The sequence below is a fragment of the Pseudomonas morbosilactucae genome (genome assembly GCF_023241715.1).
In the GTDB taxonomy this organism is placed as follows: Bacteria; Pseudomonadota; Gammaproteobacteria; order Pseudomonadales; family Pseudomonadaceae; genus Aquipseudomonas; species Aquipseudomonas morbosilactucae.
This window is the reverse complement of the sequence record NZ_JALQCW010000009.1, coordinates 1-48,422: the sequence shown is the minus strand read 5'-3', so window position 1 is coordinate 48,422 and position 48,422 is coordinate 1. Positions and strand designations below refer to the sequence as shown.

The 48,422-nt window shown below is 62.8% G+C and carries 46 protein-coding genes and 1 pseudogene; 21 read left to right on the top strand and 26 right to left on the bottom strand.

Annotated features, from left to right (window positions below; genetic code table 11):
• From M1B34_RS05965 to M1B34_RS05945, 5 genes are all read left to right on the top strand, one after another.
• On the top strand, window positions 1-1,599 hold a 1,599-nt coding region (locus M1B34_RS05965), incomplete at its 5' end, for a putative bifunctional diguanylate cyclase/phosphodiesterase (protein ID WP_268264653.1).
• A 183-nt stretch (window positions 1,600-1,782) separates the two neighbouring features.
• Entirely contained in the window at window positions 1,783-3,036 is a 1,254-nt protein-coding gene (gene glyA, locus M1B34_RS05960; RefSeq protein ID WP_123334840.1) for a serine hydroxymethyltransferase, read from the top strand.
• A 245-nt stretch (window positions 3,037-3,281) separates the two neighbouring features.
• The gene (locus M1B34_RS05955; RefSeq protein ID WP_123334838.1) at window positions 3,282-4,595 is read left to right on the top strand and encodes a C4-dicarboxylate transporter DctA; all 1,314 of its coding nucleotides are present in this window, start codon (window positions 3,282-3,284) and stop codon (window positions 4,593-4,595) included.
• 79 nt (window positions 4,596-4,674) lie between these two features.
• A complete protein-coding gene (locus tag M1B34_RS05950; protein WP_123334836.1) occupies window positions 4,675-5,388 on the top strand; it encodes a FadR/GntR family transcriptional regulator in 714 nt (237 codons plus the stop codon).
• A gap of 37 nt (window positions 5,389-5,425) precedes the next feature.
• Window positions 5,426-6,121, top strand: a complete 696-nt coding sequence (locus M1B34_RS05945) for a GntR family transcriptional regulator (protein WP_123334834.1) — start codon at window positions 5,426-5,428, stop codon at window positions 6,119-6,121.
• Window positions 6,122-6,145: 24 nt separating this feature from the next.
• Here M1B34_RS05945 and yjiA read toward each other — a convergent pair whose 3' ends face one another.
• The 3 genes from yjiA to M1B34_RS05930 all read right to left on the bottom strand — a co-directional run bounded on the left by yjiA (window position 6,146) and on the right by M1B34_RS05930 (window position 9,513).
• Entirely contained in the window at window positions 6,146-7,117 is a 972-nt protein-coding gene (gene yjiA, locus M1B34_RS05940; RefSeq protein ID WP_123334832.1) for a GTPase, read from the bottom strand.
• Window positions 7,118-7,233: 116 nt separating this feature from the next.
• A complete protein-coding gene (locus tag M1B34_RS05935) occupies window positions 7,234-7,431 on the bottom strand; it encodes a YbdD/YjiX family protein (protein WP_123334830.1) in 198 nt (65 codons plus the stop codon).
• Between the two features lie 15 nt (window positions 7,432-7,446).
• The gene (locus tag M1B34_RS05930; RefSeq protein ID WP_123334828.1) at window positions 7,447-9,513 is read right to left on the bottom strand and encodes a carbon starvation CstA family protein; all 2,067 of its coding nucleotides are present in this window, start codon (window positions 9,511-9,513) and stop codon (window positions 7,447-7,449) included.
• Window positions 9,514-9,745: 232 nt separating this feature from the next.
• Here M1B34_RS05930 and M1B34_RS05925 point away from each other — a divergent pair, with 232 nt between their 5' ends.
• Together M1B34_RS05925 and M1B34_RS05920 are read left to right on the top strand one after the other, a co-directional pair.
• Window positions 9,746-10,207: a methyltransferase family protein gene (locus tag M1B34_RS05925; protein WP_123334826.1), complete on the top strand. Its 462-nt coding sequence runs from the start codon at window positions 9,746-9,748 to the stop codon at window positions 10,205-10,207.
• A 53-nt stretch (window positions 10,208-10,260) separates the two neighbouring features.
• Window positions 10,261-10,629 carry a PilZ domain-containing protein gene (locus M1B34_RS05920; protein WP_268264652.1) on the top strand — a complete coding sequence of 123 codons (369 nt, stop codon included), beginning with the start codon at window positions 10,261-10,263 and terminating at the stop codon, window positions 10,627-10,629.
• An 18-nt stretch (window positions 10,630-10,647) separates the two neighbouring features.
• Here M1B34_RS05920 and M1B34_RS05915 read toward each other — a convergent pair whose 3' ends face one another.
• From M1B34_RS05915 to katB, 4 genes are all read right to left on the bottom strand, one after another.
• The gene (locus M1B34_RS05915; protein ID WP_268264651.1) at window positions 10,648-11,376 is read right to left on the bottom strand and encodes a hypothetical protein; all 729 of its coding nucleotides are present in this window, start codon (window positions 11,374-11,376) and stop codon (window positions 10,648-10,650) included.
• Window positions 11,377-11,409: 33 nt separating this feature from the next.
• Window positions 11,410-12,777, bottom strand: a complete 1,368-nt coding sequence (gene radA, locus M1B34_RS05910) for a DNA repair protein RadA (RefSeq protein WP_123334820.1) — start codon at window positions 12,775-12,777, stop codon at window positions 11,410-11,412.
• 46 nt (window positions 12,778-12,823) lie between these two features.
• Window positions 12,824-13,363 (bottom strand): ankyrin repeat domain-containing protein, encoded by a 540-nt coding sequence (locus M1B34_RS05905; RefSeq protein WP_268264650.1) that lies wholly within the window; start codon window positions 13,361-13,363, stop codon window positions 12,824-12,826.
• Between the two features lie 116 nt (window positions 13,364-13,479).
• Window positions 13,480-15,021, bottom strand: coding sequence for a catalase KatB (gene katB, locus M1B34_RS05900; RefSeq protein WP_268264649.1), 1,542 nt, complete (start codon window positions 15,019-15,021; stop codon window positions 13,480-13,482).
• 282 nt (window positions 15,022-15,303) lie between these two features.
• On the opposite strand from katB, the gene mscL reads away from it, so the two are divergent.
• Window positions 15,304-15,717, top strand: a complete 414-nt coding sequence (gene mscL, locus M1B34_RS05895; RefSeq protein ID WP_123334814.1) for a large-conductance mechanosensitive channel protein MscL — start codon at window positions 15,304-15,306, stop codon at window positions 15,715-15,717.
• 48 nt (window positions 15,718-15,765) lie between these two features.
• On the opposite strand, the gene M1B34_RS05890 is transcribed toward mscL, so the two are convergent.
• Window positions 15,766-16,542 (bottom strand): ferredoxin--NADP reductase, encoded by a 777-nt coding sequence (locus tag M1B34_RS05890; RefSeq protein WP_268264648.1) that lies wholly within the window; start codon window positions 16,540-16,542, stop codon window positions 15,766-15,768.
• A 219-nt stretch (window positions 16,543-16,761) separates the two neighbouring features.
• Between M1B34_RS05890 and M1B34_RS05885 the strand changes: the two genes are divergently transcribed.
• The gene (locus tag M1B34_RS05885; RefSeq protein WP_123334810.1) at window positions 16,762-17,886 is read left to right on the top strand and encodes a methyltransferase; all 1,125 of its coding nucleotides are present in this window, start codon (window positions 16,762-16,764) and stop codon (window positions 17,884-17,886) included.
• Between the two features lie 80 nt (window positions 17,887-17,966).
• Here the strand turns inward: M1B34_RS05885 and M1B34_RS05880 are convergent, their stop codons facing one another.
• The 3 genes from M1B34_RS05880 to M1B34_RS05870 form a co-directional block, all read right to left on the bottom strand.
• Window positions 17,967-18,134 (bottom strand): DUF2474 domain-containing protein, encoded by a 168-nt coding sequence (locus M1B34_RS05880; protein ID WP_123334808.1) that lies wholly within the window; start codon window positions 18,132-18,134, stop codon window positions 17,967-17,969.
• A gap of 112 nt (window positions 18,135-18,246) precedes the next feature.
• The gene (cydB, locus tag M1B34_RS05875) at window positions 18,247-19,254 is read right to left on the bottom strand and encodes a cytochrome d ubiquinol oxidase subunit II (RefSeq protein ID WP_123334806.1); all 1,008 of its coding nucleotides are present in this window, start codon (window positions 19,252-19,254) and stop codon (window positions 18,247-18,249) included.
• A gap of 3 nt (window positions 19,255-19,257) precedes the next feature.
• Complete coding sequence (locus M1B34_RS05870) at window positions 19,258-20,700, bottom strand: cytochrome ubiquinol oxidase subunit I (protein WP_268264647.1); 1,443 nt, start codon at window positions 20,698-20,700, stop codon at window positions 19,258-19,260.
• 404 nt (window positions 20,701-21,104) lie between these two features.
• Between M1B34_RS05870 and M1B34_RS05865 the strand changes: the two genes are divergently transcribed.
• On the top strand, window positions 21,105-22,343 hold the full coding sequence (locus M1B34_RS05865) for an MFS transporter (RefSeq protein WP_268264646.1): 1,239 nt from the start codon (window positions 21,105-21,107) through the stop codon (window positions 22,341-22,343).
• A gap of 14 nt (window positions 22,344-22,357) precedes the next feature.
• On the opposite strand, the gene M1B34_RS05860 is transcribed toward M1B34_RS05865, so the two are convergent.
• Complete coding sequence (locus tag M1B34_RS05860; protein WP_123334800.1) at window positions 22,358-22,909, bottom strand: DJ-1 family glyoxalase III; 552 nt, start codon at window positions 22,907-22,909, stop codon at window positions 22,358-22,360.
• A gap of 50 nt (window positions 22,910-22,959) precedes the next feature.
• Entirely contained in the window at window positions 22,960-23,418 is a 459-nt protein-coding gene (locus M1B34_RS05855) for a DUF4879 domain-containing protein (protein ID WP_268264645.1), read from the bottom strand.
• Window positions 23,419-23,624: 206 nt separating this feature from the next.
• Here M1B34_RS05855 and M1B34_RS05850 point away from each other — a divergent pair, with 206 nt between their 5' ends.
• Window positions 23,625-24,920 (top strand): NCS2 family permease, encoded by a 1,296-nt coding sequence (locus tag M1B34_RS05850; protein WP_268264644.1) that lies wholly within the window; start codon window positions 23,625-23,627, stop codon window positions 24,918-24,920.
• Window positions 24,917-25,996: a tRNA (uridine(54)-C5)-methyltransferase TrmA gene (gene trmA, locus M1B34_RS05845; protein ID WP_268262516.1), complete on the top strand. Its 1,080-nt coding sequence runs from the start codon at window positions 24,917-24,919 to the stop codon at window positions 25,994-25,996. The genes M1B34_RS05850 and trmA overlap by 4 nt, the downstream gene beginning before the upstream one ends.
• Before the next feature lie 51 nt (window positions 25,997-26,047).
• Here the strand turns inward: trmA and M1B34_RS05840 are convergent, their stop codons facing one another.
• Entirely contained in the window at window positions 26,048-26,392 is a 345-nt protein-coding gene (locus M1B34_RS05840; protein WP_268264643.1) for a DUF2442 domain-containing protein, read from the bottom strand.
• A 146-nt stretch (window positions 26,393-26,538) separates the two neighbouring features.
• Between M1B34_RS05840 and aroQ the strand changes: the two genes are divergently transcribed.
• Both aroQ and M1B34_RS05830 read left to right on the top strand, forming a co-directional pair.
• Window positions 26,539-26,979 carry a type II 3-dehydroquinate dehydratase gene (aroQ, locus tag M1B34_RS05835; RefSeq protein ID WP_123334792.1) on the top strand — a complete coding sequence of 147 codons (441 nt, stop codon included), beginning with the start codon at window positions 26,539-26,541 and terminating at the stop codon, window positions 26,977-26,979.
• Between the two features lie 5 nt (window positions 26,980-26,984).
• Window positions 26,985-27,839: a shikimate dehydrogenase gene (locus M1B34_RS05830; RefSeq protein ID WP_268264642.1), complete on the top strand. Its 855-nt coding sequence runs from the start codon at window positions 26,985-26,987 to the stop codon at window positions 27,837-27,839.
• A 254-nt stretch (window positions 27,840-28,093) separates the two neighbouring features.
• On the opposite strand, the gene M1B34_RS05825 is transcribed toward M1B34_RS05830, so the two are convergent.
• Both M1B34_RS05825 and quiC read right to left on the bottom strand, forming a co-directional pair.
• Window positions 28,094-28,771: a TetR/AcrR family transcriptional regulator gene (locus M1B34_RS05825; RefSeq protein ID WP_268264641.1), complete on the bottom strand. Its 678-nt coding sequence runs from the start codon at window positions 28,769-28,771 to the stop codon at window positions 28,094-28,096.
• A gap of 104 nt (window positions 28,772-28,875) precedes the next feature.
• Window positions 28,876-30,786, bottom strand: coding sequence for a 3-dehydroshikimate dehydratase QuiC (quiC, locus tag M1B34_RS05820; RefSeq protein ID WP_268264640.1), 1,911 nt, complete (start codon window positions 30,784-30,786; stop codon window positions 28,876-28,878).
• A 619-nt stretch (window positions 30,787-31,405) separates the two neighbouring features.
• On the opposite strand from quiC, the gene M1B34_RS05815 reads away from it, so the two are divergent.
• Window positions 31,406-32,743, top strand: a complete 1,338-nt coding sequence (locus M1B34_RS05815; RefSeq protein ID WP_268264639.1) for an MFS transporter — start codon at window positions 31,406-31,408, stop codon at window positions 32,741-32,743.
• An 89-nt stretch (window positions 32,744-32,832) separates the two neighbouring features.
• Complete coding sequence (locus M1B34_RS34295) at window positions 32,833-34,455, top strand: methyl-accepting chemotaxis protein (protein WP_268264638.1); 1,623 nt, start codon at window positions 32,833-32,835, stop codon at window positions 34,453-34,455.
• Window positions 34,456-34,461: 6 nt separating this feature from the next.
• On the opposite strand, the gene M1B34_RS05805 is transcribed toward M1B34_RS34295, so the two are convergent.
• The 4 genes and pseudogenes from M1B34_RS05805 to M1B34_RS05790 all read right to left on the bottom strand — a co-directional run bounded on the left by M1B34_RS05805 (window position 34,462) and on the right by M1B34_RS05790 (window position 38,204).
• A complete protein-coding gene (locus M1B34_RS05805; protein WP_268264637.1) occupies window positions 34,462-35,340 on the bottom strand; it encodes a DMT family transporter in 879 nt (292 codons plus the stop codon).
• Window positions 35,341-35,396: 56 nt separating this feature from the next.
• Window positions 35,397-36,220, bottom strand: a pseudogene (locus M1B34_RS05800) (sugar phosphate isomerase/epimerase family protein).
• A 5-nt stretch (window positions 36,221-36,225) separates the two neighbouring features.
• Complete coding sequence (locus tag M1B34_RS05795; RefSeq protein ID WP_268264636.1) at window positions 36,226-37,278, bottom strand: Gfo/Idh/MocA family protein; 1,053 nt, start codon at window positions 37,276-37,278, stop codon at window positions 36,226-36,228.
• Window positions 37,279-37,427: 149 nt separating this feature from the next.
• The gene (locus tag M1B34_RS05790; RefSeq protein WP_123334775.1) at window positions 37,428-38,204 is read right to left on the bottom strand and encodes an IclR family transcriptional regulator; all 777 of its coding nucleotides are present in this window, start codon (window positions 38,202-38,204) and stop codon (window positions 37,428-37,430) included.
• 211 nt (window positions 38,205-38,415) lie between these two features.
• Here M1B34_RS05790 and M1B34_RS05785 point away from each other — a divergent pair, with 211 nt between their 5' ends.
• Complete coding sequence (locus tag M1B34_RS05785; RefSeq protein ID WP_268264635.1) at window positions 38,416-39,264, top strand: aldo/keto reductase; 849 nt, start codon at window positions 38,416-38,418, stop codon at window positions 39,262-39,264.
• A gap of 48 nt (window positions 39,265-39,312) precedes the next feature.
• Here M1B34_RS05785 and pcaG read toward each other — a convergent pair whose 3' ends face one another.
• From pcaG to pcaQ, 3 genes are all read right to left on the bottom strand, one after another.
• On the bottom strand, window positions 39,313-39,918 hold the full coding sequence (pcaG, locus tag M1B34_RS05780) for a protocatechuate 3,4-dioxygenase subunit alpha (RefSeq protein ID WP_268264634.1): 606 nt from the start codon (window positions 39,916-39,918) through the stop codon (window positions 39,313-39,315).
• 10 nt (window positions 39,919-39,928) lie between these two features.
• Window positions 39,929-40,648, bottom strand: coding sequence for a protocatechuate 3,4-dioxygenase subunit beta (gene pcaH, locus M1B34_RS05775; protein ID WP_123334769.1), 720 nt, complete (start codon window positions 40,646-40,648; stop codon window positions 39,929-39,931).
• Window positions 40,649-40,749: 101 nt separating this feature from the next.
• Entirely contained in the window at window positions 40,750-41,679 is a 930-nt protein-coding gene (gene pcaQ, locus M1B34_RS05770; protein ID WP_123334767.1) for a pca operon transcription factor PcaQ, read from the bottom strand.
• A gap of 139 nt (window positions 41,680-41,818) precedes the next feature.
• Between pcaQ and ypfJ the strand changes: the two genes are divergently transcribed.
• Both ypfJ and M1B34_RS05760 read left to right on the top strand, forming a co-directional pair.
• Window positions 41,819-42,709, top strand: a complete 891-nt coding sequence (ypfJ, locus tag M1B34_RS05765; protein ID WP_123334765.1) for a KPN_02809 family neutral zinc metallopeptidase — start codon at window positions 41,819-41,821, stop codon at window positions 42,707-42,709.
• Window positions 42,710-43,681 carry an alpha/beta hydrolase gene (locus M1B34_RS05760; protein ID WP_268264633.1) on the top strand — a complete coding sequence of 324 codons (972 nt, stop codon included), beginning with the start codon at window positions 42,710-42,712 and terminating at the stop codon, window positions 43,679-43,681. It abuts the gene before it with no gap.
• Window positions 43,682-43,709: 28 nt separating this feature from the next.
• Here M1B34_RS05760 and M1B34_RS05755 read toward each other — a convergent pair whose 3' ends face one another.
• The 3 genes from M1B34_RS05755 to M1B34_RS05745 all read right to left on the bottom strand — a co-directional run bounded on the left by M1B34_RS05755 (window position 43,710) and on the right by M1B34_RS05745 (window position 45,841).
• Window positions 43,710-44,303: an HAD family hydrolase gene (locus M1B34_RS05755; protein ID WP_123334761.1), complete on the bottom strand. Its 594-nt coding sequence runs from the start codon at window positions 44,301-44,303 to the stop codon at window positions 43,710-43,712.
• Window positions 44,300-45,169, bottom strand: coding sequence for an acyl-CoA thioesterase II (gene tesB / locus M1B34_RS05750; protein WP_123334759.1), 870 nt, complete (start codon window positions 45,167-45,169; stop codon window positions 44,300-44,302). The genes M1B34_RS05755 and tesB overlap by 4 nt, the downstream gene beginning before the upstream one ends.
• A 102-nt stretch (window positions 45,170-45,271) precedes the next feature.
• Window positions 45,272-45,841, bottom strand: coding sequence for a GNAT family N-acetyltransferase (locus M1B34_RS05745; protein WP_123334757.1), 570 nt, complete (start codon window positions 45,839-45,841; stop codon window positions 45,272-45,274).
• A 76-nt stretch (window positions 45,842-45,917) separates the two neighbouring features.
• On the opposite strand from M1B34_RS05745, the gene M1B34_RS05740 reads away from it, so the two are divergent.
• Both M1B34_RS05740 and M1B34_RS05735 read left to right on the top strand, forming a co-directional pair.
• Window positions 45,918-46,838 (top strand): histone deacetylase family protein, encoded by a 921-nt coding sequence (locus M1B34_RS05740; protein WP_123334755.1) that lies wholly within the window; start codon window positions 45,918-45,920, stop codon window positions 46,836-46,838.
• A 188-nt stretch (window positions 46,839-47,026) separates the two neighbouring features.
• Window positions 47,027-48,268: a TIGR03862 family flavoprotein gene (locus tag M1B34_RS05735; RefSeq protein WP_268261954.1), complete on the top strand. Its 1,242-nt coding sequence runs from the start codon at window positions 47,027-47,029 to the stop codon at window positions 48,266-48,268.
• Window positions 48,269-48,422: the final 154 nt, after the last annotated feature.

Below are 48,422 nucleotides of genomic sequence, written 5' to 3'. Positions count from 1 at the left end.
GCGGTCAGCGGCTATGCCGTGTCCCAGGTGCTGGACCAGTTGCCCAACATGCTCACCGTCGACAACCAGCAGGAAGCCCACCTGCGCTACGTGCTCAAGCAACTGCACCAGCACAGCACCTGGGAAGGCGAAGTCTGGGCTCAAAGCGGCGCAAACGGCGGAGCATACCCCGGCCTGGGTCGGGCATTACCGCGGGTACTCGACGACGAAGGCGACCTGGCCAGCTACGTGTGCTTCTTCAGCGACATCAGTGAGCGCAAAGCCAGTGAGCAGCGCATTCACCGCCTCGCCTACTACGACGCCCTGACCCACCTGCCCAACCGCACCCTGTTCCAGGACCGTCTGCACACCGCGCTGCAATCGGCGGAGCGGCAGAAGTCCTGGGTGGTGCTGATGTTCCTCGACCTCGACCGTTTCAAACCGATCAACGACTCCCTCGGCCACGCCGCCGGCGACCGCATGCTCAAGGAAATGGCCACGCGCCTGCTGGGCTGCGTCGACGATGACGACACCGTGGCTCGCATGGGCGGCGACGAATTCACCCTGCTGCTGCAACCGCGCGCCAGCCGCGAGATGGCCCTGAACCGGGCGATCCACGTGGCCGAGCAGATCCTCGCCAGCCTGGTCAAACCCTTCGTCCTCGAAGGCCGGGAGTTCTTCGTCACCGCCAGTATCGGCATCGCCCTGAGCCCTCAGGACGGTAACGAGCTGAGCCAGTTGATGAAGAACGCCGACACCGCGATGTACCACGCCAAGGAACGCGGCAAGAACAACTTCCAGTTCTACCAGGCGGACATGAACGCCAGCGCCCTGGAGCGCCTGGAGCTGGAAAGCGACCTGCGCCACGCCCTGGAGCAGGAAGAGTTCGTGCTCTATTACCAGCCGCAGTTCAGCGGCGACGGCAAGCGCCTGACCGGCGCCGAGGCCCTGTTGCGCTGGCGCCATCCGCGCCGCGGGCTGGTGCCGCCGGGGGATTTCATTCCGGTACTCGAAGAGCTGGGCCTGGTGGTGGACGTGGGCGACTGGGTCATCAGCGAAGCCTGCCGCCAGCTCAAGGCCTGGCACCAGGCCAAGGTGCGAGTGCCGAAAGTGTCGGTGAACATCTCGGCGCGGCAGTTCTCCGACGGCCAACTGGGCACGCGGATCGCCACCATTCTCAGGGACACCGGCCTGCCGCCGGCGTGCCTGGAGCTGGAACTGACCGAAAGTATCCTGATGCGCGAAGTCAGCGAAGCGATGCAGATCCTCGACGGCCTGAAAAACCTCGGCCTGAGCATCGCGGTGGACGACTTCGGCACCGGCTATTCATCCCTGAACTACCTCAAGCAGTTCCCCATCGACGTGCTGAAAATCGACCGCACCTTTGTCGACGGCCTGCCGTCCGGCGAACAGGATGCACAGATTGCCCGAGCCATCATCGCCATGGCCCACAGCCTGAACCTGGCGGTGATCGCCGAGGGCGTGGAAACCCACGAGCAATTGGACTTCCTGCGTGAGCACGGCTGCGACGAAGTGCAAGGCTACCTGTTCGGCCGCCCGATGCCGGCCAATCGGTTTGAAGCGCAGTTCAGCAATGACGCGTTATTCATGTTTGATTGATGGGTCGCAGCGGCACGTTTCAAGCTTCAAGCGGCGAGAGAGGAGCGGTTCGCTTTGAATGGCCGCTTGCAGCTCGTCACTTGAACCCTGCTTCTCTGCGACATGATGTCCTTTCATATGCCTTCTAAAAGCCATTGGGTTAGAATGCCTCCCTTTTCTGCCCCCCGATCCTTGAGGACCGCCATGTTCAGCCGTGATTTGACTATTGCCAAGTACGACGCCGATCTCTTTGCCGCCATGGAGCAAGAAGCTCAGCGCCAGGAAGAGCACATCGAGCTGATCGCTTCGGAAAACTACACCAGCCCAGCGGTGATGGAAGCTCAAGGCTCGGTGCTGACCAACAAATACGCCGAAGGTTACCCAGGCAAGCGCTACTACGGCGGCTGCGAGTACGTCGACGTGGTTGAGCAGTTGGCCATCGACCGTGCCAAGGAACTGTTCGGCGCCGATTACGCCAACGTCCAGCCGCACGCCGGCTCCCAAGCCAACAGCGCCGTTTACCTGGCTCTGCTGTCGGCTGGCGACACCATCTTGGGCATGAGCCTGGCCCACGGTGGTCACCTGACCCACGGCGCCAGCGTTTCTTCCTCTGGCAAGCTGTACAACGCCATTCAATACGGCATCGACGCCAACGGTCTGATCGACTACGACGAAGTCGAGCGCCTGGCCGTCGAGCACAAGCCGAAAATGATCGTGGCCGGTTTCTCTGCCTACTCGCAGATCCTCGACTTCCCGCGCTTCCGCGAAATCGCTGACAAAGTCGGCGCGTACCTGTTCGTCGACATGGCCCACGTGGCCGGTCTGGTCGCCGCTGGCGTCTACCCGAACCCGGTGCCTTTCGCTGACGTGGTCACCACCACCACCCACAAGACCCTGCGCGGTCCTCGTGGCGGCCTGATCCTGGCTCGCGCCAACGCCGACATCGAGAAGAAGCTGAACTCTGCTGTATTCCCAGGCGCCCAAGGTGGCCCGCTGGAGCACGTGATCGCCGCCAAAGCGATCTGCTTCAAGGAAGCCCTGCAGCCTGAGTTCAAGACTTACCAGCAGCAAGTGGTGAAAAACGCCCAGGCCATGGCCAGCGTGTTCATCGAGCGCGGTTTTGACGTGGTGTCCGGCGGTACTGAAAACCACCTGTTCCTGCTGTCGCTGATCAAGCAGGAAATCTCCGGTAAAGACGCCGACGCCGCTCTGGGCAAAGCGTTCATCACCGTGAACAAGAACTCCGTGCCAAACGATCCACGCTCCCCGTTCGTCACCTCCGGCCTGCGCTTCGGCACTCCGGCTGTGACCACTCGTGGCTTCAAGGAAGCCGAGTGCAAGGAACTGGCTGGCTGGATCTGCGACATCCTGGCCGACCTGAACAACGAAGCGGTGATCGATGCCGTACGTGAAAAGGTCAAAGCCATCTGCAAAAAACTGCCGGTATACGGCGCTTAATCAGCCCGTTACACCGCAGCACGAAAAAGCCCGGCCTGAGTGCCGGGCTTTTTTTCGCCTGTCATTTACTCGGATCGCCACTGGTCAGACCGGTAAAGCCAATTTATTCACAGCCCCTTGTAACCCCCTAAAGTCCGAGCGTAGACTGCGGCTGCACTGGACATACCGGTAAGACCACAATAATTAAGTCCTGAATCCATAGCGCCCCGCGCATGGCAGCCAGGACACCGATCAGGATCCCTCCCATGCTCAGATGGTGCTCGCGTTCGATTTTCCTCCAAGTAGTCCTCGGACTGATCCTCGGCGTTGTGTGCGGACTCGCACTCCCCGAATTCTCTTCTCAACTCAAACCACTGGGCGACGGCTTCATCAAGCTGATCAAAATGCTGATCGGCCTGATCGTGTTCTGTGTGGTGGTCAGTGGCATCTCGGGTGCCGGTGACCTGAAGAAAGTCGGGCGCATCGGCCTGAAGTCGGTGATCTACTTCGAAATACTGACCACCGTTGCCCTGGTACTGGGCCTGGTCATGGCCTTCAGCACCGGCATCGGCAGCGGCGCCAACATCCATCTGGAGCAGCTGTCCAGTGCCGACGTGGGCGACCTCGCCCAACGCGGCCAGCACATGCAGGGCACCGCCCAGTTCCTGATGAACCTGATTCCGAACTCGGTCATCGGCGCCTTTGCCGATAACAACATCCTCCAGGTACTGCTGTTCTCCGTACTGTTCGGCAGCGCCCTGAACCTGGTGGGTGAAGCAGCGTCCGGCATCTCCCGCCTGATCAACGAACTCAGCCATGTGATCTTCCGCATCATGGGCATGATCGTGCGCCTGGCGCCCATCGGCGTGTTTGGTGCCATCGCCTTCACCACCAGCAAATACGGGGTGGATTCATTGCAGCACCTAGGCAGCCTCGTGGGCTTGTTCTACCTGACCTGCTTCGCCTTTGTCGCGGTGATCCTGGGCGTGGTGATGCGTGTGGCGGGCCTGCCCATGCTGCCATTCCTCAAGTACCTGCGCGAAGAGCTGATGATTGTTCTCGGCACCGCCTCTTCGGACGCCGTGCTGCCGCAGATCATGCGCAAGCTTGAACACCTGGGCATCGGCAGCTCCACGGTCGGCCTGGTCATCCCCACCGGCTACTCGTTCAACCTCGACGGTTTCTCCATCTACCTGACCCTGGCCATCGTCTTTATCGCCAACGCCACCGGCACGCCGTTGTCGATGTCCGACCTGCTGACCATCTTGCTGGTGTCGCTGATCACCTCCAAAGGCGCACACGGTATTCCCGGTTCGGCCCTGGTGATCCTGGCAGCGACCCTGACCGCGATCCCGGCCATTCCGGTGGTGGGCCTGGTGCTGGTGCTGGCGGTGGACTGGTTCATGGGCATCGGCCGCGCCCTGACCAACCTGATCGGCAACTGCGTGGCCACCGTGGCCATCGCGCGCTGGGAGAAAGACATCGACCTGCAGCGGGCCGACAAGGTACTGAGCGGCCAACAAGGCTATGTTTTCCAGCCAAGAAAGCCAGCGCCGGGCACCCAGCCGCAGGAATTCTGACCCGTTCGTGCCTGCCTCGGGCAGGCACACTCATCGGCGCCCAGCGTGGCGCCATGACCGATAACCCATGGAGTAAACAGTGATCAGCTCGTCGACAGTCGTAAATTCAGTGGTGGAAAAGCTGCGGGCCGCGTTGGCCCGGGGCCAGTGGCGCTCCGGCGACATGCTGCCCGGACAACGCGAACTGGCCGAACAACTGGGCATCAGCCGCCCTAGCCTGCGCGAAGCGGTGACGGTCCTGGAAACCCTGGGCCTGGTGCGCTCCATGCCCGGCAAGGGCGTGGTGGTACTGGATGCGCCCCTGGATGACACCCCGGCCAGCGACAGCGGCGTGGCCGGCGCCAGCCTCGAGGATGTGCTGCAACTGCGCTACACCCTCGAGCCCTTTATCGTCGGCCTGGTGGCGCAATCCATCAGCAGCAAGGAAGTCGGCCAACTGCGCCTGACCCTCATGGACATGCGCGAAGCCCTGGAAGCCAACGACAGCGAAGCCGGGATGAACGCCTACATCGCCTTCCACGAAGAATTGTTCACCCTGACTTCCAACCCGATCTTCCAGAACGTGGTGCAACAAACCAGCAATGCCCTCAAGCAGAGCGCCCAGGTCCTGCGTAACTCGCCGGAACACCTGGCCGAACGACTGCAGGAAAACGAAGCGGTGGTGCGTGCCATCCGCAGCAAGAACAGCGCCCTGGCCAGTGCCGAAATGCGTCGGCATATCCTGATGGAAGGCCAGCGCATGGGAATTGAACTGAATATTCCGGACGATCATCTGGGCCAGATAACCCCGTGATGGTTTGAACGTCTGCAACCGGAGGGGACACCACGCCATGGTCAGCTACGCCTTTAAAAACAACCCGTTCACCCTGGCCGCCAGCCTGCCCCGGCGCCACAACGGTGAACGCACCCTGCTGGTGGACGACGTCTACCCGCAGATTTTCGACGCCATTCTCGAGCAGCGCATCGCCCCCGGCAGCCGCTTTACCGAAGACAACCTGGGCCAGGCGTTCGGCGTCAGCCGCAGCATCATCCGCCAGGTCCTGGCGCGGCTGTCCCATCAACAGGTGGTGATCTTGCAGCCCAATCATCGGCCACGGGTGGCAGCGCCGGATGCCGAGCAGACCCGGCAGATCCTGCACGCCCGGCGGCTCACGGAAACCACCCTGGTGCGCCTGGCCTGCCAGCAGCCACAAAGGCAGTTGCTGCCCTTGCGTCAGTTGCTGGCGCGCGAACGCGAGGCCATCGAGCGTGATCAGCGCGGCCCGGCGATTCGTTTGTCAGGGGAGTTTCATCTGCAACTGGCCGAGGTGGCCGGCAATGCTCCTTTGGCGCACTTCCTCGGCAGCCTGGTGCCGCTGACCTCCCTGGCCATCGCCCAGTTCGAGGGCCGGGCTCGCAACTACTGCGCCTGGCAAGAGCACTCAAGCATTGTCGATGCGGTGCAGGACGCCGATGTCGAAAAGGCCGAAGCGCTGATGAACCAGCACCTCGATCACTTGGAACAGCGCCTGCTAGGCAGCCTGTAGGCTGCCGGCTGGCCGGCGAAGACCTCAGCGCCCCAACATCCGCTCGAAACCCTGCCGGATCTTCTCTTCCGGCAGGTCGTCTGCGATGAACACCATCACGCTCTCCCGCACTTCGCCTTCGGCCCACTCGGTGTCCCAATCGAAGCCATAGAGCTTGAGCACGCCCTGGAACACCATGCGCCGCGGCTCGTCGATCACGCTCAGCACGCCTTTGTAGCGCAGCAATTGCTTGCCGTGATCTTCCAGCAGCTCATTCATGAATTCGCTGAGGCGGTCCAGGTCCAGGGGCTGCTCGGTGCGCAGCACCAGGCTGGAAATCCGGTCCACTGAGGGCGCCTTGCTCACCGGGCGCAGGCTCAGCCCGCCGCCCAAGTCGGCGTTGAGGTTAAAGCCGCGCACATCCAGCAGCTCAGCCAGGTCGATACGGCCGTGGTCCACCACGCGGATCGCTGCCCGCCGGTTGATACGGGTCAGGCGTTCGCACAAGGCATCAAAGGTTGCGTCGTCCACCAGGTCGCGCTTGCTCACCAGCAAACGGTCGGCAAAGCCGATCTGCGCCTGGGCGATGGTCTGGGTCAGATGATGCTCGGCGTGCTTGGCGTCTACCAAGGTAATGATGCCGTCGAGAATGTAGCGCTCGCGCAGCTCTTCATCGATGAAAAAGGTCTGGGCCACAGGGGCCGGATCGGCCAGCCCGGTGCACTCGATCACCAAACGGTCAAAGGCGATCTCACCGCTGTCCAGGCGCTCCAGCAGCAGGTACAGGGCCTTGGTCAGGTCGGTGTGAATGGTGCAGCAGACGCAGCCGTTGGACAGCGTCATCACCTGCACCGGCTCATCGCCCAACAGCTGGGTGTCGATACCGGCGTCGCTGAATTCGTTTTCGATCACGGCGATTTTCAAGCCGTGCTCGGCCTTGAGCAGATGGCGCAACAAGGTGGTCTTGCCCGCGCCAAGAAAGCCGCTGAGTACGGTGACGGGAATAGGATTTTGCAAAACAGGATCTCCCACGCAAAAAAATGTAGGAGCCGGGCTTGCCGGCGATAACGGTCTCAAGACCGCCATCGCCGACAAATCGGGCTCCTACATGGGTGTGGCTTAAACGCTGCGGTTCAACAGCACTTCGGACCGCCTTTGCCGCCGTAACGTGCCTCCTGGCGTTCGCGGAAGAACGCCTCGTACGACATCATCGGCTTGTCCGGATGCTTGGTTTGCATATGCTCGACGTAGTTGTCGTAGTCGGGCATGCCGACCATCAGGCGCGCGGCCTGACCGAGGTATTTACCGAGGCGACTCAAGTCATTGAACATGTTCGCAACCCTCTATTACGCGTCCGGAACAGCCTGGAATGGCGATTCTTTATCCGTCCGTTGCTTATTGCCCCAGGCGGCGACACCGACCTTGAGCGCATAGAACAGGATACTGAAGACCACCAGCAGGAACAGCACCGTCAGCGTGGCGTTGGTGTAGGCGTTCCAGATAACGTGCTGCATCTGCTCGATGCTCTTGGCCGGGGCCAGGATTTGCCCGTTAGCCAGGGCGTCGCTGTATTTCTTCGCCAGCGACAGGAAGCCGATCGCCGGGTTGGCGTCGAACAGCTTGATGAAGCCTGCGGACGTGGTGCAGATCAGCAGCCAGATAGCCGGCAGCATGGTCACCCAGATGTAGCGTTGGCGCTTCATTTTGATCAGCACAACGGTGGCGAGCATCAGCGCGATACCGGCGAGCATCTGGTTGGAGATACCGAACAGCGGCCACAAGGTGTTGATGCCACCCAGCGGGTCGATCACGCCTTGATACAGCAGGTAACCCCACATCGCCACACAGCCTGCAGTCGCAATCAGGTTGGCGGTCCAGGACTCGGTACGCTTGAGGGCCGGGACGAAGGAGCCGAGCAAGTCCTGCAGCATGAATCGACCGGCACGGGTACCGGCGTCGACAGCGGTCAGGATGAACAGCGCTTCAAACAGGATCGCAAAGTGATACCAGAACGCCATGGTGTTTTCACCCGGCAGCACACTGTGCAGGATCTGCGCGATACCGACCGCCAGGGTCGGCGCACCGCCGGCGCGAGCCAGGATGGTGGTTTCACCGATGTCATGGGCGACCGCTTGCAGCGCTTCCGGGGTAATGGCAAAGCCCCAGCTGCTGACGGTTTGTGCCACAGACACCACATCGGCACCGACCACGGCAGCCGGGCTGTTCATGGCGAAGTACACGCCAGGCTCGATCACCGATGCAGCGACCATGGCCATGATGGCCACGAAGGACTCCATCAACATGCCGCCGTAGCCGATGTAGCGCGAGTGGGCCTCATTGGCCAGCAACTTGGGCGTGGTGCCCGAGGAGATCAGCGCATGGAAGCCGGAAACCGCACCACAGGCGATGGTGATGAACAGGAACGGGAACAGGCCGCCCTTCCACACCGGGCCAGTGCCGTCGACAAATTGAGTCAGCGCCGGCATTTTCAGGTCGGGCATGGTGATCAGGATGCCGATCGCCAGGGCGATGATGGTACCGATCTTGAGGAAGGTCGACAGGTAGTCGCGCGGGGCGAGGATCAGCCATACCGGCAGTACCGCCGCCACAAAACCGTAACCGACCAGCATCCAGGTGATCTGGATCCCGGTGAACGTGAAGGCTTTGGCCCATACCGGATCAGCGGCAATCTGCCCGCCCAGCCAGATCGAACCCAGCAGCAACAGCACGCCGATGATGGAGATTTCACCGATGCGGCCCGGGCGGATGTAGCGCATGTACACGCCCATGAACATCGCGATCGGGATAGTTGCCATCACCGTGAAGATGCCCCACGGGCTCTCGGCCAAGGCCTTGACCACAATCAGCGACAGCACCGCGAGGATGATGATCATGATCAGGAAGCAGCCAAACAGCGCAATGGTCCCGGGAATCCGGCCCATTTCTTCGCGGACCATGTCCCCCAGGGAGCGACCGTTACGACGCGTGGAAAGGAACAGGATCATGAAATCCTGTACCGCACCCGCCAGCACCACGCCGGCAATCAGCCAGAGCGTACCGGGCAGATAGCCCATCTGCGCTGCCAACACCGGACCGACCAAGGGGCCTGCACCGGCAATCGCCGCGAAGTGGTGACCGAAAAGAATGTGTTTGTTGGTAGGGACGTAGTCCAGACCATCGTTGTTGAGCACGGCGGGGGTGGCCCGACGTGGATCGAGTTGCATCACGTTGTTAGCGATGAACAGGCTGTAGTAACGGTACGCAACCAGATAAATGGCCACCGCAGCGACCACAATCCACAAGGCGTTGATCGCCTCGCCGCGACGCAATGCCACTACGCCAAGGGCGCACGCTCCTACGATTGCCAGCAGCAGCCAGGGTAAGTGGCGTAGCAGGCTATTATTATTTTTCATTTTTTTATTCCAGCCAGGGTGGACAGAAAGACAGCCAAACGGAGTTTAGCGCTAACCGTCCCAAAGACCACCCCCCACGTTGGTCTAGAGCCTTCTTTTGCCAATTTGAGGGTTGTTGGAACGTCTTGGAAGCGGCTCGATACGCCCCTCTCGAAACCCACACCCAATCCCGGCTGAACCAGCCGGGCGCGAACAGGGTCGCAACCTTGAGTGCAACTTGTCAGGTATCGCCATGCCCGCCCCCTCCGAACAGCCACCACTGCCACCGCCCCTGCTGTATTTGCTGTTCATCACCTGCGCCCTGTTCCTGGCCGACTGGCTCCCCCTGCCCCTGCTCGTCAATGACTGGATCAGAGCCCTTTCCGTCGCCCTGATCGTCGGAGGGCAGGGGTTGTCGTTCTGGGCCATGTGGCGCTTTCGCCAGCAACACACCACCAGCAGCAACTTCAACCAGCCACGGCAACTGCTGCGCGACGGCCCCTTTGCGGTGTCGCGCAACCCGATCAACCTGGGGGACACCCTGGGTTATTGCGCCATTGCCTTGCTGATGGGCAGCCTTTGGCCCTGGTTGCTGCTGATGCCCTTGCTGATGCTGATGAACCTCAGCGTGATCGGGCCCGATGAGAGGCAACTGCTGGCGCAGTTCGGCGAGGGCTACCGTGACTATTGTCGCAAGGTGCGGCGCTGGCTCTAGCGACTGATCGAAACCGGGGTCTATAGTCATTTCACCATGCAGAGGGCCAGACCATGTGCGAGCACCACGCTGATCGCCGACGTTTCAAACGCATCGCCTTCGATGCCAGGACCGAACTGAGCCAGGGGCCCAACCGCTGGGCGGTGCAACTGCTCGACCTGTCACTCAAGGGCTTGCTGATCCAGCGCCCCGAACCCTGGCAGGGCGACGCCAGCCAGAGCTTTGCAGCCGACATTCATCTGGGCAACAACGCCGATGTGCGCATGGAAGTGCAACTGGCCCATGACGACCACGGGCAACTGGGTTTCGTCTGCGTGCACATCGACCTGGCGTCGATTGAACACCTCAGGCGCCTGATCGAGCTGAACCTGGGGGACCCGGAGGAGCTGGAGCGCGAACTGGGGGCGCTGATCGAAATCTGATCAACACCCCGCATTCACTCAGGGGAAATTCGCCGGCGGGGGAAACTCGCTTTCCGTGTCCCAATAACCGGCTTGCTGGCGCCCGGCGGCCGTCCATTGCCCGTTCAGGTAACGGTAGGTGCGATAGGTGGTGACGAACTCCTCGTTGTCCGCCGAAGAGGCCGAAGACACCTGCTGGATCGATTCGGTGGCGCCACCGCTGGCGGCCACGATCTGCCAGGCAGCCTTGCCGGTCTGGGCCAGCACCAGGGGATGCTTCTCACCGCTTTCGGAGACAAACAGCACCGGGTCGAGCTGATGTTGCAACGGCATCAGGATCTCGGTGGCCGGGCCGCTGTAACTGCCCATGGGTGCGGTCTGGTCGACGGTCAGGAAAAACACCGGGGACGGCAGGCCATTGAGCGGGGCCTTCTCTACCGTGGCCAAGGGATAACCCAGGGCCTTCTGCGCCAGCACCTCTCCCGAGTCAGCCAGCCAGCGCGCCTGAGCCTCCAGGGCCGGTGGCTGATCGCCGTCTTCGGACTCGTCAAACGCCTCCGCATCCAGCGAGTTGCCCCAACTGGCCGAATGCAATTGCGGGGTGATGCGCAGGTCTTCCAGCACCTCAAGCACCGAGCCATCGCCCACCAGCACCTGCTGCGCCACCCGATAACCTTCCGGCAGCTCGCCCGGTTCCGCGACCGCCAGGCCGAGGTGGCAGAGCATGCCCAACCCCAGCGTGCAAACTGCCCAGCGTGTTATGCCCATCGTTGATTTCCTTTCATTGAGGCCGAATCCGATTTATTCAAAAAGTGCATCCAGCGCCTGCTCCAGACGCGTCACCGCGATGATCTGCAAACCCGGCGGCGACTCTTTCGGTGCGTTGCCCTTGGGCACGATGGCCCGTTTGAAGCCATGCTTGGCCGCCTCCTTGAGGCGCTCCTGGCCGCTGGGCACGGGGCGCACTTCACCCGACAGGCCCACTTCGCCAAACACCAGCAGGTCGTGGGGCAGCGGACGGTTGCGCAAACTGGACATGACCGCCGCCATCAACGCCAGGTCAGACGCGGTTTCCAGCACCTTGACCCCGCCCACCACGTTGAGGAACACGTCCTGGTCGTGGGTGGGGATGCCACCGTGGCGATGCAACACCGCCAGCAACATGGCCAACCGGTTCTGGTCCAGGCCGAGGGTGACCCGGCGCGGGTTGGCCAGATGACTGTCATCCACCAGGGCCTGGACCTCCACCAGCATCGGCCGAGTGCCCTCCCACGTGGCCATGACCACGCTGCCCGGCACTTCTTCCTGGGCTCGGGTGAGGAAAATCGCCGACGGGTTGGAAACTTCCTTCAGGCCCTTGTCCGTCATGCCGAACACACCCAGCTCATTGACTGCGCCGAAACGGTTTTTTACCGCTCGCAGCAAACGCAGGCGGCCGTCGGACTCGCCCTCGAAATACAACACGGTGTCGACCATGTGCTCCAGCACCCGCGGTCCGGCCAAGGCGCCCTCTTTGGTCACGTGGCCCACCAGGAAAATCGCCGTGCCGCTCTGCTTGGCGTAACGCACCAGCAGCGCCGCACTCTCGCGCACCTGGGACACGCCGCCGGGCGCCGACTGCAACTGTTCGGTGAAGATCGTCTGGATCGAGTCGATCACCATGACCTTAGGCTTTTCCAGGCGGGCCGTGGCGATGATGGTTTCGATGCAGGTTTCGGTCATGACTCGCAGCTTGTCTTGGGGCAGCCCCAAACGCCGGGCACGCATGGCCACCTGCTGCTGGGACTCTTCGCCGGTGACGTAGAGCGCCGGCATGCGCGTGGCGAGATTGCACAGGGTTTGCAACAAAATGGTCGACTTGCCGATGCCCGGGTCACCGCCGATCAGCACCACCGAACCGTCCACCAGGCCACCGCCGAGGACGCGATCCAGCTCGCTGGAGGCGGTGGAGAAACGAGGGATTTCCTCAACACTGACTTCAGCCAGGGTCTTGATCTGCGCCTGCTGCCCGGCCCAGCCGGTACGCCCCGTAGGCGCTGCAGCGCCGCCGCTTTCCACCATGGTTTCGGTCAGGGTGTTCCAGGCCCCGCACTCGCCGCATTGCCCGGCCCACTTGGGAAAGGTTGAGCCGCACTCGGTGCAGCCATACATGCGCTTGGCCTTGGCCATCTGAACCCCCGGCAAAAACCGCGATGATAGCTCAGCTGGAGCGGGATCAGTGCGGCATGGCGGTACGGATTTCACCGCCGGCCAGGCGCGCGGCGCTATTGCCCAACGAGTCTTCGGCCAGCAGGTCGGCGCCCTTGGCTGCCAAGGCGTCCAGCAATTCCTGGCGCTGGAACAAGCCGGCATACATCGCCGCCGTCTGCCCGGCAGCGTTACGCTGGTCGGGGCTGCAATCGGCAGCCAACAAGCGCCGGGCAATCTGCAATTCGCCTTTGAAGATGGCGCCCATCAGCGCCGTATTGCCTCTTTTATCCTGGGCACAGGCATCGGCACCGGCGGCCAGCAAGCGTTCCACGGCCGGCCCCTGGCCGTGATAGGCCGCCAGGATCAAGGCCGTGTAGCCTTTGTCATCCTGGGTATTGAGGGCATACCCGGCGTCGATAAAGGTGTTGAGCATCTCCACATCGCCACGACGAGCGGCATCGAAATAGTAGTTTTCCAACTGGACCTTGACCGCCACCGGGTCGGGCGACTGCGCCTGGGCAGCCAGGGCCCAGGCCGATGTCAGCAACGCAATAAACAGGCGCATAACGCCCCTCCGTTTTAATTGAGAACCGTAGGCGCCGGCTTGCCGGCGAAGGGGCCGCCTGAGACAGCGCGGCGTCCGTGCTCGCTGGCAAGCCAGCGCCTACAAGGCGTGAAGCATCAGTCGCTCAGTTTGGCCGCCAGGGCCTTGACCCGGGCCAGATCGCCCTTGGCCACTTGAGTGACACCAGTGCCGTACTCCGGGTCAGCCTTGTAGAGGAACGACAGGATGATGTGCTTGCTCTCGTCGTCGGTGGTGGCCAGGGAACCGCCGAAGCTGTCGATCAGGTCCTGGCGCTCTTTCTTGCTGAAAGAACGGTACAGATCACCTGCCTGTTTGAAGTTCTGCTCACGCTGGATCTTCGCCTGCTGGGTGCTGCCCGACAGCGGCAAGGCGCTGTAACGTGCGCTCTGTGGCTCTTCACGAGGCAACAGACGGCTGGGCTGGTAGTTGACCCCGGTGCTGGTCTGGCCACCATTCAGGGCGCCATCCTGATTGCCGTTGTTGACCGCGACTTTCGGCGCGTTGATCGGCAGTTGCAGGGCATTGGCCCCCAGGCGGTACATCTGGGTGTCGGCGTAGGAGAACACTCGGCCCTGTAACAGACGGTCTTCCGAAGGCTCGATACCCGGCACCAGGTTGGACGGCGCCATGGCCACTTGTTCGGTTTCCTGGAAGACGTTCGCTGGGTTGCGATTGAGCACCATTTGCCCGACTTTGCGCTCGGCAATGCCCGGCCAGATTTTCGTCGCATCCAAGGGGTCAAAGTCGAACTTGGCCAGGTCTTCGGGCTTCAAGACCTGCACATACAGGTCCCATTTCGGAAAGTCGCCCTGCTTGATGTGGCTGACCAGATCGTGGGTCATATGGCTGTAATCACGCCCCTGCACCTGCACGACTTGCTGGGGGTCAAGGTTGTTCAGGCCTTGCAGACTCTTCCAGTGGAACTTCACGTAGTGCACTTCGCCCTTGGCGTTGATCAACTTGTAGGCGTGCACGCCATTGCCGTCCATTTCCCGATAGCTCGCCGGAGTGCCGGCGTTTGAATACAGCTCGGTCAAGGTCCGGGTGGCTTCCGGTACATGGGAGAAGAAATCGAAACGCCGAGAATCATCGTCCAGGTTGGTGCGCGGGTCCGGTTTGAACGCATGGACCATATCGGGAAACTTGATTGCGTCACGAATGAAGAAGGTCGGGAAGTTGTTGCCCACCAAGTCCCAGTTACCTTCGGCGGTATAGAACTTGGTGGCGAAACCACGGGGGTCACGCAGGGTTTCCGGAGAGTGGTTGCCGTGCACCACCGAAGAAAAACGCACAAACACCGGGGTCACTTCACCGCTGGAAAACACCTTGGCCCGGGTCAGGTCGCTGAGGTTGTCGGTGACGGTGAACACGCCATGGGCGCCAGTGCCTCGGGCATGCACCACACGCTCTGGAATGCGCTCGCGGTCGAAGCGCTGGAGCTTCTGGATCAACTGCACATCCTGCAACAGCACCGGCCCGGTGGCCCCCGCAGTCTGTGAGTTTTGGTTATCGCCCACCGCAGCACCGTTATCACGGGTCAGGGTGGCAGCCTGTACGGAAAGAGAGAGCATGCTGGCGGCAAGAATGCCCAGTATGCGTCGCTGGGAAAGAGCCCCAAGGCCAAAGGTAGCGGTCATGTTTTATTCCTCTAGTTATATAAGGCGCACCGTGATGCGCCTGCCAGAGGCTAGTAGCTAAGTGTTTGAGTACTAAATAGAAAGACAACAAGACCCCGATTGAAAAAAAGTTCTGGTTAATTATTGAAGCGAGGGGTATCACGCGCGAATAGTGGCACTTTAATAAACTATTGGCCGTTATCAGGGTCGATACCCCCTGAGCTGTAAAAAGTTGTTTCGGCAAAATGCTTTTTGCTGATTTACACTGCGAAAACCAACCTCATCAGTAATAAGGAATACCCCATGGGCGTGATCAGTGAGTTCAAGGCCTTCGCGGTCAAAGGGAATGTTGTCGACATGGCGGTCGGTATTATCATCGGCGCCGCCTTCGGCAAAATCGTCTCGTCTTTTGTCGGCGATGTGGTCATGCCCCCGATCGGCCTGCTGATCGGTGGAGTGGACTTCAGCGACTTGGCGATCACCCTCAAGGCAGCAGTGGGCGACACGCCGGCCGTGGTTCTGGCCTACGGCAAATTCATCCAGAGCATGATCGACTTCGTGATCGTCGCCTTCGCCATCTTCATGGGCGTGAAAGCCATCAACCGCCTGAAGCGCGAAGAAGCCGTGGCCCCCAGCGCGCCTCCGGTTCCGACCAAGGAAGAAGTGTTGCTGGGCGAGATCCGCGACCTGCTCAAGGCGCAGAACGACAAGCCCTGAACCCTGGCAACGGATCAGCAAAACGGCGCCCTCGAAGCGCCGTTTTTATTACCAGTAGGTTTCCACCGCCACCTGCCCAGGGCGCCGGCTCAGGCTCAGTTGCATGTCGCGTTGCTTGAGCAGCGCGCGCGTGTCCTCGATCATCTGCGGGTTGCCGCAGAGCATCACCCGCGAGTGCTCGGCGCACAGTTCAACGCCGGCAGCCCGTTCCAATTCACCATTCTCAATCAGGGTCGTGATGCGCCCGTTCAGGCTGCCTGGATGCTGCTCCCGGGTCACGATGCTGATGAACGTCAGCTTGTGGGCAACCTCCGCCAGGTAGTCGCGCTGCGCCAACTCGGCGATCAACTGTTGATAGGCCAGCTCCTTGGCCTCGCGCACGCTGTAGACGAGGATGATGCGCTCGAATTTCTCCCAGACTTCAAAGTCCTGGAGGATCGACAGAAAAGGCGCGACCCCGGTGCCTGTGGATAACAGCCACAGGTCGCGGCCATCGATGAAGCGATCCAGGGTCAGGTAACCGAACGCCTGGCGATCCACCAACAGGCTGTCGCCCACCTGCAACCGACTCAGCTCGCTGGTGAACTCGCCGTCCGGCACCACGATGGAGAAAAACTCGAGGAACTCATCAAAGGGCGACGACACCATGGAGTACGCGCGCCAGACCGTGCTGCCATCGGCCTTGGTCACCCCGAGGCGAGCGAACTGACCGGCGCGAAAGCGAAAACCCGTATCCCGCGTGGTGCGCAGGGTAAACAGGCTGGGGGTCAGGGGCTGGACGTCGAGCAACGTCTGGCGCGTGTATTTTTCTGCACTGGCAGTCATGACGGGCTCCATGGGACGAAGGCCCTTAGTGTCCCGCAAAGCGGGCCGGACAAACACCGGCGGTTTGTAATGGCATCGTTTCCGGGCAAGCACCGGCAAAAAAACGTACCATTTACCCCCCTTCGAGCCACGCCCATACGGCACCGGCTCGCTGGGGCCTGCCTGCATCGCGGCCCGTGCGCCGGCAGGACATTCATCGATTACCCAGAGTCTGTACCCATGCCCCTGCTCGTCAGTCCCTTCGCCCAGCTCGACCTGATCCGCCAACCCGAACAATCGAATGAGCCCCTGCAAGCCTTCGACGCGGCGGACGAGTACCTGCTCAACCACCTAGCCGAGCAACAGCCGGCGGCAACGACGCGGGTGCTGGTGCTCAACGACAGCTTCGGCGCCTTGGCCGCGAGCCTGGTCGGCCGGGTGCAGGTCAGCAGCAGTGGCGATTCCTTTCTCGGCGCCCAGGGCCTGGAAAAGAACCTGGTGCGCAATGGCCAGGCCTTCGACGCCGTGAGCCTGGTGCCGGCCAGCCAGCCCTTGAGCGGGCCTTTCGACCGGGTGCTGATCCGCGTGCCGAAAACCCTGGCCCTGCTGGAAGAACAACTGATCCGCCTGCAAGGGCAACTGGCCCCGGGCGCACAAGTCGTCGCGGCGGCCATGGTCAAGCACCTGCCCCGCGCCGCCGGGGATTTGCTGGAGCGCTACATCGGCCCGGTCCAGGCGTCCCTGGCGGTGAAAAAGGCCCGTTTGCTGATCGCCACCCCGGAAGACAAAACCCCGGCCGTGTCGCCCTACCCGACACGCTACCGGCTCGACGAGCCGGCCATCGAGCTGCTCAACCACGCCAACGTGTTCTGCCGCGAAGGGCTGGACATCGGCACCCGGGCCTTCCTGCCCCACCTGCCGAACAACCTCGGCAGCGCCCGGGTCGCCGACCTGGGTTGCGGTAACGGCGTGTTGGCCATCGCCAGTGCCCTGAACAACCCCGACGCCCAGTACACCCTGGTGGACGAGTCGTTCATGGCGGTGCAATCAGCCCTGGAAAACTGGCGCGCCACCCTAGGTGAACGCGACGTGACGGTGCGCGCCGGCGACGGCCTGGCCGGCCAGGAAGCCCAGTCCCTGGACGTGGTGCTGTGCAACCCACCGTTCCACCAGCAGCAAGTGGTGGGCGATTTTCTCGCCTGGCGCATGTTCCAGCAGGCCCGTGAAGCCCTGGTGGTGGGCGGTGCCCTCTATATAGTCGGCAACCGCCACCTGGGCTATCACAGCAAGCTGGCGCGCCTGTTCCGCGGCGTGGAGCAAGTGGCGGCCACGCCGAAGTTCGTGATTCTCAAGGCACGCAAGTAAATCCCGGGCAAAAAAAACCCTCCAACGGAGGGTTATAAAACCGTGCCGCAAGGCAACGGGATGGGATGGACGGTGGTGTTTCAGTGGGTGGTCAGGCCCGCAGCGTTCATAAACATGCGCATCAGACTGGCCACCACGAAGAGCGCCAGGACGCTACCGGTCCAGATCATTGCCAGCCAGCCAAGCCGCTGCCAGAGCGGCTTCTTTTCCGCCTGTTCGATTTCCTGCAAAGAGTGTTTACCGCTCATGATCTCGACTCCTGCTTAACCCGAATGCCTGTAGCCGCTGGTTTGCCAGCGAAAGCGGCAGCAAACCGGGCGCGAGCCTCAAGGGACTCGTCACCGGCTAGCCGGCCCCTACCTAGTGGTAACCGTCTTCGTGGGTGACCTTGCCGCGGAACACGTAGTAGCTCCAGAAGGTGTAACCCAGGATGAACGGGATGATGAACAGCGTGCCCACCAGCATGAAGCCCTGGCTTTGCGGCGGCGCGGCGGCGTCCCAGATGGAGATCGACGGCGGCACGATGTTCGGCCACAGGCTGATGCCCAAACCGCTGTAGCCGAGGAAGATCAGCACCAGGGTCAACAGGAACGGCGTGTAGTTGGCGTTGCGGGCCACGGCGCGGAGCAAGCCGTACATGGTCACCAACACCAGGATCGGCACCGGTAGGAACCAGAACAGGTTGGGCAGGGTGAACCAGCGCGAAGCGATTTCCGGATGCGCCAAGGGCGTCCACAGGCTGACAACGCCAATCACCGCCAGCACCACGTAGGCCAGGGGCCGCGCCAGGTTGTGCATCTGTTCCTGCAACTTGCCTTCGGTCTTCATGATCAGCCAGGTGCAGCCGAGCAAGGCGTAGGCCACCACCAGCGCCAGGCCGCAGAACAGGGTGAACGGGGTCAGCCAGTCCAGGGAGCCGCCGGCGAACTGGCGATTGACCACCGGAATGCCATCGATGAAGGCACCCAGGGCCACGCCCTGGAAAAAGGTCGCCGCCAACGACCCCCAGATAAAGGCCTTGTCCCAGATATGGCGCTTGTCGTCCTTGGCCTTGAAGCGGAACTCAAAGGCCACGCCGCGGAAGATCAAGCCGATCAGCATCAGGATCAGCGGCAGGTAGAGCGCCGAAAGTACCACCGAGTAAGCCAGCGGGAAGGCGCCGAACAACGCCGCACCGCCCAATACCAGCCAGGTTTCGTTGCCGTCCCAGACCGGGGCGACGGTGTTCATCATCACGTCACGGTCGCGCTCGTCCTTGACGAACGGGAAGAGAATCCCGATGCCCAGGTCGAAGCCGTCCATGACCACGTACATCATGATGCCGAAGATGATAATCACGGCCCAGATCAGCGGAAGATCAATACCCATGACTCAGTTCCCCTTGTTCAGGCGGGTGCCGTGGTCGTCGACCCCAGCATCGTCGTCGGCAGCCGACAGCGGACGAGCCGGTGTGCGTTGCTGTCCGGGACCGCCGTGGCTGGTCTCGGCGCCTTCGTTGATTTTCGGCCCCTTGCGCACCAGGCGCATCATGTAGCCCAGGCCGACGCCGAACAGCGAGAAATACACCACGACAAACAGCGCCAGGGTGATGCTCATCTGGGCAAAGCTGTGCCCCGAGGACGCATCGGCCGTGCGCATCAACCCGTAGACCACCCACGGCTGGCGACCGATTTCAGTGGTGAACCAGCCAGCGAGGATCGCGATCAACCCGGACGGGCCCATCCACAACGCCAAATGCAGGAACAGGCGGTTGTGGTAAATGCGGTCGCGCTTGCGCAGCCACAGGCTCCACAGGCCGGTGAAGATCATCAGGAAGCCCAGGCCGACCATGATCCGGAACGACCAGAAGACAATGGTCGAGTTGGGGCGATCTTCAGGCGGAAACTCCTTGAGCGCCGGCACCTGTTTGTCCAGGGAGTGGGTCAGGATCAGGCTGCCCAGGTAGGGAATTTCCACCGCGTACTTGGTTTTCTCTTCCTTCATGTCCGGCCAGCCGAAGAGGATCAGCGGGGTCGGCTCGTCACCGACGTTTTCCCAGTGGCCTTCAATGGCGGCAATTTTTGCCGGCTGGTGCTTGAGGGTGTTGAGGCCGTGGAAGTCGCCGATCACCGCCTGTACTGGGGCGACGATCAGGGCCATCCACATGGCCATCGACAGCATGCGCCGAATCGCCGGGTTATCACGCCCACGCAGCAGGTGCCAGGCGGCCGAGGAACCCACGAAGAAGGCGGTGGCGACGAAGGCTGCGGTCGCCATGTGGGCCAGGCGGTACGGGAACGAGGGGTTGAACACCACAGCAAACCAGTCCACCGGGATCACCCGGCCGTCGACGATTTCAAAGCCCTGGGGGGTCTGCATCCAGCTGTTGGACGAGAGGATCCAGAAGGTCGAAATCAACGTGCCGATGGCCACCATGACCGTGGAGAAGAAGTGCAGGTTGCGCCCGACCTTGTTCCAGCCGAACAGCATCACCCCGAGGAAACCGGCCTCCAGGAAGAAGGCCGTCAGGACTTCATAGGTGAGTAGCGGGCCGGTGACAGCGCCGGCAAAATCCGAGAAGAGGCTCCAGTTGGTGCCGAACTGATAGGCCATGACCAGGCCGGAGACCACGCCCATGCCGAAGTTGACGGCGAAGATCTTCGACCAAAAGTGGTACAGGTCGCGGTAGGTATCGTCACGGGTTTTCAGCCACAGACCTTCAAGCACCGCCAGATAGCTCGCCAGACCAATGGTGATGGCCGGGAACAGGATGTGGAACGAGATGGTGAATGCGAACTGAATTCGGGCGAGATCAATTGCCTCCAAACCGAACATACGTTTTCCTCAGTCAGGTAATACCGGCTGCCGGCCTGGGGCCTGCACCCACTGCCCCCACGGATATGGAGTGTGGCGAATTCTGATTCGTTCTTTTTTAAACCATCGCAACGCAGGGATTTCGGCCCTCTGGCCACCACATCAGCCTTGAAAAAAGGTTTTGATCTGGGTCAAACAACGTTGAAAGAGTAGTCCCATTTTCACGGTGCAACTGTGTGGTTATTTGTCGCGTGACAGCTTGCCTCACCACCTCAAGCCCGAGGTTTGGCGGCGATTCGACGTGTTCGCTAAAAGACCCCGCGAAGTTCGATAGATGCGCAGCTAACGATTTTCCCCGGCATAGCAACTATTGGTTACATGTTGGTGATAATCTCGCGGTTCCCCTCGCTCAGACCCACGTTCCGATGCCCAGCCAAGCCCCTCTGCTGTTACGTCATCACCAGCCGTTCGTTGCCTTTTGGCTGGCCCGGATTTTCACCGCCAGCGGCTTCCAGATGCTCACCGTGGCCATCGGCTGGAACCTCTACCAACTGACCGGCAACGTGCTCGACCTGGGCCTGGTGGGCCTGGTGGAATTCGCCCCGCGAGTACTGTTCATGCTGCACACCGGGCACGTGGCCGACCGTTATGACCGGCGCCGCGTGGCCGCTATTTGTCAGTCGCTGCAGGCGTTGATCGCCCTGTCCCTGGCCATTGGCAGCCTGACCGACAACGTCACCCGGGAAATGATCTTTATCCTCGCATTCCTCCTCGGCGCCGCCCGTTCCTTCGAGATGCCCACCACCCAGGCCCTGCTGCCGAGCATCGTGCCCAGCGCCCTGTTCCCCCGGGCCGTGGCGGCCGCGCAGTCGGCCCAGCAATCGGCCACCATCGTGGCCCCGGCACTCGGAGGCCTGCTCTATGCCTTCGGCAGCGTCTGGGTCTATGGGCCGACGGTGCTGCTCTACGTGATCGCCTGCTGCCTGATGCTCAACCTGCCGGCGCGGCAAACGCCGCTGAACAAGGGCAAGGCCACCCTGGATTCGTTACTGGCGGGGATTCGCTTTATCCGCAGCCGCCCGGACATCCTCGGCGCCATCTCCCTGGACCTGTTCGCCGTGCTGCTGGGCGGAGCCACCGCCTTGCTGCCGGTGTTTGCCAAGGACATTCTGCTCACCGGGCCCTGGGGCCTGGGCTTGCTGCGTTCAGCGCCCGCCGTGGGGGCTTTGTTGATGTCCCTGTGGCTGGCACGCAGCAGTGTCGATCGCCACGTGGGCCGGGTGATGTTCACTGCGGTCGGGGTGTTTGGCGTGGCCACCATCGCCTTCGGCCTGTCCACCTCGTTCTGGTTTTCCCTGGCCGTGCTGGTGGTGCTGGGGGCGGCGGACATGATCAGCATGGTGATCCGTGCGTCCTTCGTGCAGTTGGAAACCCCGGACGAAATGCGCGGCCGGGTCAGTGCGGTCAACGGGCTGTTTATCGGCGCCTCGAACCAGCTTGGGGAGTTCGAATCCGGGGTTACCGCCCACTGGTTCGGCACCGTGCCGGCCGTGGTCATGGGCGGGGTCGGTACGCTGGTGATCACTGGCGTCTGGATCAAATTGTTCCCGAGCCTGGCCAATCGGGATCGGATGCACGTCCCGGTCGAGGAAAAACCCGCCTGAAGCCTTGGGGCAGGCTAAACCAGCATCTGCCCCGCCACCGCAGCGCGCTTGCCGCGGCCACAGAGTGCCTCCACCAGGGTCAGGGCAAACGCCAGGGCGGCTCCCGAAGCCTGGGCGGTGACGCAATTGCCATCCACCACCACGGGCTGGTCGACAAAGGTGCAGCCCAGCAAGTGCTGGCTGACGCTGGGCAAGCAGGTCATGCGTCGCTGGCGCAGCACACCGTAGGCTTGCAAGGCCAGGGCCGGCGCTTCGGCGATACCGGCAAACACCCGCCCCGCAGCCGCTTGATCCTTAACCCGCTGCATCAGGGGTTGATGCGCCGCCAGGTGTTGTGCACCCACCGCGCCGCCGGGCAACACGATCAGGTCGAAGTCCTGGGCCAGCACATCCACTAACATGGCATCGGCGGTCAGGCGCGTGCCCCGGGCACAGGTGAGCATGCGGCGCGCCTCGATACTGGCCACCAGCACTTCGATTTCGGCGCGGCGCAACACGTCAATCAGGGTCACGCTTTGCAGGTCGTCGATGCCCTCGGCGAGGGTAATCAGGGCTCTGAAGCTCATGGGGGGAATTCCACGAAAGGGTCTTTAGAGCTTAGCCAGCTTTCAGGTCGTTACTTGATATAGATCTGCGCGCTCAGGGTGTTTCCCGGCGCATTGATCGAGGTATTGCTGAAACTGAAGGTGCCTTCCTGCTTGCCCGCCAGGTCAAAGGTATACAGATAGCCCACCGTGACCGCGCCCGTGCCACAGGCCACCAGGCTGCTGCCGTCCTGGCAGACCGCCGAACGGCTGCCATTGAGGGCGAAGCCGTCCAGGGTCACGTGGGGTTGGCGACCGTAGCCCAGCTCCAGCACGTAGACCTTGATGTTCGGCCCGCTGTGGTCGCAGTAGGTGCTTTCACGGCCACCGGAAACATCTTCCACCCCGCATGAGGGCGACTGCACCTTGAGCACCTCGACCCGGCTCAGGGGCGGCGCGGAACGGGCCTGCGCCGGCAGCGCATCCAGGTACAAGCCGGCAGCGCTCAACAGGCCAATAGCCCAAGCGGTCATTTTCATCGTGCTGCTCATAGGTCCCCCCTATCAATCAGGGCGCAGTATGCGCCAGTTGCGATCCCGGCAAAACATCGCCGACGATCGCAGCCATTGCCCCACGCTGCTGGTATGATGCGCGGCTTTTTCCGACCCAGCGCAAATCCACAGACGCCTCAGGCCGCCTGTGCTTTGCTATTGAGGTCGATACATTCACGGCGCCGGGCGCGCCACGGGGAGCAGACATGCTGGAAAGGCTGTTTCAACTCAAGGCACACAACACCAACGTGCGCACCGAGATTCTTGCGGGCGTCACCACCTTCCTGGCCATGGCCTACATCCTCTTCGTCAACCCGAGCATCCTCGGCGAGACGGGCATGGACAAAGGCGCGCTGTTTGTCGCCACCTGCCTGGCCGCGGCCATCGGCTCGACCATCATGGGCCTGATCGCCAACTACCCGATCGCCCTGGCACCGGGCATGGGCTTGAACGCCTTCTTCACCTACACCGTGGTCCTGCACATGGGCCATACCTGGCAAGTGGCGCTGGGCGCGGTGTTCATCTCGGCGGTGCTGTTCTTTCTGCTGTCGATCTTCCGTATCCGTGAATGGATCATCAACAGCATCCCCCTGCCCCTGCGCTCGGCAATCGCGGCCGGTATCGGCCTGTTCCTGGCGCTGATCGCCCTGCACAACGCTGGCATCGTGGTCAGCAACGAGGCGACCATGGTCGGCCTCGGCGACCTGCGCAAACCCGCGCCGATCCTCGCCACCCTGGGTTTTGCCCTGATCGTGGCCCTGGAAGCCCTGCGGGTTCGCGGTGCCGTGCTGATCGGCATCCTGGTGGTGACCATCGCCTCCATCGTCCTGGGCTTCACTGCCTTTAAAGGGGTGATGTCCATGCCACCATCCCTGGCGCCGACCTTCCTCCAGTTGGACATCAAGGGCGCCCTGGACATCGGCCTGGTCAGCGTGATTTTCGCCTTCCTGTTCGTCGACCTGTTCGACAACTCCGGCACCCTGATCGGCGTGGCCAAGCGCGCCGGCCTGATGGGCAAGGACGGCCACATGCCGAAAATGGGCCGGGCCTTGATCGCCGACAGCACCGCGGCCATGGCCGGTTCCCTGCTGGGCACCTCGACCACCACCAGCTACATCGAATCCGCAGCGGGCGTCAGCGCCGGCGGCCGCACCGGCCTGACGGCCATCGTGGTGGCGATCCTGTTCCTGCTGGCGCTGTTCTTCTCGCCACTGGCGGCCAGCGTGCCGGCCTTCGCTACCGCGCCAGCCCTGCTGTTCGTGGCGGTGCTGATGACCTCGGGCCTGGCGGAAATCGACTGGGAAGACATCACCGTAGCCGCACCAGTGGTCGTGACCGCGCTGGCTATGCCGTTCACCTATTCCATCGCCAACGGCATCGCCTTCGGCTTTATTGCCTGGACCGCGATCAAGTTGCTGTCCGGCCGCGCCCGTGAGCTGAACGCACCGCTGGTGATCCTGTCGATTCTGTTTGTGATCAAGTTGGGTTGGTTCGCCGCATGACTTTTGATGCCCCAAGCTACACCGCACAGTTGGACGACAAGGTCACTCGCCTGCGTGACCTGTTGGCCCCTTTCGATGCGCCCGAGCCCCAGGTCTTCGACTCGCCCTTGCAGAACTTCCGCCTGCGCGCGGAATTCCGTCTGTGGCGCGAGGCCGGTGAGCGGCATTACGCGATGTTTTCCCAGGAAGACAAGCGCACGCCGATCCTGATCGAAGCCTTCCCCATCGCCAGTCGCCACATCAACGACCTGATGCCCCGCCTCAAGGCCGCCTGGCAAGCCAGCGCGCCCCTGAGCCACAAACTGTTCCAGGTGGAGTTCCTTACCACCCTGGCCGGCGACGCGATGATCACCCTGTGTTATCACCGCCCGCTGGATGAGCATTGGCATGCGGCCGCGACCCAACTCGCAGCCGACCTGAACGTCAGCATCATCGGTCGCTCCAAGGGCAAGCGTGAAGTGATCGGCCAGGATTACGTGGTCGAAAAACTTGAGGTGGGCGGTCGTACCTTCAGCTATCGCCAGCCCGAAGGTGCCTTCACCCAGCCCAACGGAACGGTGAACCAGAAGATGCTCAACTGGGCCTATGAGGCCCTGGGCGATCGACCGGACGACCTGCTGGAGCTGTACTGCGGCAACGGCAACTTCACCCTGCCCCTGGCCACTCGGGTGCGCAAAGTGCTGGCCACCGAGATCAGCAAGACCTCGGTCAACGCCGCCCTGAGCAACCTCAGCGAAAACGCCGTGGACAACGTGACCCTGGTGCGCCTGTCCGCTGAAGAGCTGACCGAAGCCCTGAACGAAGTGCGTCCGTTCCGTCGCCTACAAGGCGTGGACCTGAAAAGCTACGAGTTCGGCAGCGTGTTCGTCGACCCGCCCCGGGCCGGCATGGACCCGGACACCTGCGAGCTGACCCGACGCTTCGACAACATCCTGTACATCTCCTGCAACCCGGAAACCCTGGCGGCCAACATCGCCCAGTTGCACGACACCCACCGCATCACCCGCTGCGCGCTGTTCGACCAGTTCCCCTGGACCCATCACATGGAATCCGGGGTCTTGCTGACCCGTCGTTAAAGCCAACGACCGCCACGCCCATGGCTGGCGGTCGTTTGCAGCCTCTGTGCGTCAAAGCACCTCGGCCACCTTGCGCGGGCGACCGCCGTTCTTGCCATTGAGACGGGCCGCCTGGGCCTTGGCCGAACTGCTCTGACGGCCGTACGGGAAGCGCTCAATACCCCAGCCAGTTCCATCAAGGATCAGCCGGGCAATGGCCAGGTGCAAATCCAGGTCCTTATGGCACAGCGCCGTACCGGAAAAACCCAACTCAAGCCCAAGCAAATCAGCCTCGCTGAGGCCGGCCAACTCCGGGTAGTTACTCACGGGCAAGAGGATCGCGCTGCCATCCTCGAAGCCCAGGTGCAGGCACGGCGCCTGGTAACTCAGGCGAGCTGCAGCGCAACGCTGGCTCATGTTTTTGTTCGATCACCGAACACTTAATGCCAGGCCAGGGGCTCGGTGATCCGAGCGCAATTGACCTAATTAACCAGTTAGTACAATTTATCCCCACAGCCCGGTCTCCTCACGCCGGGCCAACAATAACAACGGAGATACTCCCCATGCGTCCTATCGTTCTGGTGCTTAACGGCCCGAACCTGAACCTGCTCGGCACCCGCGAACCCGCCACTTACGGCCATGAAACCCTGGCGGATATTTCTGCCCTGTGCGGCCGTGCGGCCGAGGAATTCGGCTTGACCGTGGAGTTCCGCCAGACCAACCATGAAGGCGAGTTGCTGGACTGGATCCACGGCGCCCGCGGCCGTTGCGCCGGGATCGTCATCAACCCTGCAGCCTGGACCCACACCTCGGTGGCCATCCGCGACGCCCTGGTGGCCAGCGAGTTGCCGGTGATCGAAGTGCACCTGTCCAACGTCCACGCACGCGAGCCGTTCCGTCATCACTCCTTTGTGTCGAGCATCGCCCTGGCCGTGATGTGCGGCTTTGGCAGCCATGGCTACCGCCTGGCCCTGGAACATTTCAGCAAGCGCTTGCAAGGGTGATTTCAATGAGTGCTGACAATGCGATTCTCGCCGGCCTGATCGGCGCCGGTATCCAGGCTTCCCGCACCCCGGCCATGCACGAGCGTGAAGGCGACGCTCAGGGTTTGCGCTACCTGTACCGGCTCATCGACCTGGATCAGTTGAAACTCGACAGCAGTGCCCTGCCCGATTTGTTGCAGGCGGCCGAGCGCATGAGTTTCACCGGCCTGAACATCACCTTCCCGTGCAAGCAGAGCATCATTCCTCTGCTTGACGAACTGTCTGCCGAAGCCCGGGGCATCGGCGCGGTGAACACCGTGGTGCTGAAGAACGGCAAGCGCATCGGCCACAACACCGATTGCCTGGGTTTTGCCGAAGGCTTTCGTCGTGGCTTGCAAGGCGTGGCCCTGGAACGGGTGGTGCAAATGGGCGCCGGTGGTGCCGGGGCCGCCGTGGCCCACGCCCTGCTCGGTGAAGGCGTGCAGCAACTGAGTATTTTCGATGTGGACAGCAGCCGCGCCCAGAGCCTGGCAGACAACCTCAATCAGCACTTCGGTCCCGGCCGCGCCAAGGCGGGTGTGGACCTGCCCGCCACTCTCGGCGCCGCCAACGGCCTGGTGAACACCACGCCCATGGGCATGGCCAAGCTGCCGGGGATGCCCGTGCCAGTGGAGTTGCTGCGCGCGGACCTGTGGGTGGCCGAGATTGTCTACTTCCCGCTGGAAACCGAACTGCTGCGCAACGCCCGCGCCCTCGGTTGCCGGACCCTGGATGGCGGCAACATGGCGGTGTTCCAGGCGGTCAAGGCGTTTGAATTGTTCAGCGGCGTCACCGCCGACGCCCAGCGCATGCTCGAGCATTTCCAAAGCATGAACCACTGACCCCGCCGGGGCCGGCTTGCCGGCGATGAGGCCTCGAGTTTTGTACAGGGCTTGGGGGCGCTATCGCTGGCGAGCCAGCTCCTACAATGGGTATTTCGATACCCTCCATGTGAATGTGGGAGCCGGCTTGCCGGCGATGGGGCCTCGGGTTTTGCAAAGGGCTTGAGGGCGCTATAGCTGGCGAGCCAGCTCCTACAATGGGTGTTTCGATGCCTTCCAGGTGTGTAGGTGCCGGCCCCATCGCGGATGTGGCGTCAGGCTTGCAGGTAGCGCAGTACCGATTCGCAGATCATTTCCCGATGACGCTGCTTGATGCTCTCGTCGGGCAGGTCGATCTGGAAGATCTCGCCGAAGGTGTGGCGATTGGAGACTCGGTAGAAACAGAACGAGCTGATCAGCAAGTGCACATCCAGCGCGTCCAGCCCTGGCCGGAACACCCCATCATCAGCACCACGCCGGAGGATTTCACCCAAGGCGTCGAGGATGGTGTTGTTCATCGCCTTGATCACCCCGGACTGCTTCACGTACTCGCCCTTGTGGATGTTCTCGATGCTGACGATCCGCACGAAATCGACGTTGAGGTCGTGGTGATCGAAGGTGAACTCCACCAACCGGCGAATGGCCTCGCGGGGTTCGAGTTCCGCCAGGTGCAGGCGGCTCTCGGTGCTGCGGATGTCGCCGTAGAGCTTCTCCAGCACTTCGACGTAGAGCTGTTCCTTGCTGCCGAAGTAGTAATAGATCATGCGCTTGGAGGTATGGATGCGCTCGGCGATGGCATCCACCCGAGCGCCGGACAGCCCCTGCTGGACGAACTCGACAATGGCCTCTTGAAGAATGTTCTCGCGGGTCTTTTCGGGGTTGTTCTTGCGGCTCTTGCGCGGCTCGACGACAGGCTCATCGGGCGCAATGGGGAGTTGGTCAGTCATTGTCATTATGGGCTCACGGCCATCGCTACATACGCGGGCGATTATGGGCCGCGTCACCCCGCGAAAGAAAGCCGGGAGGCGGCTATTTGACCGCCTCCCCTGGCAACCGCCTACAACTTCGCGTGGCGCAAGCCGCCGCTGCGGGACTTGGCCATGGCCGCCAGGCGCACCGCGACGTTGGCCGCGCCGTAACCCACATAACCATTCTTGCGCTGGATGATCTCGAAGAAGAAACGCCCCTCGAACGGTTCGGTGTAGACGTGGAACAGCTCACCGCCTTGCGCGTCACGGTCGTAGAGCACGTTGTAGTACGCCAGTTCGCTGAGGAACTCGTCGTCAAAATCAAACCGCGCGGCCAGGTCGTCGTAGTAGTTCAGCGGGATGTCCAGCAGCGGCACTCCGGCCTCTTTGGCGCGACTGACTTCGGCGAAGATGTCGTCGCAATCGAAGGCAATGTGGTGCACACCCGAGCCGCCGTAGCTGGACAGCGCGTGGGAGATCGCGGTCTTGTGGCTTTCAGAGATGTTCAGCGGCAGGCGAATGGTGCTGCAGCGGCTGCGCAGGGCCCGGCTTTTCACCAGGCCGTAAGGGTCGGGCAGCACCACTTCGTCATCGGCGGTGAAGTCCAGCAGGCTCTTGTAGAACAGCACCCAACTGTCGAGGCTGTCGGCCGGCAGGGCCATGGCCATGTGGTCGATGCGCTTGAGGCCGCCCTTGGCCACCACGCCCGGGTGCATGTTGAAGTCAGTGTCGTACAGGTGCTGGCCGCCCTTTTCCTGGTCCACCAGGTAGATCAGGCTGCCATCCAGCTCGCGTACGGCCGCCAGCTCCAGCTCATTGGGGCCGACCAGGCCACGGTAAGGCTGGCCCTTGTAGGCCACGGCACGTTCCAGGGCCTTGGCGCTGTCCTTGACCCGAATCGCCGTGGCACACACCGAAGGGCCATGGGATTCGAAGAAGCTGTGGGCAAAGGAATAGGGTTCGGAGTTTAGGATCAGGTTGATATCGCCTTGGCGCATCAGGCTGACGCTTTTCGAGCGGTGCTGCCCGGCCTTGGCAAAGCCCAGGCGCTCCAGCCAACTGCCGAGCTTGGCGCCCAGGGCTTCGTCCACGGCGAATTCAAGAAACTCGGTGCCGCCGTATTCGCTGGCTGGCGGCGGAGCAAACAGCAAGTCCGGGGTGGCCGGCACATGGCCTTCCTGCTGCAGGCGCTCGCGGGTCTTTTCTTCCAGGTACAGCAGGGAGCGCAGGCCGTCGGCGGCATTGGCCCGAGGCGGCGCGGCGCGGAAGCCGTCGTTGAAAATTTCCAGGGACAGCGGGCCGGTGTAGCCACTCTTGATGATCGGCGCCAGGAAGCCCGGCAAGTCGAACTCGCCCTGGCCCGGGAAGCAACGGAAATGCCGGCTCCACTCCAGTACGTCCATGGCCAGGATCGGCGCGTCGGCCATCTGCACGAAGAAGATCTTGTCGCCCGGAATATCGGCGATCGCCGCCGGGTCACCCTTGAGCGACAGGGTGTGGAAGCTGTCCAGCAACACCCCAAGGCTGGGGTGATCCGCCTGCCGCACGATGTCCCAGACTTGCTGGTAAGTGTTCACGTGGCGACCCCAGGCCAGGGCCTCATAACCGATGCGCAAGCCTCGCGCCCCGGCCCGCTCGGCCAGCAGGCGCAAATCGTCCACCAGGATCTGCTGGTCGCCCACGCTGTCGGCGGCGGCGTTGCTGCACACCAGCACCAGGTCGGTGCCCAGTTCCTGCATCAGGTCGAACTTGCGCTCCGCGCGTTCCAGATTGCGTGCCAGGCGGTCACGGCGGCAGCCTTCAAAATCACGAAACGGCTGGAACAGGGTGATCGCAATCCCCAGGTCCGCGCACATCTGTTTAATTTCTCGTGGGCTGCCGTCGTAGTAGAGAAGGTCGTTCTCGAAAATCTCCACGCCGTCGAAACCGGCGGCGGCAATGGCTTCGAGTTTTTCCGGCAGGGTACCGCTCAAGGAGACGGTGGCAATGGAACGCTGCATGTTTCAACTCCCGGTGATGGAGACAAGTCGGGCAGGACCTGAACAGCACGACTGTAGACCAAGTCGGTGACAGGTCTCACCTGCGGCAGGATAATGAGCGCCGCTTTATTATTGAGATGGGACGAATTATTGAGCTGGCCATTCTATACAGCAATTCATAGTGTACGAACCGGTTAGTTTTGTGTTCGATTATCGAACAAAATGCGGATTGGCGAATTGACGATTTTTCGTCCACTGCGCACCATCGTCAGCACATTGAGCCGGCCCACAAACCACCGGCTTCAATCACCCAAGACCCAGAACAGACCATAAAAATTTCAAAAATCGGGTACACCCTCATGCTTGCACTCCATATCCCGCATTGCTGCTTACCCATCCGCCTCGCGCCTGGCCCAGCCTCTATCGGCACCTTCGGTAAGGACGCTCTAAAGCCCCAGGGCTGAGCCGTACCTGCTCGCTGAACAGACCGTTTTCATCCCCGCAAGTACTTGCGCCGACGAAAGCACTCAGCCGATCAATCCTCGCCCTGTCTGCGGACCTACCGCTCACCTGACGATTGATCACGCGACCTAGAGTCCCGACGAGCTACCACTCGTCAGTCATTGAACGGATGGCACACATGATTCCTTCTCAAAGCTCCCGCATCGCCCCGAGCCTCGGCGCTGCAAACGGCGGCATCGGCGACAAGATCCGCGGCGCCATGGCCGTCGGCAAGACCCGCTGGGGCATGCTGGCCCTGGTGTTCTTCGCCACCACCCTGAACTACATCGACCGCGCCGCCCTGGGCGTAATGCAGCCGATCCTGGCCAAGGAAATGAGCTGGACGGCGATGGACTACGCCAACATCAACTTCTGGTTCCAGGTCGGCTACGCCATCGGCTTCGTGCTGCAGGGCCGCCTGATCGACCGGGTCGGGGTCAAGCGCGTGTTCTTCTTCGCGGTGCTGCTGTGGAGCCTGGCCACCGGCGCTCACGGCCTCGCCACCTCAGCCGTGGGCTTTATGGTCTGCCGCTTCATCCTCGGGCTGACCGAAGCGGCCAACTACCCGGCCTGTGTGAAAACCACACGCCTGTGGTTCCCGGCCGGTGAACGCGCTGTGGCCACCGGCATCTTCAACGCCGGCACCAACGTCGGCGCCATGTTCACGCCGATGCTGCTCCCGCTGATCCTGCACGTCTGGGGCTGGCAAGCCGCGTTCCTGTGCATGGCCTCCCTGGGCGCCGTCTGGCTGCTGTTCTGGGGCCTGAAGTACTTCAACCCGGAAGATCACCCAAGCGTCAAACAGTCGGAACTGGACTACATCCAGCAAGAAGTCGAACCTGAGCAGGCTCGCGTGCCGTTCTCTCGCATCCTGCGCATGCGTGGTACCTGGGCCTTCGCCCTGGCCTATGCCATCACCGCTCCGGTGTTCTGGTTCTACCTGTACTGGCTGCCACCGTTCCTCAACCAGCAGTACAACCTGGGCATCAACGTGACCCAGATGGGCATCCCGCTGATCATCATCTACCTGACCGCCGACTTCGGCAGCGTCGGTGGCGGCATCCTCTCGTCGTTCCTGATCGGCCGTGGCCTCAACCCGATCAAGGCCCGCCTGGTCTCCATGTTCCTGTTCGCCTGCTGCATCATCGGCGTGATCATGGCAGCCGGTACCTCCAGCCTGTGGCTGGCAGTGTTCGCCATCTCCCTGGGGATCGGCGCGCACCAGGCCTGGACCGCCAATATCTGGAGCCTGGTGATGGACTACACGCCCAAGCACATGATGAGTACGGTGTTCGGTTTCGGCGGTATGTGCGCAGCCATCGGCGGCATGTTCATGACCCAGATCGTCGGCCACATCCTCACCGTCACCAACAACAACTACACCGTGTTGTTCACCCTGATTCCGGCCATGTACTTCATTGCCCTGATCTGGATGTACTTCATGGCCCCCCGCAAGATTCCGCACGTAGAAGACTGATGCTCCCTTCACGCAGGCCCGTTTCGGGCCTGCGTTTTTTTATCTGTCCCCCCTCCCCCTTTTGTTTTTCCACACTCGGAGACCGTCCCATGACGCTGGGTAACCTGAGCATCGCCAAACGCGCCGTGATCAGCTTCGGCGTGATTGCCCTGCTGGTCCTGCTGCAGGGGCTGTTCGCCCTCAAGCAAGTGGCCGAGGTCCGCGCCACCGGCCAGCACACCGAAAACATTTCCCTGCCCAGTACCCGTTACCTGGGGGAAGTGCGCGACTACGTGTTGAGCATCCGCGTGCTAAGCCTGCGCATGGCCCTCAACCGCGAGCCGAAAGTGCTGGAAGGCACCATTGCCCGCCTGCACCAGGTGCAAGCCTGGCTCGACCAGGCCCTGGCCAAGTTCGCGCCGCTGGTGGGCGATCACAACCGGGTGCAATACGAGAAATTCCTCACCACGGTGAAGAGCTACCAACAGGCCCTGGCCCAGTACGAAGCCCTGTCCCAGGACAACCGCAGCGCCGAGATGACCGCCCTGCTCAACGGCAAGATCCAGGATTACTCGACCCAGACCGGCGACCAGTTCGCCGAACTGATGAACCTCACCGCCGAGGAAGTCAGCCAGTCGGCGCAACACGCCGATGCGCTTTACACCCAGGTCAAAGTCACGGTGATCGGCGCTCTGCTGGCCGTCGCCCTGCTGACCCTGTGCCTGGCCTGGCTGCTGATTCGCAGCATCGTCGTGCCTATCCGTCAGGCCGTGGGCGTGGCCGAGCAAGTGGCCGCCGGCGATCTCAGCCAGCCGATCCACAGCCAGGGCAGTGATGAAACTGCGCGCCTGCTCAAGGCCCTGGCCAGCATGCAGACCAGCCTGCGCGAAACCCTGCAACTGATCAGCAGCACCTCGACCCAACTGGCCGCCGCCGCGCAACAGATGAGCCAGAGCACCCATCAGGACTCCAGCCGCCTGCAGCAGCAACACAACGAAATCGAGCAAGCGGCGACAGCGGTCAACGAGATGACCGTGGCCGTCGAAGAAGTGGCGCGCAACGCCGTGTCCACCTCCGACACCACCCGCCAGTCCACCGCCCAGGCCACCCAGGGGCAGGCCCGGGTGATCGAGACCCTGGATTCGATCCAGGCCATGAGCAGCGATGTCGGCACGGCCCTGCAGCAAGTGCAGACCCTGGCCGAGCAGTCACGGGAAATCGGCAAGGTGCTGGACGTGATCCGCGCCATTGCCGAACAGACCAACCTGCTGGCCCTGAACGCCGCCATCGAGGCCGCGCGGGCTGGGGAAGCCGGCCGTGGCTTTGCCGTGGTGGCCGATGAAGTGCGGGCCCTGGCCCATCGCACCCAGCAGTCGACCCAGGAAATCGAGCAGATGATCGGCCGGGTCCAGGGCGACACCGACAGCGTGGTGCAGTCCATGCACGGCAACAGTCACCGGGTGGCCCAGACCCTGTCCATCGCCGAACAGGCCGGGCTGGCCCTGGGGGAAATCACCCGGGCCATGGAGCAGATCCACGAGCGCAACCTGGTGATCGCCAGTGCCTCGGAAGAGCAGGCTCAAGTGGCCCGTGAAGTGGACCGCAACCTGCTGAACATCCGCGACCTGTCCCTGGAAAGCGCCGACGCCGCCACCCGCACCAACGCCACCAGCCAGGAGCTGTCGCACTTAGCAGCGGGGCTGCAGAACCTGGTGGTGCGCTTCCGTTTCTGAGCCGTCTCAGCGGCGGCGTTGCTGCCAGGCCGCCGCCAGCCCACTGAGGCAGATCACTGCGATACCCACTTGGGTAATCGCATCCGGCGTGTGGTTGAACAGCAACCAGCCCAGCAGCCCGGCAAAGACAATCTGGCAATAACCGAAAGGCGCCAGCAGGGCCGGCGCCGCCAGGCGAAAGGCCTGGGTCAGGAACAAATGGGCGGTCATCCCACACGCTCCCAGCGCCAGCATCAACACCCCGTGGCCAATACTCGGAATCTGCCAGAAGAACGGCACCAGGGCACTCATCAGCAGGGTGTTGCACAGCCCGGCGAAAAAGTTGCTGGTGGTCGGGCTGTCATGCTCGGCCAGCTTGCGGGTCAGCAGTTGATAGAAACAGAAGAACAGCGCCGAGCAGAACGGCAGCAGCACCGCCGGAGTGAACAAATCACCCCCGGGGTGCACCACGATCAGCACCCCGACAAACCCGCAGATCACCGCCAGCCATTGGCCCCGCGTCACCTGCTCGCCCAACAGCGGCACCGACAGCGCCGTGACCAGCACCGGCGCCAGGAAGTTGACCGCCGTTGCCTCCGCCAGGGGAATGAACATCAGCGCCGAGGTGAACAACAGGCTGGTGCTGAGCAAGCACAAGGCCCGCGCCACCTGGAGCAACGGCCGCTTGGTGCGCAACACCCGTAAGCCGGACTGGGGCAGGAAGATCCCGGCCATCAGCAAGGTGTGCACCAGGTAACGAGCCCAGACCACCATGACGATGGGGTAGAAACCCGAGAGGTATTTGGACAGCGCGTCGTGACTGGAAAACAAGAAGGTCGCCACGACCACCAGGAGAATGCCCTTCAAGGGCTGATTGACACCGGAAAGAGGTGTACTGACGGTCATGGGGCTTCCTTGTTGTTTCTCGGTCGGTTCAAACAGCGATAGACCCTTGAACGTGATCAGGCCATCTGGATGCTCGCCAATAATGCCCGTGTTTTGTCGAGAGCGGTTTGTGCCCGCTGCAAGGCACTCACACCCTGTTGCAACAATTGCACTGTGGGGATTTCCAGGCTCAGGGGCAAATCGGCTGGCAAACAATGCAAAAGCCCCGCCAGATCACAATCGCCGTCCCCGGGGAAACGCCGCTCGTTACGCGCCTGACGGAGGATTTCCTGCATGTCCGCAGGCCGCGGGCCGGCCACATCGCACAACTGGGCGTAACGCAGGCGCGCCGGGTCGACCGGGCCAGATCCTCCAGGCTCGACGCCGAACGATCGAAATGAAAGGCATCCACCAGCACACAGCCGTTGTCACGCCCGGCATGCTTGACCACCCGCAGCGCTCGCTCAAGGTTGGGCGCATCGGTCCAGGGCATGAACTCCAGGTGCGGGTGTAAACCGTAGCCGGCAGCCAGGTCGCACAGGGCAGCGAAGTGGTCGGTCATGCGCGCCTCGTCGGCATCGTTGCCCGCCACCAGCAACTCACTGGCGCCGAACTCTGCACCCACCGCGAGGATGGCCTCGAAATCCGCCACCCGAGTCTCAGGCTTGAGGCGCAGGATTTCCACATCCAGCACCCGGACGCCGGTGTCCCGCAGGCGCGCCATGGTTTGCCGGCGCAACTCGGCATCGGCCACCAAGGGGAAGTGATGTTCTTCCGCGGTGGCCGGCACCAGGCGCAGGCCCACATGGCTGTAACCGGCGCGCGCGGCAACCTCGACTATGTCCGGCGGGGACAACTCCAGCACCGTCAGGCTGGCCAGGGAAAAAATACGTTCGCTCATCGCTCTCACTCAATCAGGGCCGGCGCACAGGCACGGCCGGTCTGGGCGGCCTCGCGGATCGCTTCGACCAGGGCCAGGGTACGGGCAGCATCGGCAGCGCTGACCAACGGCAGCACCTCGCGCCGCGCCACTTTGATGAAATGCTGCAACTGCAAGCGCAAGGCTTCGTCGCGGCTGAAACTTTCCTGCACATTCAGCAACGGCTGGTGCCAGCCGGCGCCCGCTTCGGCGTAATGCCAGCGCTTGAGCTGAGGGATGCTCAAGGCGCCGCCGGTACCGGCCAGCAAGTAGCACGGTTGATCGGCCTGCCGCGGGTACACCGGGTTCTCGCCGGAGTCCAGCTCCCAACTCCAGGGCGCCGCCACCGCATCGGAACCGGTGAGGCTGCCCAAGGCGCCGCTGTCGAACTGCAGCAATACCGCGGCGCAATCCTCATTGGCAAAGCCGCGCACCGCGTTGCTGGTGATGGCCTGGACCTGGCGCACCTCGCCACACAGGTGGCGCAGCAGGTCGAGGTCGTGGATCAAGTTGGTCAGGAGCATCCCGGCCCCCGCCTCCCGGCGCCAGGGGATGTCGAAATAATTGTCGGGTTTCTGCAACTGCCAGAGGGCGGTGACCGTTGTCAGTCGACCCAGGGCCCCGCTGTGCACCAGTTCGTGGGCCCGGGCAATCAGCGGGTTGTGTCGCCGATGGTGGCCCACCAGCACCGGCACCCCGGTGAGTTTCGAGGCACCCACCAGCTCACGCACCTCGTCCAGATGCACGCCAACCGGTTTCTCCAGCAGCACCGGCACCCCGGCCGCTAGGCAATCCAGGGCAGTGCTTACGTGCAAGGTATTGGGGTTGGCGATGATCACCGCGTCCGGGCGCGCCTGCGCCAACATGGCCGAGTGATCGGCAAAGTAAGGAGCATCCCATTGCCCAGCCAGCTCCGCCGCTTGAGAGCCAGGGTCGGCAACGGCACAGAGCTGGGCTTCGGGAAGGGTCTTGAGGTGTTGATAGTGCTGCTGCCCCATGTTACCGGCGCCAATCAGGGCAATGCGCAGTGGCGAATTCAAAGCAAAATCCTCTTGTGATTGTTATCAGGATGCTGGATTTACAATATTTAGAACCCAGTTCCAATTTCCCACAAGAGACAAAGAAAATACTGTCCGATCAGCGCACAACTTTGCACGCTGAGCGGCCATCGACACTCCAAGTCAGGTCATCAGCTAAAGAGTTCGGAGGCCTGGCTGGCAGCGGACAGTTCTTCGGCGAAGCTCAGCAACAGCGGCGCCAACTCATGCAGGCGCGCTTGGGGCAGCCGGGCACTGGGCCCTGCGACGCTGAGCACGCCCACCACCCGACGATCCAACGGATGACGCACCACCGCGGCAATCGCCGAGGTGCCCACCGCCGAACTTTCCTCGACCCAGGCATAGCCCTGCTCCCGGGCCAGGCGCAGCCGCTCCAGCAATTCGATGTTGGAACGCGGGGCGTTGGGCCCCAGGCCTTCGGCAATCGCCACGTCCTGGCGCTCCACCAGGGACAGGGCCTCGGCATCGCTCAGGGTCGCCAGCCAGGCATGCCCGGAAGCGGTATAGAACAACGGCGCCTCGCGCCCCATGTCCGGGTCGTAACGCAGGCCGGAGCGCGCGCCCTGCGACTTGGCGATCCAGGTCTGACGCTCACCCTCGATCACCCCCAGGCGCACCAGCTCACCGGTTTCCTGGGCCAGCCGGTCAAGCACCGGCTGCACGATATCGGCACCGCTGCTGGCCAGGTAACGGAACCCCATCGCCACCAGCTTGGTCGACAACTGATAACGCAGGTTGTCTGGGTTCTGCCGCACATAGCCCAGGCGCACCAGCTCGGCCAACAAGCGATGGGTCGCGCTCTTGGGGATGCCCAACTGCTCTGCCAGGGTCTGCATGGGCAGCCCGCGAGGGTCCTGGGTGAGGTGTTCGAGAACACTGAGCACGCGTTCGATTTGACTGCCGGCCATGGAGGGATCCACACGAAATTTGGCCGATTCTAGAGGCAACCGGCGCAATCGGATAGCTCAGGCGCCCGGTTCGATTACCGCCCAGAAAAACCTCGACACAGGATTATCCAAGGCCGCTCGCCTTGCTGGGTGATACACCGCCCCGTATATTTTTTTGGAATCAAGTTCCGGAACAGTCTTGTTACCTGCCCCCCGCTGAAGGAGATCGATCATGCCCCATCCGGCTCATAGCCCGGTTCTGACTCACCACGGCCTGCACATGCCGAAACTCGGCCTCGGCACCTGGCCCATGCTGGGCGACGAATGCACCCGCGCCGTAGAACAAGCCCTGGAACTGGGTTACCGGCACATCGACACCGCCCAGGCCTACAACAATGAAGACGCCGTGGGCCGCGCCCTCGGCAACACCGCCGTGCCACGGGAACAGATCCACGTCACCACCAAAGTCTGGTGGGACCAACTGCAACCCGACGCCATGCGCCATTCCCTGGAGCGCAGCCTGAAAGCCCTGGGCAGCGACTACGTCGACCTGTTCCACATCCATTGGCCGACCCAAGGCTGGGACCTGGAGCGCAGCATCGAGACCCTGGTGTCGTTCAAGGAACAAGGGCTGGCGCGGCATATCGGCGTGGCCAACTTCCCGCTGCCGCTGTTGCGCAAGGTGGTGGAAGAACTGGGGGCGCCGCTGTCGGCGATTCAAGTGGAGTACCACGTGCTGCTGGGGCAGAACGCCCTGCTCGGTTACGCCCGCGAACATGACTTGGCGCTCACCGCCTACTCGCCGCTGGCCCGCAACAAAGTCTCCGAGGTGCCACAAATCCAGGCGATTGCCGCCAAGCACGGCGTGCTGCCGACCCAAGTGGCCTTGAAATGGCTGCTGGATCAGGACAACGTCTCGGCCATTCCCAAGGCCAGCAGCCAGGCCAACCAACTGGCTAACCTTGCGGCCCTGGAGTTGGTGCTGGATGACGAGGACCGGGCCGTCATTGCTGCGCTGCCGAAGAATCAGCGCCTGGTAAGCCCGGACTTCGCCCCAGTCTGGGATGCCTTCGACCGCTAGGTGGCCGATGCTCCCACGTCGATGGCTCGACGTGGGAGCAGGCCAGGCTCAGAAGTCGAAGAACACCGTCTCGCCTTCGCCCTGGATGCGGATATCAAAACGGTAGGCGCGCTGGCCATCCACCTCGCATGACTGGGCCAGCAGGGTTTCACGACGCTGTGGCTGCTCAATCAGATTCAACACCGGGCACGCGGCGTTGGCCTCGGGCTCATCGGCGAAATACAGCCGCGTGTGCAGGTGGATATTGATCCCCCGGGCAAACAGCGACAGGTTGATGTGCGGCGCCATGGGCACGCCTGCGGCATTTTTCACCACGCCCGGTTTGACCGTGTTCAGGGTCCACTCACCGGCATCGAAGGTGGTGGCGGTACGGCCAAAGCTATTGAAGGGCTTTTCCGAATCGAACACCGGGTCGTAGAGCCCTTCGTGGTTCGCCTGCCAGACCTCCAGGAACGAGTCGCGCACCAAGTGGCCGTTACCGTCGAAGACCCGACCGATCAGCACGATGCGCTCCCCCGGTGCGTCAGGCTTGGCCATCTGGTTCCAGATTTCGTCCGCGCGGGTCGGGTTGCCGGCGGCCGCCAGGGCCAGGCCGATGTGTACATAAGGGCCGGCCGTCTGCGAAGGGGTTTCAGGTAGCAATTGGATAGGCATGGCAGGCTCCTCAGCAGTTCTCGAAATGGGTCTTGCGCTGGCCGCGCAGCACGATGTCGAAGCGATAGGCCAGGCAGTCCATCGGGTTGGCGCTGCCCATGTCCAGGCGCGCGATCAGGCTCTGCACCGCGTCCGGGTTGGCAATCGACTTGACGATCGGGCACAGCGGAATCAGCGGGTCGCCCTCGAAATACAGCTGAGTGATCAGCTTGGTGGCAATCGACGGGCCGCTGATGGAGAAGTGGATATGGGCCGGACGCCAGTCATTGGGGCCGTTGCGCCATGGATAGGGCCCGGGCTTGATGGTGCGGAAGCTGTAATAGCCGTCACGGTCGGTCAGGGCCCGACCGACGCCGCCGAAGTTCGGGTCCAGGGGCGCCAGGTAACGGTCGTTCTTGTGCCGGTAGCGGCCGCCGGCGTTGGCTTGCCACATCTCCACCAGGGTATGGGGAATCGGTTTGCCGTACTGGTCGCAGACCCGCCCGGAAACGATGATCCGCTCGCCCACTGGCAGACCGCCGTTGTTGAAGTTGAGCAGCAGGTCGTTGTCAAAACGCCCGGTCTTGAGGTGGGAAAAATCTGGGCCGGTGGTTTCACTGATCGACTGCGGAATGCTCACCAGGGCCTGGCGCGGGGAGCGGGCCACTGAAGTCTTGTAGTCGGGGGTCAGGGCTTTGGGGTGCCAGTTGCGATCACGGATAACGAAACGACTGTTGTCTGCATCAGACATGTCGGTCTCCTGTTGTTGGATTTATGGAGCTGCCGGGGCAGTTTCAAACAACAGGACGCCGCAGAACATTGAAAAGCCGCCTTTTATCCATAACTAAATAGTTATGGATAAAGCCCCTCTCGATAGGCCTGCCCCACCTCACGCAGCACCTCGACACAGCCTTGCGCGGCCAGGGACAAAGGCAGGCTGGCATTGCTGGAGATGCCCACCGAGCCGCCCGGCTCCCGCAGGCCGAGGTCAATCTCTCGCAGGTCGCCATGGCCCAGGTCCAGGCGCACCGCGTCCAGCGGGGCAATCCACAGGGCGTCACTGGACAGGGCATAACGCCGGCTCAGGGCCACCGACAAGGTTTCCAGGCGCTGCTGGGGCTGACGGATACCGCACTGCACAAACAGGCTGTCGGCAAACTTGCGAATGGTGGTGCCGGCGAGCGGCAGCACCAGTGGATAACGTTCCAGGGCCTCACGCTCCAGCGGCCCGTCGAACAGCGGATGCCCAGGCCGCGCCACCAGGGTCATGGACTCGCTGTACAGGTGCTCGAAACTCAGGCCCTGGATCTCCGGGCTTTCGGTCATGCGTCCCACCACCAGGTCCACATCGCCCACGCGCAGTTGCGACAGCAGGTAGGCGCTGGGCCCTGTGACCACGCTGACCACCAGCGCCGAATGCCGCTGATGCAGGCGCCGCACCACCTCGGGCAACAGCAGGCTTTCGGCGGTGGAAAGCACCCCGAGACGCACCACCCCGGCGGCGTAATCGCCGCCGCGCAAGGTGTTGACCCCTTCGCGCAGAGCCTGCACCGACGGCCCGGCGTAATGCATGAAGGCCCGCCCGGCCTCCGTCAGGCTGAGCCCGGCCTTGCTGCGGGTGAACAGCGCCGTGTCCAGCAGTTGCTCCAGTTCCTTGAGGGTTTTCGACATGGCCGGCTGGCTCACCGCGAGCACGTCCGCCGCCCGTGCCAGGCTGCCCTGGCGGGCCATTTCAAGAAAACACACGAGGTGACGGAATTTGATGCGGGTGTCGATGTTCAATAGTGAGCCCCGAAGGTGTCGCGACAGAATCGATACGGCGGTGGGCAATGGTAACGTGCGCGCAAAACCCTGACGACCGGACTGGCGTCGCCCCCACTCACCAGCAACACTGATCAGCACAAAAAACGAGGATTCCCCCATGCTTTGGAAAAAAGGCCGGCGCAGCGACAACGTGGTGGATGCTCGCGATGACAGCGGCGGGGGCGGAGGCGGCATGCGTTTCGGCGGCGGAAAGGGCCTGAGCCTGACCGCCATCCTGCTGATCGTCGGCATTGGCTGGATCACCGGCCAGGACCCGATGCAGATCCTCGGGCAGTTGGCCGGGCAGATGGAACAGACCTCGGCCCCGGCCACCCCCCAGGCGCGCAAGGCTCCCCCGGCGAACGACGAGCAGGCGGAGTTCGTGCGCGCCATCCTCGGCGACACCGAAGACACCTGGGGCCAGATTTTCCAACAGGCCGGGCGCCAGTATCAGCAGCCCAAGCTCATCCTGTTCCGCGGCCGGGTCAACTCCGCCTGCGGCGCCGCCAGTTCGGCCACCGGCCCCTTCTACTGCCCGGCCGACCAGCAGGTGTACCTTGACATGGACTTCTTCCGGGAAATGGCCCAGCGCTTTTCCGCCGCCGGTGACTTCGCCCAGGCCTACGTGATTGCCCATGAAATCGGCCACCACGTGCAGACCCTGCTGGGTGTCTCAGCCAAGGTCCAGGCGGCGCGGCAACAGGGTCGGCCGATGCAAGGCGACGGCGGCTTACTGGTGCGCCAGGAACTGCAGGCCGACTGCCTGGCGGGGGTCTGGGCCTACCACGCGCAGAAACGCCTTAACTGGCTGGAACCCGGGGATGTGGAAGAAGCCCTGAACGCGGCCAACGCCATCGGTGACGACCGCCTGCAACAGCAAGGCCAGGGCCGTGTCGTGCCTGACTCCTTTACCCATGGCACCTCGGCGCAGCGGGTGCGCTGGTTCAAGACCGGCTTTGCCCAGGGCCAGGTCGGCCAGTGCGACACCTTTGCCGCCAAGAGCCTGTAGGTGCGTCGGCTACTGGCAACCTGGCTGTGCCTGGGCTGCCTCGGCGCCCAGGCTGCGGAACACGGGGTCAAGGTCATCAGCCCCGAACGCCTGGCCGTGGACGGCGGACAACTGGCCCTGGGCCTGAGCCAGGACTGGCGCCAGCCATTGCCCGAGGTGCAACGGGCGCTGATCATCGTTCACGGGCGGCTGCGCAATGCCCAGACCTACCTGCACAGCGGCGAGCGCGCCGCCGAGCAGGCCGGACAGCGCGCCACGACCCTGGTGATCGCTCCGCAGTTGCTCAATCAGGACGACATCGCCCGCCATCATTTGCCCGACGCCCTACTGCGCTGGAAGGGCAATGACTGGATGGCCGGCGCCCCGTCCAGCGGCCCCGTCACCTTGAGCTCCTACGCCGCGCTGGATGCCATCCTCCAACGCCTCAGCGATCGCAAACGCTACCCGGCACTCAAGCAGGTGGTGATTGCCGGGCACTCCGGTGGTGCCCAAGTGGTGCAGCGATATGCCCTGCTCACCGGCGAGCATGCCGAGCTGAAACAGGCCGGGATCGGTCTGCGCTACGTGATTGCCAATCCGTCGTCCTATGCCTACTTCGATGCCTGGCGGCCGATGCAGATCGTCAAGGACAGCTGCCCGGGCTTAAACGACTGGAAATACGGCCTGCAGAAGCTTCCGGCCTACGCTGCCGGGCACAGCGGCCGCGAGCTGGAACAACGCTATGTGCAGCGCGACATCACTTACCTGCTAGGGCAGCAAGACATCGACCCGCAGCACCCGGCACTGGACAAGGGCTGCGCCGCCGAGGCCCAGGGCGCCTATCGGCTGATTCGCGGGCACAACTACTTCGACTACCTCCGGCAGCGTCACCCGCAGGGGCTGATGCAACGCGTGGTGGAGGTGCCCGGGGTAGGGCATGACGGCGACAAGATGCTCACCTCGCCCGAAGGCCAGGCGGCACTTTTCCACTAGGCAGGAGCCGGCTTGCTGGCGAAAGCCCTCAAGCCAACAGCCATTCCCGCAACTGGGCACAATCCCGCGCATGCCAATCGGTCAGTTCCGGCCACGGATTATCCGGCAGGTTCACCAGCACCGTGCGCGTCCCGGCGGCGCGGCCACAGTCCAGGTCAAAGCGGTAGTCGCCCACCATGACCATGGCCTCAGGCGCCACTTGCCAGGCTTCGGCCAGCTTCAACAGCCCGCCCGGATGGGGCTTGGGCGGTGCCTCATCGCGCCCCAGCACATCCTCCACGGCAAAGCAGTCCGCCAGGCCGATGGCCTCCAGGGTCACATGGGCCAGCTCCCGCGCATTGCGGGTAAGAATGCCCAGGCGATAACCGCGCCCCGCCAACTCACGCACCAGCTCCACGGCACCCGGTGCCGGGCGCGAACCCAGGGCCAGGTCGCGTTCATGCTCCAGCAGCCAGGCGTGCTTGGCCGCAGACTCATCGGCCGGCAACGCGGCCAGGTGGGTGAGGATGTCGTCTTGCGCGGGGATCGCCAGGGCTTGGCGAATCGCCGCAAAATCATGCACGGCCACGGTCAGGGTGCCGTCCATGTCGAACACCCAATGCCGAACGCCTGAGAGGCTCATGCCCAATCCTTGCGATGGCGAATCAGGCCTTCCTGGGTCACCGAGGCGACCAGTTGCCCGGCTCGGTTGAACACGCTGCCCCGGGAAAACCCGCGGGAATTGCCGGCCCAGGGGCTGTCCATGGCGTACAGCAACCAGTCATCGGCACGCAGGTCGGCGTGGAACCACAGGGCGTGGTCCAGGCTGGCGACCTGCATGTCTTTCTGCCACACCGACTTGCCGTGGGGCAGCATCGAGGTGGTCAGCAGGCCGAAGTCCGAGGCGTAGGCCAACAGGTATTTGTGCAGTGCCGGGATGTCCGCCAGGGCGCCGTCTGCGCGGAACCAGACGTACTTCACCGGATCCATCGGCTGCGGGTTGTAGGGGTCTTTTTCGGTGACCGGGCGCACTTCGATGGGCTTGGGGCACAGCAGTTTTTCGCGCATGTGCTGAGGAATCAGGTGCGCACGCTGCTGGGTCAGTTCCAGCTCCGAGGGCAGGTTCTCCGGGCCGACCACCTCGGGCATGCTGCTCTGGTGTTCGAAGCCCTCTTCGTCGTACTGGAACGACGCGCTGCAGGTGAAGATCGGGTTGCCCTTCTGGATTGCCGTGACCCGGCGCGTGCTGAAGCTGCCACCGTCGCGGACCCGGTCCACTTGGTAGACCACCGGCAACGCGGCGTCCCCGGGGCGCAGGAAGTAACCATGCATGGAGTGCACATGCCGCGCCGCTTCAACGGTCTGGCTGGCGGCGGACAAGGACTGGCCGAGCACCTGGCCACCGAACAGCTGGCGGAAACCCAGGTCCTGGCTACGACCGCGGAACAGGTTTTCTTCGATCGCTTCCAGGGTCAACAGGTCGACCAGATCATCCAACACATGGCTCATTCAGACTCTCCTCACACAGAGCAATACCGCGCAGTCTTGGCTGCGGCGGTCAATTCAGTAGGCTGCTGCAAATAATCGGCACATTCTAAACGTGCCCGCCGGCTATCCATGCAAGGTTTCCAACCATTGTTCACGGGTGATGCGGTACAGCACGTGCCCGCGCAGCGGATGGTCGCCCGCCAGCGCAGGGTGGTCGAAATCGTCTTCGGGGGCCGGCTGCATGCCGATGGCCTGCATGACTTTCTGCGACGGCAGGTTGCTGCGGCTGGTGAACGCCACGATCTCTTGCAGGCTCAAGCGATCGAAACCGCAACGCAGCACCGTCCAGGCCGCCTCACTGGCGTAGCCCAGCCCCCAATGCTCCTTGGCCAGGCGCCAGCCAATTTCCACCGCGGGGGTAAAAGACGCCTCGAAGCCCACCACGCCCAGGCCGGTGAAACCGATAAAGGCCCCGGTGTCCTTGCGTTCCAGGGCCCAGAGACCAAAGCCGTGCTCGGCAAAATGCCCGCGCACGCGGCCGATCAGCGCGGCACTTTCCAGGCGGCTCAACGGCGCCGGAAAATAGCGCATGACCTGGGGATCGGCGCACATCGCCGCAAACTCCGCCAAATCGTCGTCATGCCATTGCCGCAACACCAGGCGTGCACTTTCGAGTTGCAGTATTGGCTCCATCGGTCCCCCTCCGTTCCCATGGGAGCCAGTCTACATCGCTGGTAGGATCCTTCACGGGTTCCTCTAAGAAAATGCCATGTCCTTGCCGCTGATTTACCACGATGACTACAGCCCCGAATTCCCTGCGGACCATCGCTTCCCCATGGACAAGTTCCGCTTGCTGCGCGATCACCTGGTGGCCAGCGGCCTGACCCGTGACGCCGACCTGCTGCGCCCGCAGCTGTGCCCGGCCGACGTGCTGGCCCTGGCCCACGACCCGAGTTACATCGAACGCTACATGAGCGGCGAGTTGTCCCGGGAAGACCAGCGGCGCCTCGGCCTGCCCTGGAGCGAAGCCCTGGCCCGACGCACCGTGCGTGCGGTGGGTGGCTCGTTGCTGGCCGCCGAACAAGCCCTGGAACACGGCCTGGCCTGCCATTTGGCGGGGGGCACCCACCACGCCCACTACGACTACCCGGCGGGGTTCTGCATCTTCAATGACCTGGCGGTGATCAGCCATTACTTGCTCGCCAGCGGCCGGGTCAGCCGAGTGCTGATCTTCGACTGCGACGTGCATCAGGGCGACGGTACCGCGCGGATTCTGCAACACACGCCAGACGCGGTGACCGTGTCGCTGCACTGTGAAAAGAACTTCCCCGCGCGCAAGGCCAGCAGCGACTGGGACATCCCCTTGCCCATGGGCATGGGCGACGCCGATTACCTGAAGGTGGTGGACGACGCCCTCAACTACCTGCTGCCGCTGTACCAGCCGGACCTGGTCCTCTACGACGCCGGTGTGGACGTGCACCAGGACGACGCCCTGGGTTACCTCAAGCTCACCGATGCCGGTGTGGCCGAGCGCGACGAGCGGGTCATGCGCCATTGCCTGGGCCGGGATATCCCCGTGGTAGGGGTAATCGGCGGTGGCTACAGCAAGGACCGCCAGGCCCTGGCGCGGCGCCACGGCATCCTCCACCACAGCGCCCAACGGGTGTGGCAGTCATCAGGCTGTCATTGAAGCGTGCTGACGTTACCCACAATGCCTGTGGAACCGCCTGTGGATAACCTGAGCGAAAGCCCCTACAGGCCAGGCTGATCAAGGCCCACAGGAGCATGGTTGTTTTTTGATCAGCACTGTAGAGCGACGACAGCGGGGCATCCTCGGGTAGAATGCGCGGCTTATTCCGCCGACACCGCCCCTTTGCCATGACTCGATCCAGCCCTGCCCTTTCCCATCACGTCGTTATTATCGGTGGCGGCCCCGCAGGCTTGATGGCGGCCGAGGTGCTGAGCCTGGCCGGGGTTCGGGTCGAACTGTACGACGGCATGCCATCGGTGGGCCGCAAGTTCCTCCTGGCCGGGGTCGGCGGCATGAACATCACCCACTCCGAAGCCTACCCGGCCTTCCTTTCCCGTTACGCCGAACGGGCGCCGCAAATGGCCCCGCTGCTGCGGGAGTTTGGCGCCGAGGCCCTGTGCCAATGGATTCACGACCTGGGCATCGAGACCTTTGTCGGCAGTTCCGGCCGGGTGTTCCCCACCGACATGAAAGCCGCGCCGCTGTTGCGCGCCTGGCTCAAACGCCTGCGGGACGCCGGCGTGGTGATTCACACTCGCCATCGCTGGCTGGGCTGGCAGGCCGATGGCAGCCTGCGCTTCCAACATCCCGAGGGCGAATGCGCGGTACAGGCGGATGCCGTGATCCTGGCCCTGGGCGGTGGCAGTTGGGCACGCCTGGGCTCCGACGGCGCCTGGATGCCAGTGCTGGCAGAACGTGGCGTCGAGTTGGCGCCGTTGCAGCCGAGCAACTGCGGTTTCGAGGGGACGGGCTGGAGCGAACTGTTACGCAGCAAGTTCGCCGGCGCGCCGCTGAAAAACGTCGCCATCGGTCTCAACGACGATGTGCCACGCCTGGGTGAATGTGTGATCACCGCCGGCGGTGTCGAAGGCAGCCTGATCTATGCCCTGTCGGCATCGATTCGTGAGGCGATCCGGCAACACGGCCAGGCGACGATTCATATCGACCTGCTGCCCGGCAAGCCACGGGACAAGGTCCAGGCGGCCCTGGCCAAGCCGCGCGGTTCACGCTCAATGGCCAAGCACCTGCACAGCCAGTTGGGGATCGACGGGGTGAAAGCGGCGTTGTTGCGCGAACTGACGCCAGCGCAGACCTTCAATGACCCGGTCCAGTTGGCGGCGTCGATCAAGGCGCTGCCCTTGACGCTGGTCAGTACGCGACCACTGGACGAAGCCATCAGCAGCGCCGGCGGCGTGCCGTTCGAAGCGCTGGATGAGCAACTGATGCTCAAGCAATGCCCCGGAGTGTTCTGCGCCGGGGAAATGCTCGACTGGGAAGCCCCCACCGGCGGCTACCTGCTGACGGCCTGCTTTGCCAGCGGACGCCGGGCCGGATTGGGGATGTTGGAGTGGGTGAGGGGTAGGCGTTGAGCTGCAAGCTGCAAGCTGCAAGCTTGCAAGCTGCAAGCTGCAAGTTTCAAGCGGCAAGCGGCAAGCGGCAAGCGGCAAGTTGAGCGCTGGAATATTTAGTGTGTAAACAACGGCAACAGGCCCAGTTCCATGAGTGTGCTGTTCGATGTTCGCC

Coding starts and splice junctions, on each gene's coding strand:
- M1B34_RS05745 (WP_123334757.1), bottom strand. CDS start 45,841: ATGGAGCCAATACTGCAACTCGAAAGTGCACGCCTGGTGTTGCGGCAA.
- trmA (WP_268262516.1), top strand. CDS start 24,917: ATGACTTTTGATGCCCCAAGCTACACCGCACAGTTGGACGACAAGGTC.
- glyA (WP_123334840.1), top strand. CDS start 1,783: ATGTTCAGCCGTGATTTGACTATTGCCAAGTACGACGCCGATCTCTTT.
- M1B34_RS05955 (WP_123334838.1), top strand. CDS start 3,282: ATGCTCAGATGGTGCTCGCGTTCGATTTTCCTCCAAGTAGTCCTCGGA.
- M1B34_RS05785 (WP_268264635.1), top strand. CDS start 38,416: ATGCCCCATCCGGCTCATAGCCCGGTTCTGACTCACCACGGCCTGCAC.
- M1B34_RS05905 (WP_268264650.1), bottom strand. CDS start 13,363: ATGCGCCTGTTTATTGCGTTGCTGACATCGGCCTGGGCCCTGGCTGCC.
- M1B34_RS05930 (WP_123334828.1), bottom strand. CDS start 9,513: ATGAAAAATAATAATAGCCTGCTACGCCACTTACCCTGGCTGCTGCTG.
- katB (WP_268264649.1), bottom strand. CDS start 15,021: ATGACCGCTACCTTTGGCCTTGGGGCTCTTTCCCAGCGACGCATACTG.
- M1B34_RS05935 (WP_123334830.1), bottom strand. CDS start 7,431: ATGTTCAATGACTTGAGTCGCCTCGGTAAATACCTCGGTCAGGCCGCG.
- M1B34_RS05790 (WP_123334775.1), bottom strand. CDS start 38,204: ATGGCCGGCAGTCAAATCGAACGCGTGCTCAGTGTTCTCGAACACCTC.
- M1B34_RS05740 (WP_123334755.1), top strand. CDS start 45,918: ATGTCCTTGCCGCTGATTTACCACGATGACTACAGCCCCGAATTCCCT.
- quiC (WP_268264640.1), bottom strand. CDS start 30,786: ATGCAGCGTTCCATTGCCACCGTCTCCTTGAGCGGTACCCTGCCGGAA.
- ypfJ (WP_123334765.1), top strand. CDS start 41,819: ATGCTTTGGAAAAAAGGCCGGCGCAGCGACAACGTGGTGGATGCTCGC.
- M1B34_RS05830 (WP_268264642.1), top strand. CDS start 26,985: ATGAGTGCTGACAATGCGATTCTCGCCGGCCTGATCGGCGCCGGTATC.
- M1B34_RS05860 (WP_123334800.1), bottom strand. CDS start 22,909: ATGAGCTTCAGAGCCCTGATTACCCTCGCCGAGGGCATCGACGACCTG.
- radA (WP_123334820.1), bottom strand. CDS start 12,777: ATGGCCAAGGCCAAGCGCATGTATGGCTGCACCGAGTGCGGCTCAACC.
- M1B34_RS05805 (WP_268264637.1), bottom strand. CDS start 35,340: ATGACCGTCAGTACACCTCTTTCCGGTGTCAATCAGCCCTTGAAGGGC.
- M1B34_RS05885 (WP_123334810.1), top strand. CDS start 16,762: ATGCCCCTGCTCGTCAGTCCCTTCGCCCAGCTCGACCTGATCCGCCAA.
- M1B34_RS05815 (WP_268264639.1), top strand. CDS start 31,406: ATGATTCCTTCTCAAAGCTCCCGCATCGCCCCGAGCCTCGGCGCTGCA.
- M1B34_RS05840 (WP_268264643.1), bottom strand. CDS start 26,392: ATGAGCCAGCGTTGCGCTGCAGCTCGCCTGAGTTACCAGGCGCCGTGC.
- M1B34_RS05825 (WP_268264641.1), bottom strand. CDS start 28,771: ATGACAATGACTGACCAACTCCCCATTGCGCCCGATGAGCCTGTCGTC.
- M1B34_RS05870 (WP_268264647.1), bottom strand. CDS start 20,700: ATGTTCGGTTTGGAGGCAATTGATCTCGCCCGAATTCAGTTCGCATTC.
- tesB (WP_123334759.1), bottom strand. CDS start 45,169: ATGAGCCATGTGTTGGATGATCTGGTCGACCTGTTGACCCTGGAAGCG.
- M1B34_RS05880 (WP_123334808.1), bottom strand. CDS start 18,134: ATGAGCGGTAAACACTCTTTGCAGGAAATCGAACAGGCGGAAAAGAAG.
- M1B34_RS05735 (WP_268261954.1), top strand. CDS start 47,027: ATGACTCGATCCAGCCCTGCCCTTTCCCATCACGTCGTTATTATCGGT.
- M1B34_RS05915 (WP_268264651.1), bottom strand. CDS start 11,376: ATGGGCATAACACGCTGGGCAGTTTGCACGCTGGGGTTGGGCATGCTC.
- M1B34_RS05865 (WP_268264646.1), top strand. CDS start 21,105: ATGCCCAGCCAAGCCCCTCTGCTGTTACGTCATCACCAGCCGTTCGTT.
- M1B34_RS05945 (WP_123334834.1), top strand. CDS start 5,426: ATGGTCAGCTACGCCTTTAAAAACAACCCGTTCACCCTGGCCGCCAGC.
- M1B34_RS05890 (WP_268264648.1), bottom strand. CDS start 16,542: ATGACTGCCAGTGCAGAAAAATACACGCGCCAGACGTTGCTCGACGTC.
- M1B34_RS05925 (WP_123334826.1), top strand. CDS start 9,746: ATGCCCGCCCCCTCCGAACAGCCACCACTGCCACCGCCCCTGCTGTAT.
- M1B34_RS05855 (WP_268264645.1), bottom strand. CDS start 23,418: ATGAGCAGCACGATGAAAATGACCGCTTGGGCTATTGGCCTGTTGAGC.
- aroQ (WP_123334792.1), top strand. CDS start 26,539: ATGCGTCCTATCGTTCTGGTGCTTAACGGCCCGAACCTGAACCTGCTC.
- M1B34_RS34295 (WP_268264638.1), top strand. CDS start 32,833: ATGACGCTGGGTAACCTGAGCATCGCCAAACGCGCCGTGATCAGCTTC.
- cydB (WP_123334806.1), bottom strand. CDS start 19,254: ATGGGTATTGATCTTCCGCTGATCTGGGCCGTGATTATCATCTTCGGC.
- pcaH (WP_123334769.1), bottom strand. CDS start 40,648: ATGTCTGATGCAGACAACAGTCGTTTCGTTATCCGTGATCGCAACTGG.
- M1B34_RS05755 (WP_123334761.1), bottom strand. CDS start 44,303: ATGAGCCTCTCAGGCGTTCGGCATTGGGTGTTCGACATGGACGGCACC.
- pcaG (WP_268264634.1), bottom strand. CDS start 39,918: ATGCCTATCCAATTGCTACCTGAAACCCCTTCGCAGACGGCCGGCCCT.
- M1B34_RS05850 (WP_268264644.1), top strand. CDS start 23,625: ATGCTGGAAAGGCTGTTTCAACTCAAGGCACACAACACCAACGTGCGC.
- M1B34_RS05920 (WP_268264652.1), top strand. CDS start 10,261: ATGTGCGAGCACCACGCTGATCGCCGACGTTTCAAACGCATCGCCTTC.
- mscL (WP_123334814.1), top strand. CDS start 15,304: ATGGGCGTGATCAGTGAGTTCAAGGCCTTCGCGGTCAAAGGGAATGTT.